We start from the raw sequence: 46,070 nt of genomic DNA, 5'->3' as shown, positions 1-46,070 counted from the left end.
CTTATGTCCCAGCCTCTTTTACCTTATTTTGTTTTTGATTTATCGGGCTGTGCACGCTTGCTGTTACGAGCCTTTAACTCTTTTACTGGATCGAAATCTTTACCTACTTCAATATCGTTATTATTGATTCCATCTTTTGTCTTTTGCTCTGGATTATTCTGATTTGAACGAGTAGCCATCGCTATTTCCCCCTTAATGTTCAGTTAGGATCATTTGATTTTGCGTTTGCTGAATTTGAAGGCGCATGCGATAAAGCTGTTCACGCTGTTGATCATTTGCGCTATGAGCAAGCTCTTCAAGTTCTTTATATGCATTTTCAAGGCCAAGCTGTGCTTTTGTATATTCTGTATCATTATAATGTTCTTGTTTCATGCCTTCAGATAATTGACTTTGCGCATATCGAAGCGCATCTTCACATTGCTGAAGAAGCTTATCTACTGATTGACGTGTTGCCATGATTATCTCCCTCCACACTCTTTAGTTTCAGATGTATTTTGCTCATCTTTGGACAAATTTACGACATATCTCTAGAAAAAATCATTTGTAAAATATAGAATTTCACATTGCCTTTGGAACTTTTCTTTTTTTCTGATACAATTTGATGTTGTATTTAAGACACGTACTGTACATAGATAAAGGAGGGTATTGACTTGAGTCAAGAAAACCCATTTCCATATAAAGCGGAGGATAAACGTTATCACACATGGAACTACCATTTAAGACAACACTTTGGTCATAAAGTATTTAAAGTGGCGTTAGACGGCGGATTTGACTGTCCTAATCGAGACGGAACCGTTGCATACGGTGGATGTACCTTTTGTAGCGCTGCGGGATCTGGAGATTTTGCTGGAAATCGCACTGAAAGCTTGACTACACAATTTAACAAGATAAAAGAAAAAATGCACCATAAGTGGAAAGACGGAAAATATATTGCTTACTTCCAAGCATTCACAAATACACATGCACCAGTCGAAGAATTACGCCAAAAATATGAAGAAGTTTTAGCATTACCAGGCGTTGTCGGATTATCCATTGCTACCCGCCCAGATTGCTTACCAGATGACGTAGTTGAGTATTTAGCAGAACTCAACGAACGTACGTATTTATGGGTAGAGCTAGGGCTACAAACGATTCATGAGAGTACTTCTGCGTTAATTAATCGTGCACACGACCATGCATGTTACTTAGAGGGTGTTGCAAAGCTTCGAAAGCATGGGATTCGCGTTTGTGCTCATATTATTAATGGCCTTCCTCTTGAAACTCAAGATATGATGATGGAAACTGCAAGGGAAGTAGCAGAAATGGATGTACAAGGCATTAAGATTCACTTACTTCATTTATTAAAAGGCACTCCAATGGTGAAGCAGTATGAGAAAGGCCTACTCAAATTTTTATCATTTGATGATTACATCAGCCTTGTGTGCAACCAGCTTGAAATTTTACCACCAGAGATGATTGTTCATCGCATTACAGGAGATGGCCCAATTGACTTGATGATTGGACCGATGTGGAGCGTGGATAAATGGAATGTATTAAACACAATTGACCAAGAGCTCAAACGTCGAGGTAGCTACCAAGGAAAATTCTTTGCAAAGGGTGTTTCAGCATTATGAAAATTGAACGCATTCTTCCTTTTGCTCGCACGCTGTTAACAAGTGCTGTTAACGAAGGTGATACGGTCATTGATGCGACCGTTGGAAACGGTCACGACACGTCATTCTTAGCAAAATTAGTGGGCGCAAGTGGACATGTATACGGATTTGATATCCAAGATGAAGCAATTCAAAATACGTCTGAACGATTGGCTAAACAAGGGATTGAACAACAAGTTACTCTTATAAAAGATAGCCATAGTCGTTTAAAAAACCATATTCCAACTCATTTACATGGTAACCTAACAGGTGCAATCTTCAATCTTGGATACTTACCGGGTGGAAATAAAAAAATTGTTACTCTCTCAACGTCCACCATTCAAGCGATTGAGCAGCTGATTGAACTATTAGCACCCGAGGGGATTATCGTACTTGTTATTTATCACGGACATGAACAAGGACAGATAGAACGTGATGATGTGCTTCATTATGTATCGAATCTTGACCAACAAATCGTTCATGTTTTACGCTACCAGTTTATAAACCAACAAAATAATCCGCCATTTATTGTGGCCATTGAAAAAAGATAAGCTTTTGCCATTTGGCAAAAGCTTATCTTTTTAACATTCGATATAATCGCCCGTTGACATAGAAGAAATAACTCAAAGACCCACCTGCTTTTATAAGTTTTTTAGCGCTTCGAGCTACTTCCTTTTGGCTCCGAACTTTTTGATCTGATAAATAAACACCAAGTAAACCTTGGTAAATAAAACGGTGAAAATGAGCATCTGGTAAATGTTGAGCATGCTCGCCAGACTTTGTGACAAAATGTAGAAATCGATTCATCATATCTTGATGATGAGGATAATAGAAGCAGAAGTTTAGATCTCCTCCTTCAACGTCTTCCTCTTGATCGATTAAATAATCTAACAAGATATGCAACCCTTGAATATAAGGAAAGTAACCATTGCGTACTTGCTCTGCATGTTGCACTGTAAAGTCTTTTGTAAAGCTATACGCAGCTAAACAAAAGATACCGAGCGTCGAACCCGAACATGCTGAAAATTCATACCATGACATCGATGGCAATGACTCCTTATGCTCTGAAAACCACTTCTCAAGCCTAGGTACACGTTCTTCTATCTTTACATGTTTATGTATCTGTAAGTCACAATAATAATTAGCCAATTCAATCAAGTACGGCGCTACAATAGCGTACTTAGGTGCTTTTTCCAGCGTCTGTTGACATGTCAGAACCAGCTCATTAAGATATCCACCGTCATCTTTATCATCTCTATAGCGGTAATAGTCTTTTAATGGTGCACCAGGTGTTAACGCGTCTGGCATAGATTCATGGAGCGCTGCAAAATCTTTTGGATCGAGCGAATTGCTGCGATCACACAAGTTGTCTAAATAGTCACTAATGGTCTGATACGCAACGATAAAGCGAATACAGGTTTTCATTTGTTCTTTTGCCAAAATGGCCAGTATACCTCCTCCTTCACAGTGAAAGGTTTTGGTATCAATGCTATCTAAAGCTTGCGTTCGCAGTTCCATATTTGGTATTTTTTCTGCTTTCAAACGCCACTGTTTCAGCTCTTCATGTACAGTTGGCATGATGCCTCGATAAATTTTCCCCATTAAAGAAAAGGGATGAGACGGTATCTTCACAGGTTCCCCACCTCCGTTGTTTCAAGCTTCGTCAAATATGAAGGTTCACAAAGCTATTTGCATATGTGAAAACATAGTCTCGTTCAGGTTCATTAAAAATTTCATGGTAAAGCTGAGGCCACTCTTTATAGATTTTTTCGCTTAGATCTACTTCGTCAAACCATTGCTTTACAATTAATTTTTCAATAATTTTATCCTCTCCCGCTTGCATAACAAGAAGTGGAACATCAGGCATCTTTTCAATATCACGAAATGCCATATTGATCGCTTCTACAAGCTCGCGATACCACCTAACGGAAACTTTTGTCACATACAATGAATCATTTTGGTCTTCGTCTCTTACTTCTGGATTTCTCGTTGCTTTCTCTACAGTTAAGCCTAAGTCAAACAGTTTCGTTGGCATTACTTTATTTAACCCTTTAGATAAAACGTCTAAATAAGCCGGAACTTGTTCTTTAAGTCCTAGACATGGCGATGATAAAATCGCTCCCCATATTGGTAAGTTCTTCAACTGGAGCGTTCGAATAACGGCAAGCCCACCCATGCTATGACCTAATAAAAAAATAGGCAAATCATAAGTTTGTGCTTCTTTTACCCAGTTTTCAATTTCATGTACATATTCGTCAAATGATAAGATATGTCCTCTTCTTCTTGTTGTTAGACCTTGTCCAGGAAGATCCCCCATCACAACATTCATGCCGACTGAACGCCACATTTCAACTAGCCAGCGGTACCGTCCTTGATGCTCAGCTGCGCCGTGAACAATGACTACCACACCTTTTGGATTTTCTGTTTCCCACTTACGCATTTGAGTTACTCCCTTTCATTTGCTATTTACCTGTTTAAAAAAACTATGTACACTTACATTAGAAGATTATTACTCTTTTTTCAACTAATAAAGGAGATGAACGCATGATTTATCCTTATAAAGGAAAAACACCAGCTATTTCACCCACATGCTATATCGCTGATTACGTAACGATTACAGGTGATGTCACGATTGGCGATGAAAGTAGCATTTGGTTTAATACTGTTATTCGCGGAGATGTTTCACCGACTATTATTGGAAAGCGTGTCAATATTCAAGAACAATCTACACTTCATCAAAGCCCTAATTTGCCGCTTATCATTGAAGATGATGTAACAATCGGCCATCAAGTTATTTTACATAGCGCACTTATTCGCAAAAATGCGCTGGTTGGAATGGGCTCAATTATTTTAGATGGAGCAGAAATTGGAGAAGGTGCATTTATCGGAGCCGGTAGCTTGGTCCCACCCGGTAAAAAAATCCCACCTCATACACTTGCACTAGGTCGCCCTGCTAAAGTTGTCCGTGAATTAACAGATGAAGATGTAAAAGATATGAACCGAATTCGCACGCAGTATGTTGAAAAAGGACAATATTATAAATCAATTAACCCGATTAACAGCTAATGCAACAAGCAGTGGTCAATGCCACTGCTTGTTTTTTTGTGTAGCGGCCTTACTTAGTATGCACTAAATAAATCCACACATTCTTTACACAATATTAGCACTAGCTCTACAAATATTTCTTACAATATAACATAGCGACTATACATTCGTTGAGAAACAAAAACATATAATTTTTTAACGTTTCATCGTCACCGATTACTTTAGCTATGAACATAATGGGCTTAAAGGAGGTTGCTATATGCGAACAAAACTAATTCGTCAAGTTTATGATTGGGAGTGCCACTTATTTCAAATTGTGAATAAACATTTCGACTTCAAGCCTCTCAACACTTTTTTTCGTACGATTACACATATCGGTGGTGCAACTTCAATGATTGGCCTAGCGCTACTCCTCATGCTATGTATTGATCGTGCATCTTTACCGCTTGCTTACGCATGCGCTTTATCTCTAGCAATCAGCCATATCCCTGTGGCGATTACCAAAAAAATTTATCCAAGAAAACGTCCTTACCTTCAATTAAAAGAAACAAAAGTATTGGATAATCCTTTACAAGATCATTCATTTCCATCTGGACATACAACAGCCATTTTTTCGTTTCTAGCACCTATCATGATTGCGGTACCTGTTTCAATTTTATTTTTATTTCCACTTGCTTTTTTAGTAGGAGTTTCGCGGATTTATTTAGGGCTCCATTACCCTACTGACGTATTTGCAGGCATATTGTTAGGTATATTCTCTGGAATTATCGGTCTACAGTTGTTCTACTAAATCAAAATGGAGGTGGTAGGATGAGGATTGCATTGATATCAGATACGTTTTCTCCTGAGATCAACGGAGTCGCAAAAACATTAGAGCGCTTTACTTATTATTTATCTCGTCAACGAATTGACTATGAGGTTTTTGCACCTGAATCATCGTCCCGCACATTTAGTCCATTATCCATTAATCATTCATTAAGTATACCATTCTTTCTTTATCCACAATGTCGGTTTGCCTTACCGAATGTTATAAAGATGAAGAAAAAAATAAAGGAGTTCAATCCTACAATCATGCACGTTGCTACTCCTTTTTCAATGGGACTTAGTGGCATTCATGTAGCTAAAAAGCTTAGTATTCCTTTAGTTGGTTCTCATCATACTGACTTTGAACACTATCTTCCAAGCTACAAGTTAGGACACTTATCTCCTCTTCTGTGGAGATATATGAAATGGTTTTACGAACCGTTTGAAGAGATTTTTGTTCCCTCTCTTGAAACAAAAAAGCAGCTCTTAAATCAAGGCTTTAAATCTATATCTATCTGGTCTAGAGGAGTCGATCATCATTTATTTCATCCCTACTACGATAAATTTGATATCCGCATAAAATACAATATAAAAAAGCCTTATATCTTAACATATGTTGGACGTTTATCTCCTGAAAAAAACGTAGCATTTTTATTAAAGCTATCTCGCTTACTTCCTGACCATTTACGTCATCAAGTACAGTGGCTTATTGTTGGAGGTGGGCCTAGCAAGGAAGCGCTGCAGCAAGAAGCGGGTGAATCCATTACATTCATCGACTTCTTAGAACATGAGCATTTAGCTAAACTATATGCAGCTTCCGACCTATTCATATTTCCTTCTGAAACGGAGACCTTTGGTAACGTTGTATTAGAAGCATTATCCTGCGGTACGCCTGTTATTGCTGCTAATGCAGGGGGAGTAAAACATATTGTTAGCAATGAGAAGAATGGCTACCTCTGCACCCCGAATTCACTTGAAGAATTTATTGAATCCATTTGTACTTTGTTAGAGTCCTCCCAGCTTCGACTAAGGTTTGGAGACGCTGCTCGTCGCTATGCTCTTACGCAATCTTGGGATTCTATTTTTGACCAATTACTGCTTCGCTATGAAGCAGTCACTACTAAATCAAACAATGGGTTAGAATTTGTTCAATAAAAAAAAGTCGCTGTCTCTTTTGAGACAGCGACTTTTCATTATTTAGCTAAAGCTTCAGTTTTTAAAGCTTCTGCTTTATCAGTGAACTCCCAAGGAAGCTCAACATCAGTACGACCAAAGTGACCGTATGCTGCTGTTTGCTTATAAATTGGGCGTCTTAAATCAAGCATTTTAATGATACCAGCTGGACGAAGATCAAAGTTGTTACGTACTACTTCAACTAATACTTCTTCAGTTACTTTACCTGTTCCAAATGTATCAATAGAGATTGAAACTGGCTGAGCTACACCAATGGCATATGCAAGCTGAACTTCACAACGATCAGCTAATCCTGCAGCTACAATATTTTTCGCAACGTAGCGTGCTGCATATGCTGCTGAGCGGTCAACTTTTGTTGCATCTTTACCAGAGAATGCGCCACCACCGTGACGAGCATATCCACCATAAGTATCAACGATAATTTTACGACCTGTTAATCCTGCATCACCTTGAGGACCACCAATTACAAAACGTCCTGTTGGGTTAATGAAGTACTTCGTGTTCTCATCGATTAATTCTTGTGGAACAACTGGATTGATTACATATTCTTTTAAGTTACGTTGAATTTGCTCTAACGTTACTTCTGGATGATGCTGAGTTGAGATAACGATTGTATCAACACGAACTGGTTGATTGTTTTCATCATATTCAACCGTTACTTGCGTTTTACCATCTGGACGAAGGTAAGGTAAAATTTCTTCTTTACGCACTTCTGTTAAGCGACGCGCTAACTTATGAGCTAAAGAAATTGGTAACGGCATTAATTCTTTTGTTTCATTACAAGCGTAGCCAAACATTAAACCTTGGTCACCAGCTCCGATTGCTTCAATTTCTTCATCAGACATTGAACCTTCACGAGCTTCTAACGCTTGGTCTACACCAGCAGCGATATCTGGAGATTGCTCACCGATTGCTGTGATTACTCCACAAGTATCCGCATCAAAACCATATTTTGCACGCGTATAACCAATTTCTTTGATTGTATCACGTACTGTTTTTTGAATATCTACATAAGTAGATGTTGTGATTTCACCACTTACTAATACTAAACCAGTTGTTACGCTTGTTTCACAAGCAACACGAGCATTTGGATCTTCAGCTAAAATAGCATCAAGAATTGAGTCAGAAATTTGGTCACAAATTTTATCTGGATGTCCCTCTGTAACAGATTCTGACGTAAACAGACGACGTTGTGTTGACATCGGTTTTCCTCCTTTAAATATGATACATTGTGATACGGTACTCATTCCCTTATTGTGGTTCATTTACATTTTTTCAATATAAAAAACCTTTCCTTGTATCGAGGAAAGGTATCAAGTTCTGCATAAGCCTTTCACTCTTATCGATCAAGGTTTATTCCCTTGCATCAGGTTAGCACCTTATCACCTCTATGGAAATGGGTGATGGTTGCTGGGTTTCATAGGGCCTGTCCCTCCACCAGCTCGGGATAAGAGAGTATCCGTTCAAGGACATATCATACAGGAAAATGCTCTGTTATGTCAATAACATTCCTATGAAAATCACTTAAAGGTTGTATTTTCCTCCCCTATTATTTACAGAAACCTTTCACTAGTAAGATCATCTCACAAAAACGTTTTATGCTCTCTAAAACAAAAAAATTCGCAACATTTTAACATTTTCATTCGAATAGTATAGACTATTTAAAGTAATGTGTTATACTAATTGTACATTTAAACATCATTTTAAAAAAAGGAAGGTAGTGCACATGAGTACTGTTAATATGTCTATTGAATTAGCCAATCTCCTGGAATCTGAAAAAGTGAATCACCAACTATCTGTTTCTCAATTAGTCGAAAAGATTTTAGAGCGACAAGAAGGCGTATTGACTTCTACAGGTGCTATTCAAGTTGAAACAGGAAAATATACGGGGCGTTCCCCACACGATAAATTCATTGTAAGCGATTCCTTAACATCTCATACTGTTGAATGGGGAGATGTGAATCAACCGTTTTCATCTGAACGATTTGACGCGCTTTATAAAAAAGTATTAGAACATTTAAAAGAACAAAATGAGCTATTTGTGTTTAACGGCTATGCGGGCGCCGATGATAAATATCAGCTTCCAATCCAAGTCGTAAATGAATACGCATGGCATAATTTGTTTGCTCACCAACTATTTATTCGTCCAGAAGACACGAAGCTAAAAAGTGATGCTGAATCATTCTCAATTGTATCAGCTCCTACTTTTAAAGCTGTTCCAGACATTGATGGGACAAATTCAGAGACATTTATTATTATTTCATTTGAACGAAGAGTTGTTTTAATTGGTGGAACGGAATATGCAGGTGAAATGAAAAAATCTATTTTCTCAGTAATGAATTTCCTACTTCCTCAAAACAATATACTTCCTATGCACTGCTCAGCTAATGTTGGCAAAGAAGGTGATGTTGCACTATTCTTTGGACTATCTGGCACCGGAAAAACAACATTATCAGCTGACGCTACCAGAAGACTAATTGGTGACGATGAGCACGGTTGGTCTAGTACAGGCGTATTTAACATTGAAGGCGGTTGTTATGCAAAATGCATTCAACTATCAAAAGAAAAAGAGCCTCAAATTTTTAATGCCATTCGATTTGGAACAGTTTTAGAAAATGTTGTGATTAACTCGAATACTAGAATTGCAGACTATAATGATAATAGCTTAACAGAAAACACTCGTGCTGCTTATCCAATTCAAGCAATTGATAACACAATCTTACCGAGCGTTGCAGGACATCCTACGGCAATTGTTTTCTTAACCGCAGACGCATTTGGAGTTTTACCTCCAATTAGCAAACTAACAAAAGAACAAGCAATGTATCATTTCTTAAGTGGGTATACAAGTAAACTTGCGGGAACAGAGCGCGGAATTACTGCGCCACAGGCGACGTTCTCTACTTGTTTTGGTGAACCATTCTTACCTCTTCCACCTACAGCCTATGCTAAAATGCTAGGTAAAAAAATTGATGAGCATAACGTAAATGTTTATCTTGTGAATACGGGATGGACTGGTGGAGAGTATGGTGTTGGAGAGCGAATGAAGCTAGTTTACACACGCGCAATGGTTCAAGCAGCGTTAGAAGGAGAACTCATTAGCGTAGATACAGTTCAAGATCCTATCTTTGGACTTGAGATTCCTGCACATGTTCCTGGTGTCCCTGATGAAGTACTTCAACCAGTAAAAGCATGGAAGAATGCAAATTTATATGAAGAAAAAGCTCATCAATTAGCACAAAAGTTCACAAAGAACTTTGAGCGCTTTGCAAATGTAGCTCCAGAAATTTCACAAATGGGCGGACCGATTATTTCAAAATAATGAAAAGCCGGAATTTAATTCCGGCTTTTTTTAGTTTGTGGAGTGTAGCTTTATTAACTCGTATGTGACAACGGTTTTATTTTGCTCTAACTCAAGCTTTTTAATAATACCTGTCCCAACGCGTTCACCATTCTTCGTTTTATGAATACTAAGCGGAACCTCAAGAGGGTATAAGCGGTAGCCTTTTTTTTCAATTTGAAATACATTATCTACTACTCGCTTCTCATTTCCTTTTGTAACAATCATCGTATTTAATTCTAGTGGCATTCCCATCCTTCTTACCTCCCTTTCTTTTCCTCTATTGTACAATGCTTTTTCTATGCTGGCATATCTTTTATTTTGTTTTCATCCATTCAGTTAAATTTTTCACTGTCTCTCGGTTTTGCTTCGGAGGAAACGCATGAGGAAATCCATCAAAGTACCAGCTTTCCACGGGCTTCCCATGTTCACTCAGCATTTTCTCTAATTGATATGCATGCTCAATTGACACGTTTGCATCTTCTTTTCCATGTATTAACAATGTCGGTATACTTAGCTTATATGCCTGAGTTAGCGGTGAACGCCATTCATACCTGTCTGGATATTTCGAAGGTGTCCCACCAATGACCCTTTTCATCATACGCCTTAAATCTGTTCGCTCTTCATAGGTAAGAATCATATCCGTTACCCCTCCCCATAAAACAAGCGAACGTGCTGAACTTTTTTCAATGGCAGTAAACAAAGCCATTACGCCTCCTCGCGAAAAACCAAATACATGGATTCGGTCTTGATGAACTCGAGGGTAATTGACAAGTAAGTCATAAGCTGCAAAAGCATCGTAACGATCATCTCCCCCAAAATCTTCGTTTCCTTCTCCACCTTGATTCCCTCGATAAAATGGAGCCATTACAATGAATCCTTGAGATGCGAATTGAATTAGCCTCCCTGGTCTCACAGTACCTACATTTTTTATGCCACCTCTTAAATATAAAAATCCATCATATGTACCTTCTTCTTTTGGTTCCGCTAACATCCCCTTAATTTTTAAACCTTGACACATATACGTCACAATTGACAACGAAATGCGTGGATTGGGAGATGGAAAAGGATATTGACTAATAATAGTTCCGTCCTTCATAAAAAACCCTCCTTATCATTCAATCGTTTTTAACCAGGCGTTCACACTATTTTATCCATTATCATATATTATTGTAGAAAAAGTCACGCTATCAATCCTACTCCACATATTGGCCTATTACTATGTTTCATCATAATTGATTTACAATCTTATTTTAACGTTAGGAGGAAATACCATGCGAAAAATAAAATGGCTGCTGTCCATCATCACTATTTGTATTTTAACCTTCACTTTAATGAGCTGTGGTAAACAAAGCTCAATTGAAACTGTTCGCGTAGGAGAAGTAACAAGATCCATCTTTTATGCTCCCCAATATGTAGCTATATCAAAAGGTTTTTTTGAGAAAGAAGGACTAAACGTAGAATTAAAAACTACTTGGGGCGGAGACAAAACGATGACTTCCCTTTTATCCGATGGCATAGATGTTGCATTAGTTGGTTCAGAAACTTCAATCTATGTCGCTGCACAAGGTTCTGATGATCCCATTATTAACTTTGCGCAACTAACGCAAACGGATGGCACATTTCTAGTAGCACGTGAAAAAGTTGATAACTTCTCATGGGACCAGTTAAAAGGAAAAACATTCTTAGGACAGCGTAAGGGTGGCATGCCACAAATGGTTGGAGAGTACGTCTTAAAAGAACATAATATTGACCCTAAAAACGATCTAACACTTATTCAAAATATTGATTTTGCTAACGTTTCAAGTGCTTTTGCATCTGGAACTGGCGACTATGTCCAACTATTTGAGCCAACGGCCAGTATTTTTGAAAAAGAAGGAAAAGGTTACATTGTTGCTTCTTTTGGTGAAGAGTCAGGAAAGGTTCCATATACAACATTCATGTCAAAAAACAGCTTTTTAAAAGAAAATCCTGAAACTGCTGAGAAATTTACAAGAGCTATCTATAATGCACAGCAGTGGGTTGATACGCACAGTGCAAAAGAAGTTGCTGAAGCAATCGCTCCTTATTTTGACGACACATCAATCGATACAATTGAAACCGTTGTTGAGAGATATAAAACCCAAGATTCATTTGCTACTAACCCAGTGTTAGATAAAGAAGAGTGGGAAAACCTTCAACGCATTATGGATGAAGCTGGTGAACTACCTAAGCGTATTGATCACAAAACATTAGTCAACACAAAAATTGCAACTGACGTCATGGAGCAGTAACCATGTCAGGCTTACAAATCACAAACGTCCACCACGTATATGTCACAATGAAATCAGCCACCACAGCTTTAGAAAATATCAACCTTTCAATTAAAGAAGGAGAATTTATTTCTTTTCTAGGACCTAGCGGATGTGGAAAGACGACGCTTCTTTCGATTTTGGCTGGGTTAATTAAACCAACTTCAGGTGAAGTAAACATTAAGAATAAACTTGTTCAAGAGCCTACAGCAGAAGTTGGTTATATGCTTCAACAAGACTACTTATTTCCCTGGAAGACGATAAAAGACAACATCCTTCTTGGACTAACAATCCAGCGTAACCTTACAAAGGAACATGAGCAGCGAGCATTAATGCTCTTAGAAGGAATGGGATTGAAAAGCGTTTCAGATTTTTTTCCACATCAATTATCTGGAGGTATGCGCCAACGTGTGGCGCTCGTTAGAACACTCGCTACGAATCCTAGTATTTTACTTTTAGATGAACCATTTTCAGCTCTAGACTTTCAAACGAAATTAAAGTTAGAAGAGCTTGTATCAAAAACCTTAATGACTTATGAAAAAACGGCGGTACTCGTTACGCATGATATTGGAGAAGCAATTGCCATGAGCAATCGAATCGTTTTATTTTCAGCCAACCCAGGAAGAATTGCTCGAATTTTCACCGTACCACCTATCCTTCAGACTCTGTCTCCTTTTGAAGCTAGACAACACTCTGTATACAACGACCTGTTCATGGAGATTTGGAAGGAGTTGGATCACCTTGAATCAGCCTCACAATCCTGATGTTTTACATCAGCAATACAAATCCGCAGTAAATAGCGAAAAGCGAATCATTCGTTTGGTTCAATTATTTATCTTCTTATCTTTTTTTGGGATATGGCAACTGGCATCTTCGCTCAAGTGGATTGACCCTCTTATTTTCAGCTCTCCACTCCGAGTGTGGAATTTGTTTATTGAAAAAACAGGGGATGGTTCATTATTAGAACACATTGGCTTTACGTTGTTTGAAACAGTACTTGGATTTATTATTGGAACGCTGTGTGGTATCATTTTAGCAACTTTGCTATGGTATTCAAATCGTTTAGCAAAGGTTTTGGATCCCTATTTAGTTATCTTAAATGCTATGCCAAAGGTAGCTCTAGGCCCGATTTTGATTGTAGCCATTGGACCTGGTTTCTTTTCCATTTTAACAATGGGCGCAATCATTTCTGTCATCATCACTGCTATTGTTGTCTATACAGCTTTTAAAGAAGTCGATCCAAACTATGTGAAATTACTGCAAAGCTTTGGTGCTACTAAGCATGATTGTTTTAAACAAGCAATTTTGCCTTCTACAATGCCAGCGATTATTTCAACCTTTAAGGTGAATGTTGGCTTATCATGGGTTGGCGTAATTGTGGGAGAATTTTTGGTTTCGTCTAAAGGGCTTGGATATATGATTATCTATGGCTTCCAAGTATTTAACTTTACCCTTGTTATTTTAAGCTTGTTGCTCATTGCTGTATTTGCAACTGGGATGTACCAAGCAATTTCCTATCTAGAAAAACGACTAACGCGTCATTAATATTAATACTAAAAAGCCCTGCTATGATAACAGGGCTTCTTTGTTTCTTACAAAAATGTGCGCTTTACATGCTTCATCACGTACTGTAAAACATTATCTTTCATAATAAAACTGTATTTCGCATTTTTTTGAATTCCTTGTTCTGGAATTTCTCGAATAACAACCGGTCCTTTTGTTTCCATATAGTCATCTTTTGGGACTAACTTTGAGACATTCGCAAAATAAATGTTTTTTATAATTGTTTTTCCTTTACTAACTACTTTATATTGACCAATATACGAGAGATTTTCTACTTCTCCACCTGTTTCTTCAAATACTTCTCGAACTGCCGCTTCCTCCGGTGTTTCCTCTAGCTCCAATTTACCTCCCGGAAACTCCAACCCCCGCTTAGAATGATTAGTTAGCAACCATTGTCCTTCGTATCGACAAACAACCCAAACGTGACGAGGAGTTTTTGAAAACGGACTGCGCTCAAACGATAAAAAAACCTGATTGTGGTATGCGTCCTTAAATGTGTACATCGTCTACTCAAACTCCATTTGATTTTTTCCTTATTTTATCACACATTTAAGTACTATCTCTTAGCTTTTCGAATAGAAATAACGGATTTTCTACCAATATTCTCGATAAAAGCCCTTAATAATCATTAATAGTAGCACTACTTTTACATTTTTATTATTTTTATGAAGGTAGAATTCCCATTGTGCGAATATGAGCCTTTGCATTCTCATCTCCTAGCTCATACAACATTTGATATAGCTGAGTATTCATATCATCATAAGCATCATTTTGACGATCATGATGATATTCTAGATAAGGAATATGCGCTCGAAGGAAACCTTGCCAATCATCTGAATAACGTTGATCTAAACGCTCTCGCAGTTGCTCTACTTCCAAATCGGTCGCACTTATTTTAAAATTCCATTCCGATGCCGTACTCACTTGAGAAATCTCACCCGAACCGAGGGATACATAATACGTTTTTTTCATTGAAAGATATTCAGCTCCTTTATACTGACTTACCTTTCTTATTTGTATAATGGTTTCCTTTTATACTGATCATTTAATTTGATTTTTTAATTTCTCAATTGCCTGCTTAATAACGGCGGGCACAGGAAGACCTACTCGACCAGCGTTCTCCGTAATAGAAATCATCTCATTTAAAATATAGAATAATATCGTTATATCTCTGATAAAATGATTGTCCGGCCAAAATATTTGGTCCATGAAGTTAGCCATCATAACAAGAGCAAAAATAAAAACCTTTTTGGCAATGCCCCGAAAGCCTACCTCACTAGATAAACTCTTATCAATAAACGCTGCAACTGTTCCAGTGACATAATCAACTGCTACCAGTGCTACTAAAGCCATCAATAAATAATTCCATTCCCCTACTAAGAAAAAGATAAATGAACCTAAACTAGATAAAGATAACAAGGATAGTTTGTACATATTCATTTTTCATCCTCTCAACTATTTACATAGTGGTACATACTATCATATGCAAAATAGTGAGAAGTGTTCTTCATACATGCTATCGTTTGTACACTTTTATGGAATAAAAAAACTTGCGAGAAGCTCGCAAGTTTTTATTTTCCTAAGAAAGAGTTTAACATCCACATATGCTTTTCCAGACTTTGATGAATAGCAAGAAGCATGTCACCTGTTGTCTCATCATCCACTTCGCCAGCTACATCCATACCTTGTTTTAACTCTGTTGTTAGCGTTGTGAAGTCTTTTACTAATTCAGATACCATGTCTTTTGCTGTTTCATTTCCATGTGCTTCTTCAATTGAACTCATTTCTAAAATTTCTTTCATTGTAGCAACTGGGCTACCACCTAGAGCTAATAAACGTTCTGCTAAGTCATCAATTACTGTTGCCGTTTCTATATAAAGCTCTTCGAATTTTTCATGCAACGTAAAGAACTGTTCGCCTTTTACATACCAATGATAATTATGTAACTTGATATACATCACGCTAAAATTTGCTACTTGCTTATTTACGATTGTTGTTAACTCTTTAGACATAATACCCACTCCTTAATGATTTCTACTTCAATTATCTCTAGTATAGTAGTACCCCTTTTTCCTTGATTAAAACATTTTTTTAGAAGTTTTTCGTACTCTTCCGCTATTGACGATAAACCTTTTTTTATTATCATTTTCACAAAAAAAACGAAATGATTACGATTTAAAAAGGTGGATACATTTGATTTACGATTGGATACGTGTCTTCTTAGCAACTGGCTTTGTTCAAACATTACCTGAAAAGCAGTGGCTGACACCCTTGATTCATGAGCATAAGTTACATTGCAGTGAGTATGGCTGTCCTATTGTTTCTCACTCACTACAATGGGGACCTAATCTATATGTTACAGGGGCCTTAGCTGAACTAGAAGTGGGACCGATCCCTAGAAATATTTCTGGTGCTAGACAAGCTGCGCAGCTCATTGTGAATAGTTTATAAAAATGGTCTAACACTAAACTTTTTAAAATACGTAGGTCGGCATTATGCTTAAACTAAAAAAACTCTAGCTTTCAAAGCTAGAGTTTTTTTAGTTTAACCGAATACCTTTGCTAAATCTTCTTTATCTTGATTCAACCAGAATTGCATTAAGCGCTTTGCTCCTTCTAAATCATGAAGCTTTGCTTGACCGCACTGCTTTTCGTTTGCAGCTGGAATTTCTGTGATTGTAATTGCATCTTTTAGTGTGTCTTCTAAAAGATCAATAATTTCTTCTACTTTTGGTTCTCCGCTGACAACAAGATAATATCCTGTCTGACAGCCCATAGGAGAAATATCAATAATATCAAAATGATCATATTTCTCTACGTGAGTACGGATGTTAAAAGCTAATAAATGCTCTAATGTATGAATAACATCAGGCTTCATCGCTTGCTTGTTGGGCTGGCAAAAACGAATATCAAATTTATTAACAACGCCGTCACTACCTACCTTGTGTACACCACAATGTCTTACATAAGGGGCTTTTACAGCGTTATGATCTAATTCAAAACTTTCTACTGATGGCATGCTATCACTCCTTTTTTATTCTTACTTTTTATCATACACTTAATTCCGATTTTTTTCATCAATTTAATATACTATATACCTGGTATTTGCATCCTGTGCTTTTTTTTCGATATATTTATAGAAAAGAATCTGTTTAGAAAGATGTGATATCAGTGCTTGCTAAAATCATGCTGAGTATTATAAAAGTATATCAAAAAGTTATTTCGCCACTCACACCTCCTACGTGTCGCTTCTATCCAACATGTTCTCATTATGGGGTTGAAGCGATTAAGCGATTTGGAGCTTTTAAAGGCGGGTGGTTAACGATAAAGCGAATTTCCAAGTGTCATCCTTTTTACCCAGGAGGTATGGATCCCGTGCCCGAAAAAGAAACTGCAAAAAAAGATTAGCTATTTTGCTTTTCTTTAACATACTCGTATCCATCTACAATAACGTCTAACTTTCCTGTGCCTGGATCAATAACAAGACCATGTACAGGAATATGCTTTGCAAATAAAGGATGGTTACGAATTGTAGACGTCGTGTGTTGCACCGTTTCTTCAACCGAATCGAATCCTTTTAACCAGCTTTTTAAATCAATTCCTGACTTTTCAATTGTATCGATTACTTCTTCTGAAATCCCTTGCTCTTTTACAGCTTCTAAAAATGAAATCGGCTCTAATTTTCCTGCACCACAATCATGGTGGCCAATTACATATACTTCATCTGCTTGAAGTGCATATACAGCTACTAAAATGCTTCTCATGACACTTCCAAAAGGATGAGATACAAGTGCCCCTGCATTTTTCACAATTTTCACATCACCGTTACGTAAGTTCATTGATTGAGGAAGTAATTCCACTAATCTTGTGTCCATACAAGATAAAATAACCATCTTTTTATCCGGCAGCTTGCTTGTCTCATATTTGCGATATTCATTATTTTCCACAAACTTCTCATTGTAAGTTAAAATCTCATTTAATAGACTCATGTTTCCTACTTCCTTTCCTATGTAAAAATTTTTTTAATCGTTCCCCTTGTATTATACTAAAAATTCTTATATGATGTAACAGCATAAATCGTAACTATTCTTATTTAAAGAAAGGAAGAACAAAATGAAACAAGTACCTGTTACAGTATTAAGTGGTTACCTAGGTTCAGGTAAAACAACTTTATTGAATTATATTTTAAAAAATAGAGACGGGCTTAAAGTAGCCGTCATCGTCAATGATATGAGCGAAGTAAATATTGACGCCGACTTAGTAAAACAAGGTGGCTTTTCTCGTACTGAAGAAACATTAGTTGAAATGCAAAACGGATGCATTTGCTGTACGCTACGAGACGATTTAATGAAAGAAGTTGAACGTCTCGTTGATAAAGGAAATATCGATTACATCGTCATCGAATCTTCAGGAATTAGTGAACCCATTCCAGTTGCCCAAACGTTTACGTATATCGATGAAGAGCTTGGCATTGATTTAACAAAAAAATGTTCTCTGGATACGATGGTCACAGTAGTAGATGGAAATCGTTTTTGGGAGGATTTCTCATCCGGTGAAAGCTTGTTAGATCGTAAAGAAGGTAACGATGAACATGATACGCGTGAAGTTGTTGACTTACTCATTGACCAAATTGAGTTTGCAAATGTCATTCTGCTGAACAAAGTCGACTTACTGACAGAAGAAGACGCAAAAGAGCTGGAGTTAGTCTTAAAGAAGCTGAACCCTGAAGCTAAGATTATCCAAACAATTAAAAGTGTGATTGACCTAAAAGAAATTCTAAATACTGGTCTATTCGACTTTGAAAAAGCGAGTCAAGGAGCAGGTTGGATCAAGGAGCTAAATACAGATCACCACACTCCAGAAACAGAAGAATTCGGCATTTCTTCTTTTGTTTATAGACGAAAGCGTCCATTTCATCCAGAACGGTTAATGACATGGCTTGAAAATTGGCCAGTTGATATTGTCCGAACAAAAGGCTTTTTCTGGTTAGCTTCACGGAATGATATGGCAGGGCTGCTTTCACAAGCTGGAACATCGATTATGATCCAAGGTGCAGGCGAATGGGTAGCTGCATATTCAGAAGCTGAAAAGCAACAGACATTAAGAGAAGAGCCCGAGCTTCTCGAAAAATGGGACGATACATTTGGTGACCGCATGAACGAGCTAGTTTTTATTGGATTGGAAATGAATGAAGAAGAAGTCATTTCTACGCTTGATCACTGCTTGCTTACTGATGCAGAAATGCAGCAAGATTGGTCGGCTTTCTGTGATCCTCTACCTAAATTCACGGTCCAGTCATAAATTTATAGTTTCCAAATCGTAACTATTACGATATAATAACATAGGTCATTGTTCGTAACTAGTAATCGAAAGGAGAATTATATATATGAAAGTTAAAGCTACATTTATGGCATTAGCATTAGGTACAGCAGCATTTTTAGCTGGATGCGGTGCTGACAATTCAGATGAACAAGCAAGCAGTAAAGACGATAAATTAACGGTTTATACAACTATTTTTCCACTGCAAGATTTCACTAAGAAAATTGGTGGAGATGAAGTAAATGTTGAGAGTGTACTTCCTCCTGGAGTAGATGCTCACTCTTACGAACCAACAACAAAGGATATAGTAGAAATCGCTAAAGGTGATGCTTTCATTTATTCCGGCATTGGATTAGAAGGCTTTGCTGATAAAGCGCAAGATACCTTAAAAAATGAAGATGTGGCTATGGTAGAAGCAGCTAAAGGTATTGAGTTAGCTGAAAGTACGCATTCTGATGAAGATGAACATGCTCATGAAGATGAACACGCTCATGGTCACGGAGATACGGACCCACACATCTGGTTAGACCCGGTCTTATCAATTCAATTAGCTGAAAACATTAAGAATGAATTAATAGAACTAAAACCAGAAGCAAAAGAAGAGTTTGAAAAAAATTATGAAGACTTAAAGGCTCAGCTAGAGGAACTTGATCAAAAGCTAGAAACAACTATTTCTGAAGGAAAGCACAAAGAAATTTTAGTTTCCCACGCTGCATATGGATACTGGGAAAAACGTTATGGCTTAACTCAAATTAGTGTGGCCGGCTTATCTCCAACAAATGAGCCGTCACAAAAGCAGCTACAGTCTATTATTAAAGAAGCAAATGAGCATAACATTAAATATTTTATTTTCGATCAAAACTTAGAGCCTAAAGTATCTAAGCTTGTTCAAAAAGAAGTAGGTGCAGAAGCGCTTACCCTTCATAACCTGGAGTCTGCAACAAAAGATGATGTAGCAAACAAGGAAGATTACTTCTCAATTATGGATAAAAACATTGAAACACTTCAAAAAGCGTTAAACTAAATACAAACAAAAATAACTAGCCCATTAGCTAGTTATTTTTGTTTCATATTGTATTTTTGCATGAAGCGCTCTGCACGTCCGCCTTTATCAGCAAACTTCTGTCTACCAGTATAAAATGGGTGTGTATCAGAACTTACCTCCACTTTAATTAATGGATATGTTTGACCATCTTCCCATTCCGTTGTCTCTGAAGAGTGCATTGTAGAACCTGATAGAAATTTAAATCCGCTATTTGTATCCATAAACACTACTTTTCGGTAGTCTGGATGAATATTTGGTTTCATCTTATAATCCTCTCCTTTAATAAGATATACATCTATTATATCGTAATGATTATTATTTTCAATTATTCTGTTTCAAAAATTTATTGATGAATAAATCGTGGTAAAAAGTGGACAATAAGGCTTATCAATACTTGATTGGAAAGGTTGTATTTCAATGGAACATTTAGTAACTGCTCGTTCGATGTTTGGTATGACCATGGGAGTTCACATTATTTTTGCTACGTTAGGCGTAGGAATTCCTTTAATGATTTTATTAGCAGAACTTCTCTATCAGCGCACAAAAGACAAAGATTATGAGCTAATGGCAAAGCGTTGGACAAAAGGCGCAGCGATTTTACTAGGCGTTGCTATCCCAACAGGAACTATTGCTGGAGTACAGCTAGCCTTACTATGGCCAGGTTTCATGGAAGTTGTTGGGAAAGTTATGTCATTACCTTTTCAAATTGAAATCTATGCTTTTTTTATTGAAGCACTCTTTTTGTCTATCTACGTGTATGCAGCTGATCGAATTTCGCGAACAATGCGAATTGTAAGCCTTATACTTGTAGCTATTGGAGCTGTAGCTTCAGCTGTGTTGATTACAAACGTCCATGCGTTTGAAGGAACTCCGGCCGGCTTTCGAATTGTAAATGGCGAAATTACAGATGTCGATCCGTGGGGAGCTTTCTTTAACCCAAGTTTTATCACAACAGCTGGACACGTTGCTGTATCTGCTTATGCGACGGGTGCCTTCGTTATTGCATCCATCGCTGCATTTAAGATGCTTCGCTCTCGTAAAGAGCCTAGACTTTATCGTTTTCACCAAAAAGCACTAATGATGGGGCTAATCGTTGGAGGGATATTTTCATTTTTAACAGCTCTAAATGGGCATGAATCTGCGCAGCTTCTTTATGAATATCAGCCAGAAAAGCTTGCAGGTGCAGAAGGTTTATTTGAAACGACCGACTATGCACCGCTCACTATTGGGGGATTTACAGATCGTGAAACTCAAACCGTCAAATGGGGAATTGAAATTCCATGGGCACTAAGCTTTCTAGCAGATGATCGCTTTGATACGGTTGTTGCGGGACTCAATGATTTTCCAGAAGAATACTGGCCCCCCCTTTTCATCCATACTCTTTTTAACGGTATGGTAGGGATTGGATCACTGCTTATTCTACTATCTATCCTAGGAATTGCTTGGTATAAATTTATGAAAAAGCGTGGTTTTCCAAAGTGGTTAATGTGGGCATTTGTTATTTCTGGTCCTTTGGCCATCCTATCAGTAGAATTCGGCTGGATTTTCGCATGTACAGGTCGACAACCTTGGGTAATTTACCGAATTATGAAGACCTCTGAATCCGTTACAACCTCTGCTAATTTAGAATTTTTATTTGCTCTATTTTTAATTGTATACGCTATACTCGTTGTTGCTGTTTCACTTGTTCTTATTTATTACTTCAAGCGTAATCCATTGGAGAAAGAGCTTGCAGATATGAACTAAAAGGATGTGGAATTAATATGGGTGATTCACTACTTGCCATCACGGTCATTTGGGGATTTATTTTTATTTATGCTGTTATGGGAACAATGGATTTTGGAGCGGGATTTTGGTCAATGGTTTACATTAATCGTGAAAAAACCAATGCTACAAACATCGCTAACCGCTATCTCTCTCCAACTTGGGAAGTAACGAATGTATTTATCGTTGCAATTGTAGTTGGTTTATTTAGCTTCTTTCCTGGAGCTACGTTTACGCTTGGAACTGTTCTATTAATTCCAGGAAGTATTATTCTATTGCTTTTAGCACTTAGAAGTGGTTTCCTTGTATTTTCAAATTATACTAAGGGAGCTCGCCATCAAAAGGCTCTCGTTTATATTTCTGGTCTATCAGGCGTGTTGATTCCAGCGTTTTTAATTGCTGTTTTACCAATTAGCCAAGGCGGTTACATCGATACCATTGATGGAGTTGAAAAACTAAACTTACTCAAAGTATTTACCAGTCCAAACGTATATGCTTTTATAGGATTTGCTGTCAGCTCTTCGTTATTTCTATCCTCATTGCTTTTAGCTGATTACTCCAAGTCCTCAGATGAAATGGAAGCATATGAGGTATATAGAAGAGATGCGCTCATCACAGGTCCTATATCACTTGTCATGGCCATTCTCATTATGCTGACACTGCGTATGGAAGCCACTTGGCTTTATAATAACATGATGGAAGACAAACCCATCTTATTTATTTCCTTGTTTTTATTCCTAGTAGCAGGCGGAGCTCTTTTACTTCCATCATCAAAAGGAAAAGGAATGCCTAGACTAGCAGTTGTTGCGATTGTTCTTCAGTATTTTTTAGCGAGCTATGTATATGGAAAAGGTCATTTACCATATGTTATTTATCCGAATGTAACCATCGAAACAGGATTTACCCATCCTGATGCTTTTCGCTCATTATTCATCACGTACATTGTAGGATTTGCTATTTTATTCCCTGGATTCTACTATTTTTGGCGCTTGTTTATGAAAGACAACCGAAAGTATATTGGAAAGAAGCCGTATTAAACTAAAGAAGTAAAGAACGATTTATCTGTTCTTTACTTCTTTTATTATGTTTGCTGCAATATTAAGTGCATACGCTTTACACTTTTCTACATCTTCTCCATATGGAGCAAGCTCTACTTTTAAGCCTTCTGTCATTAAGGTGCCACCTTTTTCACATAAACATTGTTAGTTTCTCAGCTTGAATAGTTGAATCTGTGATGCACTCAAATCGAAGTGGACAATTTTTGCACTCTTGTAACGAACTTGTCTTTTGAAAAAACTTTGGCTCTTCTAGTACATCTTTCATCATTTTCAGTTTATTAACTGACTCTAAATAATTTTCAGATACAATTTCAACAGTCTCTCTCTTCCCTGTTAGAAGTGAATAGAAATGAATAGCTTTTGGCATTCTATTGAATGCATGCTTGGTAAAAACCATCATAAAGGCTGTCAGCATTTCTTTTACTTCTGATTGATCATCAATTAGAAACTTTGTTACTTCATAAGAAGAATCCGACCAATATGCTGCATCAATTAACAGTGAAATATTTGTTTCTAATTCAGGAACGTATACTCCATATTTTTCATAAACAAATAGTGGCGTATCATCTTGCAATTCACTCATAAGAAACGTTAACAAATGATCACTCACCGATGCTAGGACTTCATAGTAATGAATTTTCGATTGGAAAAGTTCCGGTGAGAGCTTGGACCAATACCTTTCAATTAATTGTAAAATAAAATATGCAGATCTTTCATATGGCGCTTTTGCATAATATTCTTTGACAACCTTATGAATGGTTACGCTGACGAGACTTCGCCAATCAACCAGTTGGTGTTTACGAGCTTTAAGCTGCCTCTGATAAAATTTATAAGGGCATTGAATAAACTCTTCAATATGATGACTAGCCAAGGTTTTGATTTGAACTTTTAATTGCATCCTGTCACCACGCTTTATAAAATCACCTGTTGCTTTATCCTTTATGATACTTGTTCAATTACTTTGCGAATTGCGCTCCATGAATGCTTAACAAAATAAATTGGCTTTTGCTGCTTTTTCGCTTTTTCTTTAATGACCTTTGCCATGTTGTGGTTAATAAAATCTGTAATCACAAGTACAAAACCAATATGATCCGGAATTTCTCGCTTCACCATATTACTTTTTCTTCCATCAAGATGAATAACTTCGTTAAACCCCTCACCTGCTAACCGATCTGTAATATGCTTTAAACGATCTCCTCCAACAACCATAACTGATGACATGTATTTCTCCTCCTATACGATAAAATTAAGTTTATTTAAAATCTTAACGATGATTTAATCTTGTTTGCTATATACATAGAATAATTGAGAATGATTCTCTTTGTCAATTATTAATTGATAAAAATTCTCAATTAATTTTCTAATCTCTCGATTATAACAATAATGAAAATTGACCATACTACATATATCACGCGTATAAAGGAGGGGAATATATGTCACAAAACGTTCTTTGTGAAGTGAATAACTGTCATTATTGGAAGCAAGGCAACCGTTGTGGAGCAGACGAAATTTACGTAGTCAGCCATGCTGGTAAAAAGGCTTCTAATAGCCGCGAAACAGATTGTAAAACATTTAAACCTGAAGATCTTTAAATCGGTTATCCTAAAACAAACTTTGTTCTATTCCTAATTAATAAAAAAGGACAACCACGCGGGTTGTCCTTTTTCATATCAACGAAAGTGAAGGTAATATATGAATACCAATCAACTTGTTCATTTTTTCAAAGCAGAAGCTGTTAAAGCCAATAAACAAACGTTCCCCATTTATGTGCAATCATTTGCTCATTTATGGCAGTATGAATGTGGAACATTAGAAACCATTCCACCTGAAATTGACCTACTTATCACTACTCGTGCTATTGAACTAGGCCTTATTTCAACACAGGTAGCTGACTAAAACTGTTGTAGCCATTTAGTCAGCTTCTTTATTTTACAAATCATCAAATCCATTTACATCTGATGCTTTTGTATATTGTCTTGACTTTTGCTCAAAGAAGTCTGTCTTACCAAGGTCAACCTCTTGATACGCAACAATCCAACGCAGCGGATTTTCAATTGGTGCATCAGGAAACGCTACGCGCCCAAATCCCATTTGATTACAGCGTTTATTTGCCATATATTCGATGTATTGACGAATATCTTTCATCGTAATTCCATCAAACTTCTCACCAATGACTGACTCAGCCCATTCAATTTCAAGCTGGGCAGCTTGTCGGAATGTTGAAGTAACAAACTCTTCAAGCTCAGCCGTACGCTGTTCTGGATTTTCATTTAGCACTTCTTTAAAGATTTTTTCAAATAACCCCACATGAAGCTGCTCATCACGATTAATATAGTTAATCATCGTGGATGTGGCAACCATTTTTTGATTGCGTGCTAAGTTGTAGAAAAACGCAAACCCACTATAGAAGAACAGACCTTCTAAAATAACATCATATACAATGGACTTTAAAAAGTTTTCAACTGTTGCCTCTTCAGCGAATGCTTTATAACCATTTGTCACAAAGTCATTGCGTGCACGAAGCTTTTCATCCGTACGCCAATATTCAAATACTTCATCTTGCTTAGCTTTTGGCACTAAGCTTGATAATACATATGAATAAGAGTGATTATGAACAACTTCCTGCTGAGCTAAAATAATCATCAGCGCATTGATTGAAGAATCCGTAACATAATCAGCAACTTTGCTCGCATAATCTGACTGGATGCTGTCCAATAAAGCCAACAAACCAATAATCTTTAAAAAGCTCTCCTGTTCATCCGCTGTAAGCTGTGGAAACTGTTTGATGTCCTGTCCCATATTAATTTCAAACGGTGTCCAGAAATTAGCTAGCATGCGCTTATACTTTGGAAACGCCCAAGAAAATCGTACATCATCCCAGTTTAAAATATTTGAGGTTTCACCATTAATAATTCCCGTTGAGCGGTTCGGGGCATTTTCATTCATAATCTCACGTTTCTTTAGACTGTTCGTCAACAAAATCGACTCCTTTCTTAGCTATGGCAGCTTTCACACTCATCAATTACTTCGCTAGACGTAGAGCGAACATAATACGTTGTTTTTAGCTTTTCTTTCCATGCAGTCATGTGTAAATCTAGTAAATCTTTTGCACGAATATCATTTTGAACATAAATGTTAAACGATATAGATTGGTCAATATGACGCTGACGCTTTGCATTTTGCTTAATGCTCCAATGTTGGTCGATTAAATAAACAGACTTATAATACCAATTCGTTTCCGGTGACAAATCTGGAGCAGTAACTGGAATTTTATAGTTTTTCTTCTCTTCTGAATAGAACTTACGGAAAATCGGATCAATACTAGCCGTAGACCCAGCAATGATGGAAGTAGATGAATTCGGCGCAACGGCCATTAAATATCCGTTTCGAATTCCCTTTTCTTTCACAAGCGCCTGTAGCTCATTCCACTGATTACTTTCGTAACCGCGTGCTGCAAAATAAGCTCCTGTTTCCCAATCGGACCCTTCAAATAGAGGGTATGCTCCTTTTTCTTCTGCAAGCTCCATGCTTGATTGAATCGTTAGGTAAGCAATTTTTTCATATAACTCATCGCAATACTGAACAGCTTCTTCTGTTTCCCAAGCGATCTTTTGTAGAGCTAATAAATGGTTCCAGCCAAACGTACCTAAACCGATAGCACGATAGCGTTGGTTTGTTAGTTTTGCCTGTAGAACTGGAAGGTTATTCAGTTCAATTACGTTATCTAGCATACGAACTTGAATGGGCACAAGGCGTTCAAGTACATCTTCCGTTACTGCACGTGCTAAGTTGATAGACGATAGATTGCAAACGACAAAGTCACCTGGTTGCTTTGTAATGACGATTTTTCCATCTTCTGTGATTTCTTCAACCACTGTTGTCATGCTTTGATTTTGCGTAATTTCTGTACATAAGTTACTGCAATAAATCATGCCCTCATGACGGTTTTGGTTAGCACGGTTCACTGTATCACGGTAGAACATATATGGTGTTCCTGTTTCTAATTGTGAAATCATAATTCGTTTAAAAATTTCAATCGCAGGCACTTTTTCTCTTGATAGGGATTCATTTTCAATACATTCACGATAACGATTTCTAAAGGAGCCGCTGCCTTCCTCTTCATCATAGAAATCTTCTAGCGAGTAACCCATTACCGTACGAACTTCATGAGGATCAAACAAGTACCAGTCTTCACGTTTTTCAACAGCTTCCATGAATAAATCCGGCAAGCAAACGCCAGTAAATAAGTCATGCGTACGCTGACGCTCGTCTCCATTGTTTAAACGTGCATCTAAGAAAGAAAAAATATCCTTATGCCATACGTCTAGATATACAGCAATTGCCCCTTGACGTTGACCCAGTTGATCAACACTAACTGCTGTGTTATTAAGCTGTTTCATCCAAGGAATTGTTCCTGATGATACGCCCTTAAACCCTTTTATATCGCTACCTCGGCTACGGATATGACCTAGATATACGCCAATTCCACCACCGTTTTTACTTAGCGTAGCTAAGTCCGTATTGCTATCATAGATACCTCGTAAACTATCATCAACCGTATCAATAAAGCAGCTTGATAGCTGTCCATAGCTTTTTCCTGCGTTCGCTAATGTCGGCGTTGCCACTGTCATGTAAAGGTTTGAAAGTGCCCAATATGACTCTTTTACCAGCGCTAAACGCTCTTCTTTCTTTTCATTTGCCATGAGTGTCATAGCAATAATTAAAAAGCGTTCCTGCGGTAGCTCGTATACACGCTTATCATGTGATGTTGCTAAATAGCGATCAGCTAATGTCAACAGGCCAATATACGTAAATAGGCTATCTTTTGTATAATCAATGGCTAAGCCTAGCTCATTAATCTCTTCCACAGAGTATGTATCCAAAAGCTGTGTACTATAAATCCCCATATCTGTAAGCTCTGTAATAAGCTTATAAAATGAGCCGTACCTTTCAGCTTGATCGTATTTTCTATTGGCGGCAGCTTTGCGATATAGCTCTTGTAAATAGATATGAGCTGCTACATATGTCCAATCTGGCTCATCCATTGAAATTCGCTCAAGTGCTGCTAAAATAAAAACATTTGCTATTTTTTCGTCCGTCATATTCTCTTTCGCAGCAACTGTTTCTACTACCTTTTCCTCATACCATGAAAAATCAAGTTGTGGAAATTTTTCACCAAGTAGTTTCATATCATAATTTACTTTTTCAAGTTTATTTAAATCTGTTGTATTAATCATAAAAATAAGTTCCTCCTTTTTCTCCAGCATAAAAAAATCGCTCACCTGACGCAGTGAGCGAATAGAACGAAGATAAAAGAAGACAAAATGTCTTTTCTCAATCCTCGCTCTATCCTCTCACCTCCCGAAGAAGATAAAACGTCATAAAAAAGGCAGGTCTCCTGACTTATGCTTCGCTTTACTCTAAGGCCTTCCCATGATCGTTACTCACAGTGGCTATTCCTTATTTCATCAGCATTCACAGTTGCGGGGACAGTTTTGGATTTACACCAAATTCCCTTTTAAGTCTTTTTTCAGACACCTTTTCTACTGGAAAACACAAAATATAGTATATGAAGTTTTAATCAAAAACAAGATGTTGTGTTATAAACACATTATAAGGGACAACTTACAGAACTACAATATCTTTTTCAAAATAAATTCCCGCACATTTACCCCACCCTTACTTAACATACTGATTTACGCCTTTGTTAAGTAAGGTTTCCTAAACATATGTAAAAAAAGAAATTTTTAAAAGTTTTGTTAGGTATTAGCAACTAGCCACTACAAACAGTCTTATTTTTCATCAAACTATTCCATCATAACATGTTTTCTCGGATTGGTTGTACTATTTGATTTATGAAATTTAATCAAACTTTTTTTCACATGACTAGACAGCTGCTATATAAATAAAAAGAAAATTTTTTTAAAAACCGAACTCACAATAAAAAATCCACTTTTAAAGTGGATTTACATTATGCATATGTTTTTTGATATGTGGAAACTTTATTTAAAAATATCCTATCCACCCGATAGCCAATGCCTGGTTCTTTTGGCACATGAATTAACCCATCATCCACTTCTACTTCTGGAAGAATGACATCTTTGTTCCAATAGCGTGAAGAAGCTGAAATGTCTCCAGGTATCGTGAAATTCTCTAATGAAGCTAATGCAATATTATGAGCTCTTGATATACCCGATTCCAGCATTCCCCCTACCCATAGTCGAACATTACTTTTCTGGCACAAGTCATGAATTCGTTTTGCTTCTGTTAAGCCGCCTACCCGTCCAACTTTTACATTAATAACTTGACAGCTCCCTAACTCAATTGCTTTTCTAGCATCATCATAAGACACAATGCTTTCATCTAAGCAAACGGGCGTGCGTAGCTGCTGTTGTAAATGACGGTGATCGATAATATCACTAGAATCTAATGGCTGTTCAATCATCATAAGGTCAAATTCATCTAGCTTTTGAAGCAAATTCAAATCATTTAAGGAGTAAGCAGAGTTTGCATCTACCATCAGCGGCAGTTTTGGATAATGATTTCTAATTTGCTTAATAAGGTCATAATCAGCTCCAGGCTTAATCTTTACTTTAAAACGTTTATATCCAGCTTTCAAGTGTTCATCTATTTTATGAACCATCTTATGAATATCATCGAGTCCAACTACTACACCAGCTTCTACAGCTTCTTTTGTGCCACCAAGAGCTTGAGATAGAGACTTATTGTTCTTCTTAGCAAACAAATCCCACACCGCACAATCTATTGCTGCTTTACTCATATGGTTTCGCTTAATCGGATTAAATATTTCCTGTAGGTCTAAAGGCGTCGTTAATCGCTTTCCAATTAAAGCCGGAAGTAAAAAATCATTGAGCATATGAAAGCACGTTTGGATGGTTTCTTCTGTGTACCAAGGAGTTGAAAATGCTACCACTTCTCCCCAGCCTGCTTCACCGCTTATATCTTCTACTTCTAAAAGAAGCAGTTCTCGATTTGTCACAGTTCCATAACTAGTTGAAAACGGTGATAATAGGTTCAATTCAATAGCATGAATGGTTGCTTTATGGATTTCAATCATAGTTGACGCCCCTGTTCTATACGCTGAGGTAATTTTCGTCTAATAATTTTATTGGAAGCGGTTCTTGGTAGATCATCAACAATAAAATAATACTTTGGTACTTTATAATTGGCTAACATCGACTGACAATATGCCTGTAACTCTTCTTTTTTTATTGGCGATGTAACTACTAAAAAAGCTGCTGGAACTTGTCCCCACTGTTTATGAGGCAGCCCTGTAACCCCGGCTTCTGCAATAAGTGGGTGCTTTAATAGAGTGCTCTCAATTTCTGCTGGATAGATATTTTCTCCACCTGAAATAATTAAATCTGATCTTCTATCTAATACGTATAAAAATCCATCTTCATCAAGTTTGCCGATATCTCCTGTATAAAACCAACCATTTTTTATTGCTTTGTCTGTTTCTTCTGGTTTATTAAGGTACCCAGACGTTACGTTAGGGCCTTTCACAGCAATTTCACCTTCTATACCATTCATTACTTCCTCACCGTTAGCATTTACAATCTTAAGCTGGCAAGGCATCAGGGGCTTTCCTGCAGATCCAAGTTTTTGAATACTATCTTCTGGAGCTAACGTTACAAACTGAGAAGAAGTCTCTGTCATGCCATACGTCTGGTAGACAGGGATTCCTTTCTCTATACAGTCGTCCAAGAGAACTCTTGGCACGGGACCTCCTCCTGCTAACATGCAGCGAAATGATTCAGGATATTTTCTGCCACCTAGTTCCTTTAACATTTGGGTCAGCATCGAAGTTACGACCGACATAATGGTCACACCTTTTGTTTCAATAGCAGCGTTTGCTTGTATAGCTTCAAACTTTGAGTGTAATACAATTCTCATCCCATAAATAACATTTCTCATTAAAATAGAAAAACCGCTAATATGAAACAAAGGCACAGCAACGAGCCAGCAGTCATTTGTCTGAAGTCCAAGGTTTAGGGATGACCCAGTAGCACTCCACCAGTGATTTCCATAAGACTGCATAACTCCTTTTGGGTTACCTGTAGTACCTGACGTATACATAATTGTATACGTATCATTTAAATCATACTGAGATTGAAGCACAATTTCTTTTTCGTGTCGATAGATAAGGTCTTGTAGCTGAATTAGTTCTGTTCCTGAAAGCAGTATGGTTTCTTCATAACTCTCATCCACAACAAGAAAGTTCGCTTTTGCATCGCTACATTGATACTGAATCTCTTGCTGCTTTAAACGCGTATTGAGTAATAGTGCTTTTGCTCCTATATAAGCTAAAGCATGAATTAATTCAATATATTCTATTCGGTTCTTCATATATATAGCAACTGTGTGACCTTTTTTTATCCCATAGCTCGCTAATTGAAAAGCTCGCTTCACCACTCGTTTATGCAGCTGTAAAAATGTAATCGATTCCGCTTCTAAGTCCACCGCAACTCGGTTAGGTGTTACTTTCGCTCGTTGACTTAACCAATTAGGTAACAAATTCATGCTTCTATTCTCCTTTCCATAGAAAAAACAGCTTGATGAATGTCATCAAGCTGTTTTGAGCATTATGGGAAACGTGGGAACTGTTTGAAGTCTGGGTTGCGCTTTTCTTTGAATGCGTCACGACCCTCTTTTGCTTCATCAGTTGTGTAATATAAAAGCGTAGCGTCTCCAGCAAATTGCTGTATACCAGCTAATCCATCTGTATCAGCATTAAATGCAGCTTTTAAGAAACGTAGAGCTGTTGGGCTCTTTTCTAACATTTCTTCACACCATTTAATTGTTTCTGCTTCTAGCTCTTCTAATGGTACAACAGTGTTAACAAGTCCCATTTCAAGTGCCTCTTGCGCATTGTATTGACGGCATAGATACCAAATTTCACGCGCTTTTTTATGACCAACAATACGCGCTAAATAGCCTGAACCATATCCAGCGTCAAAGCTTCCAACTTTTGGACCCGTTTGGCCAAAAATTGCATTATCTGCAGCAATTGTTAAGTCACATACGATATGTAAAACATGACCTCCACCGATTGCATAGCCTGAAACCATCGCAACAACTGGTTTTGGAATAACGCGAATTAATCGCTGTAAGTCTAATACGTTTAAGCGAGGAATTTCGTCTTCCCCTACATAACCACCATGCCCGCGTACTTTTTGGTCTCCACCAGAACAAAATGCTTTGTCTCCAGCACCAGCTAGCACAATTACACCAACGCTTGAATCATCACGCGCATATGCAAAAGCATTAATTAATTCCATTACCGTTTTTGGACGGAAAGCATTTCGTACTTCTGGACGATTAATTGTAATTTTTGCAATTCCATTATATGTTTCATACAAAATATCTTCATAATTACGTTGAGATACCCATTCAACTGTCATCTTTCTTCCTCCTCATGTTGTGATAAAAACTCACTTACTATTTTACCAAAAATTCTTGGTTGTTCCACATGAATTGCGTGGCCAGTGTTTAAAACAACTTTATACCTACAAAATTTGAGCTGGTTAGACATGTCTTTTGCGATTTCACAAAATTTCTGATCAAGTTCACCTGTAATTAACAGGACAGGAAGCAACAAGGTATGTAACTTCTCCCAATAAGATTGTTGAGCTCCAGTTCCCATACCAATTAGACTATTTGCTAACCCGAGCTTACATTGAGCCAACCTCTCTTGACGAACTAGTGCTTGATCTTTTTCAGGCATGCGCTTTTGAGTTTTAAACATGGGGATGCTTTCCCAGTAGTCCACAAACTTCAACACACCTTGCTCCCTAATGAACGCAGCTAATTCTTCATCAGCAGCTTGCCTTGCCATTCGCTCCGGCTGTGTTTTTAAGCCCGGTGATCCACTCTCTAGAATGAGCGCTTTCACTCGTTCTGGATAATGAATGGAAAATGCCAACGCTAGACGCGCTCCCATTGAATAGCCAAGAACAAAGGCCTTTTCAATTCGGAGCCTATCTAGAAGACTTACAATAACGTTCATCATCTGAGTCATTTTATATGGAGCTACATCGCTAGGGGAATCTGTCTTTCCATGTCCAATAATATCAATTGTAATAACCTCATAATAACGTGCCCAAGACTTCGTAAATGTACTCCAAGTTTGAGAGGAACCTGTAAAGCCATGCAATAACAAAAGGGGAGTTCCTTTCCCTTGTACTTCAACATGGTACGAAACATCTTCATATCTATAATACATCTCTTATTCCTCAAATTCAGACAAATTTATTACCTGGGAAACGTCACTCCAGATTTCACGATGTATTTCGACATTTTCTTTGCGAGCTGTTGGCACTTCAATAATGTGCAAGCCACCCTCTTTAAACGAAGCTTTTAATGCGCAGTGAAGCTCATCTGCTGTATAGGCTCTACTAAATGTACCCTCATATAACTTTGCAGCATGTTCAAACTGTAGACCTGTTGGCGTACCGAATAAAAACTCAAAATGCTTCTCTTCTTTTGACTGAGGTAAAAATGAAAAGATTCCCCCGCCATCATTGTTAATGAGCACGACTGTTAAGTTAAGATTATGCATTTTAGCAGCGAGCAAGCCGTTTAAATCATGGTAAAAAGATAAGTCCCCAATTAAAAGTACAGTATGTTCATATTCCGTGCTAACACCTAAAGCTGATGAAACAACACCATCAATGCCATTAGCACCGCGATTTGCAAATAAGTGAATTGGTTTATCTGTCGCAAAGAAAAACGAATCTACATCTCTTATTGGCATTGAGTTGCCAATAAACAAAGCCGAATTAGCTGGTAAAAGCTTTGATAGTTCCTGTACAATGCTACCTTCAAACCACTTATCTTGTAAGTTGATTTTTAACGAATCCTTAACCTGCTTATTTAATTCAATCCACTTTTCACTCCATGAATTAGAAGATTTCTTACTTCCTATATACTTTGGTAATTCACGAGCGAATAACCCTTCGTTGCACTGAATCATATGCGTTGAGCGAAGTGTAGGATCTCGCCATCCATTACTTTCATCTACTACAAAAACAGCTTTTGGCTCATACGCTTTTAAAAATAAAGTCAAACCCTTTGATACAGGCATGGCACCAAACCGAATGACAACTTCTGGCTTCAATAGCGGTTGAATTCCTTCTTTTTTCAAAAAAGAATCGTACGTATCGATAACGAGATTTTTAGCATGATCACCGCTTCTCATCTGCGAGAGTGGATCCGCAATAATTGGAAATTGAAGATAATTTGCTAACTCTACAATAGCCTGTTTATCTTCCCCCTTTAGCTGATCTCCACATATGATCAAACCTTTTGTTTCGTCTTTTATGAACTGACCAATATGCGCAAAAGCTTGACTAGAAAGCATTGGATTTCCCTTATTAAACGAAACGTACGAGTTGTCACGCTCATGTAAGCTCCATAAATTTTCTAAAGAAAGATTTGGAACAATTGGTTCACGAAGCGGCATGTTAATATGAACAGGACCTTTTGGAGCACCAGCTGAAACGCTAACAGCTCTTCCAGCCACAGTTCGAATATAACGAATTGCCTCTTCCGCAGCTTCTGGTAAAGCTGTATCCACAAACCACTTTGCATAATGACTAAATAAGTATTGTTGATTAATTGCCTGTGGAGCTCCTACCTCACGCAGTTCATGCGGACGATCTGCCGTAATGACAAGTAGAGGAACCCTTGAGTGATGTGCTTCGACAACTGCTGGAAAATAATTTGCAGCAGCTGTTCCAGATGTACAAACAAGCGCAACAGGCTGATTTTTTGCTTTTGCCATACCTAAAGCAAAAAATCCAGCCGAGCGCTCATCAATATTTAAATGAACTTTTATCTTTTCATGCTCAGACATTAACATAGCAATCGGTGTTGAGCGAGAACCAGGGCTTACCACAACATGATTTACACCTAATTTAGCTAGTTCGTCTACAAAAGCTGCTACGTAAGCAGTTAACTGATCAGTATGGTCCACTTGCTATACCCCCTAAAGCTGATAGCATTGGATTAAATTTAATCGTTGTTTCTTCGTATTCACTCTCAGGTGTCGAATCTGCTACAATCCCACACCCTGCAAAAAGCATCGCTTGTTGTCGTTCAATTACACCTGAACGAATCCCAACAATAAACTCTCCGTTACCGTTAATATCAATCCACCCAATTGGAGCTGCATACCATCCACGATCGAACGGCTCTAACTTTCGAATAATGGACAAGGATTCTTTTTGCGGATATCCTCCTAGAGCAGGTGTTGGGTGGAGCTCTTTCAACAGAGAAAACAATGTCACACCTTTCTTGATTTTACCTCGTACAGGTGTATAGAGATGTTGGATATGCTTCGTTTTATACAATGTTGGCTGCATAGGTATTTCTACTTCCATACAATAGGCGTCCATCGCTTCTTTAATCATATGCACGACCACGTCATGCTCAATTAAATTTTTTTGGTCATTTAAAAGCTCATCACCTAGAAGCGCATCTTCTTTACGTGTTTTTCCTCGCTTAATGGAACCCGCTAAACAAGTTGAAAAAACATAGTCTCCTTCTTTCTGCACCAAACGCTCTGGAGATGCACCAACAAAATGTTGGTTTTCATTCTCAAAAATGAAGGTGTAGCTTGTAGGCTGCTCTCTCAGTAAACGCTGAATAACGTACTCTGTCGAAATTGCTTCAGTAAATGTTGCTTTTAACTGTCGAGCTAGCACGACTTTTTCAATTTTTTCTTGTTGAATTAAGGAAGTAGCATTTTGAACATTTTTTGTAAACCTTTGTACATCAATTTCTTCTTTTGTTAATAGTAAAGGTGATGAGTAACTACTGCCATCATACTCTTGATTTATTAACAATCCTTCAAGCTCTTCAATGTGCTTAAGGTGATCTTGTATATTGTCTTCACCACTTACTTTAATGTTTATACTTAGATACCCATTTCCATCTGCCTCTGTATACAGAACAGAAGGAATTACAAATTTACTATTGGAAAAATCCGTCCAATAGCTGTCCTTTTTTTGATAAGGATCAAATGAGAATCCTCCAAAAAGCAGAGGACCTGTACCATTTGGAAATTCTACGTTATTTGTATATAAAATATCTTTTTTAAAGCGCTTCCATTGTTTTTCTGTATCAAAAAAACGCGCAGACCCTTCTTTGGAAGACAGCGTATAAGCTCTTCCTAATCCAACGAACGTGTACTGTTGGTTCGGATCTCTCCAAAAGAAACGTTCTTTACAAAACTGTCTATAGCCGTTTGCATAAAAAATAAGGGGGTCAATAGGTCTTACTTTTTTGACTACGCTGACAAGTTTTGTATTACTTTCATTTCTGGCACATTCAATTGCCTTTGATAAATGATCATGTATTAACTGTTCAGTTATTGCAATCACACTACGTCCCCCCGTTTATAATCTCGTAAGTCTTTAACCAATTTATTATAAACTTTCGTTGTAAAAAAATCTAGTTTGACAACTGAATTCCTTTGATAAGATTGTATCATATCTCATCAGAAGTTAACGAGTTTGTGCTCTTGGTTTCTGCGTTACGTGATATAACTACGGAAAGTATCAACTCTCCTTCATCATTGAAAGTATCTACCACCTAGTTTTTCCATAACTAATGGAAGAAGTCATTACACATTTCATCATAAATGCCAATCATTTCACATGTGAAACACGATAGAGCTTAATTTTTTTAAATCATTTAACACATAATAATGTGGAATTGAGTAATTCAAGGGAAAAGGGAGAGAATTTTTATGATTTCCAACAAGCAGCTAAACCAATTAAGGGACGTATTATTAACTGAGCAGGAAAACTTACTAAACCAGTTAAAAGATAATAATGATTTTGGATTAACATCCCAAAGTTTACATGATTCAACAGGGGAGTTATCAAGTTATGATAACCACCCTGGAGATATGGCGAGTGAAATTTATGAACGGGAAAAAGACATTGCATTATATGAACATACACGGGAAGAGCTAGAGGAAATTAAGACTGCTTTAAATGCGATGGAGGCAACCACATATGGAAAATGTAAAACATGTGGGAAGGATATTAGCTTTGAACGACTAGAAGCAGTTCCTACCACGTTGTATTGTAAAGAGCATAGTCCATCTCAGGAAACATCACACCAAAGACCTATCGAAGAATTAAATCTTCGTCATCCATTTGGACAATACGACCTGGACACTTCCGGAGCAACTGAATATGACGCAGAAGATTCTTGGCAAGACGTAGAGAGGTATGGAACGTCTGAGTCCCCATCTGATTTTGAAGGAGATATTTCTTCTTATAACGACACATATATTGAGCATGACGAAAACGTCGGTTATGTAGAAGACTATGAGAACTTTGTAGGTACTGATTTATATGGAAAAGAAATTGTTGTCTATCCGTCCAAGCAGCATGAAGAGTATGAGCAAAGCTTAGATGAAGAAGGCATCATGACCACTTTTGGTGACCTCCCTTCTCACGAGAAAGAACATTATACAGATTAACAGGAGTAGCGTAATACTCCTGTTTTTTTATGTTGAATATACCTTTAAGGGAATTTCTTAAGTGGTGACAATAGATAAAAAGGAGCCTAAAGGCTCCTTTTTTAGTATGATAATATTTGTTTTGATGAATTAATCTCCCAAATTTCCTTTGCATATTCTGATATTGTGCGATCACTAGAGAAATAACCTGATTGAGCAATGTTTAACGCACTCATTTCAAACCACTTGTCTTTGTCACCATATGCTTGATTTACTTTTTCCTGTGCTTGAACGTAGGACGCAAAGTCTCTCAGTACATAGTATTCATCATTTTGCATTAACAAAGAATCATAAATTGGCTCAAATAAATCATAAGTATTCTTAAAAAAGCCGTTTATAAGCTGCTCTAACACTTTTTTGATTCGTTGATCATGATGGTAATAATCAAATGAACGATACCCACCGTTTTGTTGATAGTGTAGAACTTCCTCGGATGATAAGCCAAAGATAAACATATTATTTTCTCCAACAACTTCCGCAATTTCTACGTTTGCTCCATCCATTGTTCCAACGGTTAAAGCACCGTTCATCATAAATTTCATATTCCCTGTTCCTGATGCTTCTTTACTAGCAGTTGAGATTTGTTCACTAACATCCGCTGCTGTAAACACATCTTCAGCTAAAGAAACACGGTAGTTTTCGAGAAAAACAACTTTTAAAAACGGCGATGTGACGGGATCACTATTTACTACATCAGCCACTGAGTTAATTAACTTAATAACCTTCTTAGCATAATAATATCCTGGGGAAGCTTTTGCCCCAAAGATGAACGTTCTCGGTACAATTTTAAAGTTAGAATCCTCTTTTAAACGATTGTACAGGTACATAATATGAAGTACATTTAGCAACTGTCGCTTATAAGCATGCAGTCTCTTCACCTGCACATCAAAGATTGATTGTGGATTTATTTCAATACCAGTTTGCTTTTTGATAACTTCGCTTAAAATATCTTTTCGCTGTTGCTTTACTTTTTTTAATTGGTCTTTAAAATTTTTATCTTGAGCATAAGGTTCCAACTGTTTTAATGCGTAAGGGTTTTTCACCCATTCATCACCAATGGTTTCATTGAGAAGTATTGATAATTCTGGATTCGCCTTTAACAGCCATCGTCTATGAGTAATACCATTTGTTTTATTAATAAATTTCTGTGGATAGAAATCAAAGAAGTTTTTCATTTCTCGCTTTTTCAAAATATCGGTGTGTATTTTAGCTACACCGTTTACTTTATGGCTGCCTACAATAGCTAAATGAGCCATTTTCACCATATCATGTGCGATAATTGCCATATCCTCAATTCTTTTCCATTGATAAGGATATCGTTTCCACAACTCTTCACAAAAGCGCTGGTTAATTTCTTCCACAATCATATAAATGCGAGGAAGAAGTGGCTTAAATAAATGAATTGGCCATTTTTCTAAAGCTTCAGATAACGTTGTATGATTCGTATATGAGATTGTTTGTGTAGTAATATGCCAAGCATCATCCCAGCTAAGCTTTTCCTCATCTAATAGAATGCGCATAAGCTCTGGTATAGCTAATACAGGGTGAGTGTCATTAATATGAATAGCTACTTTTTCATGTAGATTGGCAAGCGTCCCGTATACGATACGATGTGAACGAACAATACTTTGCAAACTAGCTGATACAAGAAAATATTGCTGCTTTAACCTTAAAATTTTACCATCTTCATGGGTGTCATCTGGATATAAAAATTCAGAGACTGCTTCCGTTTCTCTTTTATACTGCATTACGTCTTTATGTACTGGAAATGAGGCAGGTTCTGCATTCCAAAGTCGAAGCGTATTCACTGTAGTCGTGTCATAACCTACTACAGGAATGTCGTACGGCACAGCTAAAATAGACTCTCCGTTAATATGTCGAAATGCTAGTTTGCCATTATCACTGTAATATTCAACATCTCCCCAGAAGTTCACTTCAATGGATTGATCAACTTTCCTCACTTCCCAAGAGTTACCGTGGCGAAGCCATTGTTCAGGTAACTCTACTTGAAAGCCATCCACAATCTTTTGATCGAATAACCCATGCTTATATCGAATTCCACATCCATGCCCTGGTAAATTTAAAGAGGCTAAAGAATCTAAAAAGCAAGCAGCTAACCGGCCCAATCCACCATTCCCTAACCCAGCATCTGCTTCAATTTCCTCAATCTCTTCTAGTGAAATATTTAAATCCTTTAACCCTTCTTCAACTACTTCTTTTATTCCAAGATTAAGTAAGTTTTGTCCTAATAGCCTGCCTAATAGAAATTCAATCGATAGATAATACACTTGTTTTGAGTGATTTGATCTCTGAGCCTCATTAGTAGCAATCCAATCACTACTAATATACTCTCTCACCATATTTCCTAACGTATGGTATTGATCTTGTACCGTCGATTCTTTGAAGCTTTTCCCATAAGTCATTTCTAACTTTTTTAAAAATACTTTTTGAAAGCTTTCTTTATTAGAGAACAAGCTTATCACCCTTTCAAGATGAAATAGATGTTAAGTTCGCATATAGTTGATTGTATTTAAATGCCGATTGCGCCCAGCTATAATCTTGACTCATAGCGTCTCGCATTAATTTCTCCCATACGTCCTTATCATTGTAAAAGGAAATTGCCCTTTCAATTGTGTAAAGCATATCGTGAGCGTTATAGTTTGCAAAAGTAAATCCGTTTCCTTCGTAGGTATACTCATTATACGAAAGGACCGTATCGTTTAGCCCACCTGTTTCTCTAACGATGGGTATTGCACCATAGCGTAACGCAATTAATTGACCTAATCCACATGGCTCAAACTTTGAAGGCATTAAAAATAAATCTGATCCTGCATACACTTTATGCGCTAGCGCTTCATTAAAACCAATAATTGCTTTTACCTGATTGGGATACTGAGATTCCATCTCTTTAAAAAATGATTCAAATTCTGCTTCACCTGTTCCCAGTATAACAACCTGCGCATCTAAACGAATTATTTCATGAAAAACATGCTTTACAAGATCTAACCCTTTTTGCTTTGTTAATCGCGTGACCATTGAAACAAGTGGAACATCATTTCTCACATCTAATCCAAGGTATGCTTGTAAATCTTCTTTATTCTTATACTTACCTGCTAAATCTTGAGCTGAGTAGTTAAATGCAATTAATTCATCATTTTCCGGATTATAGGCTTGGTCATCAATACCATTTACAATCCCTATCAAATCCTGGTCTCGTTGTCTTAGTAACCCATCTAACTTTTCACCATAATAAGGCATTTGGATTTCATTTCGATAAGTTGGGCTCACTGTCGTAATTTTATCCGCAGAGACAATGCCGCCTTTCATAAAATTTAAATTGCCATAAAACTCTAACTGGTTGGACGTAAAATGATACTCATTTAAGTTTAATAGCTCATATAAATTCTGCTTTGGAAAGATACCCTGAAATTGTAAGTTATGAATGGTGAATACTGTCTCAATATGGTCATACATACTATATTGTGCTCTTAATAGAAACGGAATCATGGCTGTATGCCAGTCATGACAATGAATAATATCCGGCTCATTTACTAGAGTTGGAATAGCCTCTAGTACCGCTTTGGAGAAAAAAGCAAAGCGCTCCGCATCATCATAATGACCGTACAGACTATCTCTTTTAAAATAGTATTCATTATCGATAAAAATGTACTGAGTACCATTCATTTCTAGCGTATAAATCCCACAATATTGTCTTCTCCAGCCAACTTGGACGTAGATCACTTTTTCTAGAGTCATCTGCTCACTGTACTTCTCAGAAATCAAGCTATACTTAGGCATAATCACGGACACGTTAGTACCCAACTGCTTCAATTCTTTAGGCAAAGCACCAGCTACGTCTGCTAATCCCCCTGTTTTAATAAAGGGTACACATTCTGACACTGCAAATAATACATTCACGAATTCATCAACGCTCCTTGAACTGTTCCTTTTGCTAATACTCTTGGTAGATTAGGTTCACCATTCAACTCTTCATGACTACCTATTTTTACATCTTTATCTAAAACAACATAGTTTAATACACTATTCTCAAGAATAGCTCCTTTTTGCATCACGATACTATTTTTAACAACTGCACCTTTTCCTATCTTTACTCCTCGGAAAATAATACTATTTTCCACATGCCCTTCAATAACGCAACCGTTAGCAATCATTGAATTTTTCACGACAGCTGTTTTTGCATAGCGTGTTGGAGGTTCATCTTTTGTTTTTGTATAGACTGGACGAGTTCTTAAAAATAGCTGCTTCCACGTTTCTGCAGATAAAATATCCATACTAGCTTTATAATAGGCTTCTAGCGAATCTACTTGAGAAAGGTACCCATTTTGCTCATACGTGATCACTTTCGAGGACGAAGAAAGATAGTGTACGAGCTCTGTAATCGTATCAAAGTCTTGGGTTTCATTTTGTAGGATATCAAGTAACGCTTTTTTATTAATAATGTATATATTTAGAGGTGTATTACCGTTCACTACTGACGTTACAACTGCACCTTGAGCTACATGACGCTTTAATACTTGGTTAAAATCAATGGTACAAATGGTATAGCTGTTTGCAATAATAACGTAATCTTGTTTACTTCGAAGGAAATAATCAATATGATAGCGGAATTGAGCAATTAGCGATGGGTCTTCTAATTTTAAATCGTTTTTTACAGGTGGAAAAATGAATAGACCATCTCTTTTTCGGTCTAAATCCCACTCCTTGCCTGAACCAATATGGTCGGTAAGAGCACGATAGCGATTTTTCGGAAATATAGCTACGCTTTGCACACCAGAATTAACCATGTTTGATAGCATAAAATCAATTAATCGGTAGCGTCCTGCAAATGGAACAGCCGCAATTGAACGATAAAAAGTTAATGGTTGTAAGGAGCTCGTAGTTGTGCAAGCATCAATAATGCCTAGCATTTGATTATTCAATGTAGTTCATCCTCTCTGTTAATTAAATGCGTTATGAAATGGACTCTAACAGTTCATTCGTCACTAAAATAACTTCTTCTTTTCCCTTGGTTGGCTTAATAATTGTTCCATCTGGAATAATTACGTCTGACGGAATAATAGCATTTTCAATATATACGTTTACGCCAACCTTTGCTGATGGCATCACAACGCTTCGCTTTATTTCTGAACCACTACCAATTTGTACACCTGGAAATAACACGGAACGTTCAATACTACCTTCAACTACGCAGCCTTCATTGACTAATGATTCTACGACGCATGCTGTTGGAGCAATGTATTGAGGGGGTTGACTCGGATTTACGGAATAGACCTTCCACGAAGAGTCAAATAAATTGAGCTCATCACTTTCATCTAATAAATCCATATTTGCTTCCCATAGACTCTTAACCGTTCCTACATCCTTCCAATATCCTTTAAATGGATATGCCATTAAACGCTTTTTCTCTTCTAACAATAGCGGAATGACATCTTTTCCGAAGTCATGACTAGAATAAGGGTTACGTGCATCCATTTCTAAATATTCTTTAAGAATATTCCATTTAAAAATATAAATACCCATAGATGCCAAGTTATTTTTTGGATACTGTGGCTTTTCATCAAATTCTTGAACTTCTAAGGCTTCATTTGTATTTAAAATTCCAAACCTACTTGCTTCATCCCAAGGAACTTCAATTACTGAGATAGATACATCTGCTTCTTTTTCAATATGATAATCTAGCATACTTTCATAATTCATTTTGTAAATATGGTCTCCTGATAAAATTAACACATACTCAGGCTCATACTGGCATAGGTAGTTTAGGTTTTCATAAATAGCGCTAGCAGTTCCTTTATACCACTTTACCCCTGATGACTCTGAATAAGGAGGTAATACAGTAACGCCTCCGTTTCTTCTATCTAAGTCCCAAGCGCTTCCAATACCAATGTAAGAGTGTAAGAGTAAAGGCTGGTACTGCGTTAAAATTCCAACTGTTTCAATCCCAGAGTTGGAGCAATTGCTTAGCGCAAAATCAATAATTCGATACTTCCCACCAAATGGAACAGCTGGCTTTGCTAAATTTTTTGTAAGCGAACTTAATCGACTACCTTTTCCTCCTGCCAACAACATCGCTACGCACTTCTTTTTTAACATTGTTTCTTCTCTCCCCCCGTTTTTTCTTTGTTCTCATGATGCTAATCCCAAAGGGTGGTACATCCATTTCAATATGAAATGGTAGACCATGAAATCCTTCTTCGATTACTTTTAAAGGTTTTGGGTTAACAACTCCAGAACCTCCAAAATCAACATGATCACTATTGATGACCTCAACATATTCTGTGTTTAGAGGAACACCTACTTTATATGCATGATATGGAACATCTGAGAAGTTACATACCACAACAAGCTTATCTTGACTATTTGTTGATGTTCGAATAAATGAAAAGATTTTTTGTTCTCGATTATTCACATCAATCCAAGAGAAACCCTCTTCTTGATGATCTAATTCATAAAGTGGTTTACTTCGTTTATAAATCTTAAGAAGTTCTTTGAAATAGCTATTTAAACTTTGGTGCATATCAAAGTCATATAGCTGCCAATCTAAATCACTTGCGTCTTTCCACTCATCAAACTGACCAAATTCTCCGCCCATAAATAGCAATTTTTTGCCAGGATGAGCAATAAAATAACCGTATAATAACCGAAGCTGTGCAAATTTCCTCCAATAGTCTCCAGGCATTTTATTTAACAATGATTTCTTTCCATGAACTACTTCATCATGAGAGAATGGTAAAATAAAGTTTTCATTAAAGGCATACATTAAAGAGAAAGTCATTTTTTCATGAAGATTTGCTCTTTGATGAATGTCGGCTTCCATATAAGTTAAAACATCGTTCATCCAGCCCATGTTCCATTTATAATTAAAACCTAGCCCACCGTCATATGTGGGAGCCGTAACTAATGGCCAATCCGTTGAATCTTCAGCCATCATTAAGATAGTCGAATCATAAGCAAAAACCGCCTCATTCAGCTTTCTTAAGAATTGAACAGCATATTGATTCTCAACCAATTCATGAGAATTTGGCCAATATAACATATTAGCAACAGCATCGACTCTAAAACCATCAATGTGAAAGTATTCTAACCAAAAAAGTGCATTTGATATTAAGAAACTTTGTACTTCCGGTTTACCTAAGTCAAAATTAGCCGTGCCCCATGTATAGTTTTCGCGATCTAATTCGTTCTTATATTCATACGTGGGTGAACCATCAAACATATATAATCCATGCGCATCTTTACAAAAATGCCCTGGAACCCAATCTAAAAGAACACCTATGCTGCTTTGATGACACTGGTCAATAAAATACATTAAATCATGTGGTGAACCGTATCGACTGGTTGCAGAAAAATAACCAGTTCCTTGGTACCCCCAAGATTTATCGAGCGGATGCTCAACTAGAGGTAATAGTTCGATATGAGTAAACCCTTGTTCTATTACATAAGGAATTAACTCTTCAGCTAACTCACGATACGTATATAGTTCACCATCCTCATGAACTTTCCATGAACCAGCATGTAATTCGTAAATACACATAGGCTTTTCATAAATAGTTTGTTGTTTCTTCTTACGTTTCCAATACTGATCTCCCCACTTGTACCCTTCTAAATAATAAATTTTAGAAGCAGTATCGGGTCTTACTTCACTATGAAAAGCATAAGGATCAGCTTTTAGTAGTTTTGTTCCATCACGAGTTGTAATTTCATATTTATAAATCATATTCTCTTCAAGATACGGAATGAATATTGTCCATATCCCTTCAGAATTTAATCGCTCTAGCCGGTGATTCAAACCGTTCCATTCATTAAAATCACCCACAATACTTACTGCAGAAGCATTAGGAGCCCAGACAGAAAAACGTACTCCCTCTGTGCTGTTTATTGTTAACTTATGTGCCCCAAAAAGCTTATAACTATGAAATAAATTTCCTTCGTGATAAAGATGGATGTCAAAATCAGTAGGTTGAACAGTCGAATTCAAAAATACCCCTCCTTGATAACAATTAACCTAGTAAATAAACCTTTCTTCTATCATTTCTATTATCTAATTTACATTCCATAAAGCAGCTGTTTTTTCCTTCTTTTCTGAATATTTTTACGAAAATAAAAAAACCATCTATTTATTAGACGGTTTTCAAATAAATAAAAAAGGTTTGCATTTATGCAAACCTTTTTAGATATGACCCGTACGGGATTCGAACCCGTGTTACCGCCGTGAAAGGGCGGTGTCTTAACCACTTGACCAACGGGCCATTATTAAAATTGACTGGCGGAGAAGGAGGGATTTGAACCCTCGCGCCGCTTACGCGACCTACACCCTTAGCAGGGGCGCCTCTTCAGCCTCTTGAGTACTTCCCCAATATAATGGCTCCACAGGTAGGACTCGAACCTACGACCGATCGGTTAACAGCCGATTGCTCTACCACTGAGCTACTGTGGAATAAT

The 46,070-nt window shown here is 37.3% G+C and carries 47 protein-coding genes, 3 tRNA genes and 2 riboswitches; of the genes, 18 read left to right on the top strand and 32 right to left on the bottom strand.

The window, feature by feature from the left end:
* Positions 1-23: 23 nt before the first annotated feature.
* Together BFL01S_RS03775 and BFL01S_RS03770 are read right to left on the bottom strand one after the other, a co-directional pair.
* Complete coding sequence (locus tag BFL01S_RS03775; protein WP_025909512.1) at positions 24-179, bottom strand: hypothetical protein; 156 nt, start codon at positions 177-179, stop codon at positions 24-26.
* A 13-nt stretch (positions 180-192) separates the two neighbouring features.
* Positions 193-456 carry a YtzC family protein gene (locus BFL01S_RS03770; RefSeq protein WP_025909513.1) on the bottom strand — a complete coding sequence of 88 codons (264 nt, stop codon included), beginning with the start codon at positions 454-456 and terminating at the stop codon, positions 193-195.
* Between the two features lie 194 nt (positions 457-650).
* Here BFL01S_RS03770 and mnmL point away from each other — a divergent pair, with 194 nt between their 5' ends.
* Both mnmL and mnmM read left to right on the top strand, forming a co-directional pair.
* On the top strand, positions 651-1,613 hold the full coding sequence (gene mnmL, locus BFL01S_RS03765; RefSeq protein WP_025909514.1) for a tRNA modification radical SAM protein MnmL/YtqA: 963 nt from the start codon (positions 651-653) through the stop codon (positions 1,611-1,613).
* Positions 1,610-2,182: a tRNA 5-(aminomethyl)-2-thiouridylate-methyltransferase MnmM gene (gene mnmM / locus BFL01S_RS03760; protein WP_061784923.1), complete on the top strand. Its 573-nt coding sequence runs from the start codon at positions 1,610-1,612 to the stop codon at positions 2,180-2,182. Before mnmL ends, mnmM begins: the two co-directional genes overlap by 4 nt.
* A 22-nt stretch (positions 2,183-2,204) precedes the next feature.
* On the opposite strand, the gene tbcS is transcribed toward mnmM, so the two are convergent.
* Complete coding sequence (gene tbcS / locus BFL01S_RS03755; protein WP_061784922.1) at positions 2,205-3,263, bottom strand: tetraprenyl-beta-curcumene synthase; 1,059 nt, start codon at positions 3,261-3,263, stop codon at positions 2,205-2,207.
* Positions 3,264-3,294: 31 nt separating this feature from the next.
* Positions 3,295-4,071 carry an alpha/beta fold hydrolase gene (locus tag BFL01S_RS03750; RefSeq protein ID WP_025909517.1) on the bottom strand — a complete coding sequence of 259 codons (777 nt, stop codon included), beginning with the start codon at positions 4,069-4,071 and terminating at the stop codon, positions 3,295-3,297.
* 104 nt (positions 4,072-4,175) lie between these two features.
* Here BFL01S_RS03750 and BFL01S_RS03745 point away from each other — a divergent pair, with 104 nt between their 5' ends.
* The 3 genes from BFL01S_RS03745 to BFL01S_RS03735 all read left to right on the top strand — a co-directional run bounded on the left by BFL01S_RS03745 (position 4,176) and on the right by BFL01S_RS03735 (position 6,635).
* Positions 4,176-4,697, top strand: coding sequence for a gamma carbonic anhydrase (locus tag BFL01S_RS03745; RefSeq protein WP_025909518.1), 522 nt, complete (start codon positions 4,176-4,178; stop codon positions 4,695-4,697).
* A gap of 238 nt (positions 4,698-4,935) precedes the next feature.
* Positions 4,936-5,466, top strand: a complete 531-nt coding sequence (locus BFL01S_RS03740) for a phosphatase PAP2 family protein (RefSeq protein WP_061784921.1) — start codon at positions 4,936-4,938, stop codon at positions 5,464-5,466.
* Between the two features lie 20 nt (positions 5,467-5,486).
* Positions 5,487-6,635: a glycosyltransferase family 4 protein gene (locus BFL01S_RS03735; RefSeq protein ID WP_061784920.1), complete on the top strand. Its 1,149-nt coding sequence runs from the start codon at positions 5,487-5,489 to the stop codon at positions 6,633-6,635.
* Positions 6,636-6,673: 38 nt separating this feature from the next.
* On the opposite strand, the gene metK is transcribed toward BFL01S_RS03735, so the two are convergent.
* Positions 6,674-7,876 carry a methionine adenosyltransferase gene (gene metK / locus BFL01S_RS03730; RefSeq protein WP_025909521.1) on the bottom strand — a complete coding sequence of 401 codons (1,203 nt, stop codon included), beginning with the start codon at positions 7,874-7,876 and terminating at the stop codon, positions 6,674-6,676.
* 134 nt (positions 7,877-8,010) lie between these two features.
* A riboswitch (SAM riboswitch) is annotated at positions 8,011-8,128 on the bottom strand.
* Between the two features lie 272 nt (positions 8,129-8,400).
* On the opposite strand from metK, the gene pckA reads away from it, so the two are divergent.
* A complete protein-coding gene (gene pckA, locus BFL01S_RS03725) occupies positions 8,401-9,993 on the top strand; it encodes a phosphoenolpyruvate carboxykinase (ATP) (RefSeq protein WP_025909522.1) in 1,593 nt (530 codons plus the stop codon).
* Positions 9,994-10,023: 30 nt separating this feature from the next.
* Here the strand turns inward: pckA and BFL01S_RS03720 are convergent, their stop codons facing one another.
* The gene (locus BFL01S_RS03720; RefSeq protein WP_025911924.1) at positions 10,024-10,266 is read right to left on the bottom strand and encodes a DUF2584 domain-containing protein; all 243 of its coding nucleotides are present in this window, start codon (positions 10,264-10,266) and stop codon (positions 10,024-10,026) included.
* Positions 10,267-10,327: 61 nt separating this feature from the next.
* Positions 10,328-11,110, bottom strand: coding sequence for an alpha/beta hydrolase family protein (locus BFL01S_RS03715; RefSeq protein ID WP_025911923.1), 783 nt, complete (start codon positions 11,108-11,110; stop codon positions 10,328-10,330).
* Between the two features lie 175 nt (positions 11,111-11,285).
* Here BFL01S_RS03715 and BFL01S_RS03710 point away from each other — a divergent pair, with 175 nt between their 5' ends.
* Genes BFL01S_RS03710 through BFL01S_RS03700 form a run of 3 tightly spaced genes read left to right on the top strand, consistent with a single transcriptional unit; the run spans position 11,286 to position 13,847 of the window.
* The gene (locus tag BFL01S_RS03710) at positions 11,286-12,284 is read left to right on the top strand and encodes an ABC transporter substrate-binding protein (protein ID WP_025911922.1); all 999 of its coding nucleotides are present in this window, start codon (positions 11,286-11,288) and stop codon (positions 12,282-12,284) included.
* 2 nt (positions 12,285-12,286) lie between these two features.
* Positions 12,287-13,066 (top strand): ABC transporter ATP-binding protein, encoded by a 780-nt coding sequence (locus BFL01S_RS03705; RefSeq protein ID WP_025911921.1) that lies wholly within the window; start codon positions 12,287-12,289, stop codon positions 13,064-13,066.
* Positions 13,044-13,847 (top strand): ABC transporter permease, encoded by an 804-nt coding sequence (locus BFL01S_RS03700; RefSeq protein ID WP_025911920.1) that lies wholly within the window; start codon positions 13,044-13,046, stop codon positions 13,845-13,847. The genes BFL01S_RS03705 and BFL01S_RS03700 overlap by 23 nt, the downstream gene beginning before the upstream one ends.
* Positions 13,848-13,894: 47 nt before the next feature.
* On the opposite strand, the gene ytkD is transcribed toward BFL01S_RS03700, so the two are convergent.
* From ytkD to BFL01S_RS03680, 4 genes are all read right to left on the bottom strand, one after another.
* Positions 13,895-14,368 (bottom strand): RNA deprotection pyrophosphohydrolase, encoded by a 474-nt coding sequence (gene ytkD / locus BFL01S_RS03695; RefSeq protein WP_061784919.1) that lies wholly within the window; start codon positions 14,366-14,368, stop codon positions 13,895-13,897.
* A 160-nt stretch (positions 14,369-14,528) separates the two neighbouring features.
* Positions 14,529-14,837: a hypothetical protein gene (locus tag BFL01S_RS03690; RefSeq protein ID WP_061784918.1), complete on the bottom strand. Its 309-nt coding sequence runs from the start codon at positions 14,835-14,837 to the stop codon at positions 14,529-14,531.
* Positions 14,838-14,906: 69 nt separating this feature from the next.
* Entirely contained in the window at positions 14,907-15,305 is a 399-nt protein-coding gene (locus BFL01S_RS03685) for a phage holin family protein (protein WP_061784917.1), read from the bottom strand.
* 131 nt (positions 15,306-15,436) lie between these two features.
* The gene (locus tag BFL01S_RS03680; protein ID WP_061784916.1) at positions 15,437-15,877 is read right to left on the bottom strand and encodes a Dps family protein; all 441 of its coding nucleotides are present in this window, start codon (positions 15,875-15,877) and stop codon (positions 15,437-15,439) included.
* Between the two features lie 181 nt (positions 15,878-16,058).
* On the opposite strand from BFL01S_RS03680, the gene BFL01S_RS03675 reads away from it, so the two are divergent.
* A complete protein-coding gene (locus tag BFL01S_RS03675; RefSeq protein ID WP_025911911.1) occupies positions 16,059-16,316 on the top strand; it encodes a hypothetical protein in 258 nt (85 codons plus the stop codon).
* A 93-nt stretch (positions 16,317-16,409) separates the two neighbouring features.
* Here BFL01S_RS03675 and BFL01S_RS03670 read toward each other — a convergent pair whose 3' ends face one another.
* The gene (locus BFL01S_RS03670) at positions 16,410-16,883 is read right to left on the bottom strand and encodes an S-ribosylhomocysteine lyase (RefSeq protein ID WP_025911910.1); all 474 of its coding nucleotides are present in this window, start codon (positions 16,881-16,883) and stop codon (positions 16,410-16,412) included.
* A gap of 167 nt (positions 16,884-17,050) precedes the next feature.
* On the opposite strand from BFL01S_RS03670, the gene yidD reads away from it, so the two are divergent.
* On the top strand, positions 17,051-17,272 hold the full coding sequence (gene yidD / locus BFL01S_RS03665) for a membrane protein insertion efficiency factor YidD (RefSeq protein ID WP_035321473.1): 222 nt from the start codon (positions 17,051-17,053) through the stop codon (positions 17,270-17,272).
* On the opposite strand, the gene BFL01S_RS03660 is transcribed toward yidD, so the two are convergent.
* Positions 17,269-17,853: a beta-class carbonic anhydrase gene (locus BFL01S_RS03660; RefSeq protein WP_025911908.1), complete on the bottom strand. Its 585-nt coding sequence runs from the start codon at positions 17,851-17,853 to the stop codon at positions 17,269-17,271. The two genes, yidD and BFL01S_RS03660, sit on opposite strands and share 4 nt — an antisense overlap.
* A 124-nt stretch (positions 17,854-17,977) precedes the next feature.
* On the opposite strand from BFL01S_RS03660, the gene BFL01S_RS03655 reads away from it, so the two are divergent.
* Together BFL01S_RS03655 and BFL01S_RS03650 are read left to right on the top strand one after the other, a co-directional pair.
* Entirely contained in the window at positions 17,978-19,165 is a 1,188-nt protein-coding gene (locus BFL01S_RS03655; protein ID WP_076513435.1) for a GTP-binding protein, read from the top strand.
* An 85-nt stretch (positions 19,166-19,250) separates the two neighbouring features.
* Positions 19,251-20,207, top strand: a complete 957-nt coding sequence (locus BFL01S_RS03650; protein ID WP_061784915.1) for a metal ABC transporter substrate-binding protein — start codon at positions 19,251-19,253, stop codon at positions 20,205-20,207.
* A 32-nt stretch (positions 20,208-20,239) separates the two neighbouring features.
* On the opposite strand, the gene BFL01S_RS03645 is transcribed toward BFL01S_RS03650, so the two are convergent.
* The gene (locus tag BFL01S_RS03645; protein ID WP_025911905.1) at positions 20,240-20,491 is read right to left on the bottom strand and encodes a type B 50S ribosomal protein L31; all 252 of its coding nucleotides are present in this window, start codon (positions 20,489-20,491) and stop codon (positions 20,240-20,242) included.
* Positions 20,492-20,645: 154 nt separating this feature from the next.
* Between BFL01S_RS03645 and BFL01S_RS03640 the strand changes: the two genes are divergently transcribed.
* Both BFL01S_RS03640 and BFL01S_RS03635 read left to right on the top strand, forming a co-directional pair.
* Complete coding sequence (locus tag BFL01S_RS03640) at positions 20,646-21,974, top strand: cytochrome ubiquinol oxidase subunit I (protein WP_061784914.1); 1,329 nt, start codon at positions 20,646-20,648, stop codon at positions 21,972-21,974.
* 17 nt (positions 21,975-21,991) lie between these two features.
* Positions 21,992-23,029 carry a cytochrome d ubiquinol oxidase subunit II gene (locus BFL01S_RS03635; protein ID WP_025911903.1) on the top strand — a complete coding sequence of 346 codons (1,038 nt, stop codon included), beginning with the start codon at positions 21,992-21,994 and terminating at the stop codon, positions 23,027-23,029.
* Positions 23,030-23,180: 151 nt separating this feature from the next.
* On the opposite strand, the gene BFL01S_RS03630 is transcribed toward BFL01S_RS03635, so the two are convergent.
* Positions 23,181-23,948, bottom strand: a complete 768-nt coding sequence (locus BFL01S_RS03630) for a PD-(D/E)XK nuclease family protein (protein WP_061784913.1) — start codon at positions 23,946-23,948, stop codon at positions 23,181-23,183.
* Positions 23,949-23,989: 41 nt separating this feature from the next.
* Complete coding sequence (locus BFL01S_RS03625) at positions 23,990-24,271, bottom strand: DUF2325 domain-containing protein (protein WP_025911901.1); 282 nt, start codon at positions 24,269-24,271, stop codon at positions 23,990-23,992.
* Between the two features lie 212 nt (positions 24,272-24,483).
* Between BFL01S_RS03625 and BFL01S_RS19850 the strand changes: the two genes are divergently transcribed.
* Both BFL01S_RS19850 and BFL01S_RS03620 read left to right on the top strand, forming a co-directional pair.
* Positions 24,484-24,642 carry a DUF1540 domain-containing protein gene (locus tag BFL01S_RS19850; RefSeq protein ID WP_064484027.1) on the top strand — a complete coding sequence of 53 codons (159 nt, stop codon included), beginning with the start codon at positions 24,484-24,486 and terminating at the stop codon, positions 24,640-24,642.
* Between the two features lie 100 nt (positions 24,643-24,742).
* Positions 24,743-24,946, top strand: coding sequence for a hypothetical protein (locus tag BFL01S_RS03620; RefSeq protein ID WP_025911900.1), 204 nt, complete (start codon positions 24,743-24,745; stop codon positions 24,944-24,946).
* 33 nt (positions 24,947-24,979) lie between these two features.
* On the opposite strand, the gene BFL01S_RS03615 is transcribed toward BFL01S_RS03620, so the two are convergent.
* The 8 genes from BFL01S_RS03615 to BFL01S_RS03580 form a co-directional block, all read right to left on the bottom strand.
* Complete coding sequence (locus BFL01S_RS03615) at positions 24,980-26,026, bottom strand: ribonucleotide-diphosphate reductase subunit beta (RefSeq protein WP_025911899.1); 1,047 nt, start codon at positions 26,024-26,026, stop codon at positions 24,980-24,982.
* A 17-nt stretch (positions 26,027-26,043) separates the two neighbouring features.
* Positions 26,044-28,239, bottom strand: coding sequence for a ribonucleoside-diphosphate reductase subunit alpha (locus BFL01S_RS03610; RefSeq protein WP_235859199.1), 2,196 nt, complete (start codon positions 28,237-28,239; stop codon positions 26,044-26,046).
* 182 nt (positions 28,240-28,421) lie between these two features.
* Positions 28,422-28,607: riboswitch (cobalamin riboswitch) on the bottom strand.
* A gap of 414 nt (positions 28,608-29,021) precedes the next feature.
* Positions 29,022-30,128, bottom strand: a complete 1,107-nt coding sequence (menC, locus tag BFL01S_RS03605; protein WP_035321466.1) for an o-succinylbenzoate synthase — start codon at positions 30,126-30,128, stop codon at positions 29,022-29,024.
* Positions 30,125-31,594, bottom strand: coding sequence for an o-succinylbenzoate--CoA ligase (locus BFL01S_RS03600; protein ID WP_061784911.1), 1,470 nt, complete (start codon positions 31,592-31,594; stop codon positions 30,125-30,127). The genes menC and BFL01S_RS03600 overlap by 4 nt, the downstream gene beginning before the upstream one ends.
* A gap of 62 nt (positions 31,595-31,656) precedes the next feature.
* A complete protein-coding gene (menB, locus tag BFL01S_RS03595) occupies positions 31,657-32,475 on the bottom strand; it encodes a 1,4-dihydroxy-2-naphthoyl-CoA synthase (protein ID WP_025911893.1) in 819 nt (272 codons plus the stop codon).
* Positions 32,472-33,296 carry a 2-succinyl-6-hydroxy-2,4-cyclohexadiene-1-carboxylate synthase gene (menH, locus tag BFL01S_RS03590; protein WP_061784910.1) on the bottom strand — a complete coding sequence of 275 codons (825 nt, stop codon included), beginning with the start codon at positions 33,294-33,296 and terminating at the stop codon, positions 32,472-32,474. The genes menB and menH overlap by 4 nt, the downstream gene beginning before the upstream one ends.
* 3 nt (positions 33,297-33,299) lie before the next feature.
* The gene (menD, locus tag BFL01S_RS03585) at positions 33,300-35,048 is read right to left on the bottom strand and encodes a 2-succinyl-5-enolpyruvyl-6-hydroxy-3-cyclohexene-1-carboxylic-acid synthase (protein WP_061784909.1); all 1,749 of its coding nucleotides are present in this window, start codon (positions 35,046-35,048) and stop codon (positions 33,300-33,302) included.
* Positions 35,035-36,456 carry an isochorismate synthase gene (locus BFL01S_RS03580; protein ID WP_061784908.1) on the bottom strand — a complete coding sequence of 474 codons (1,422 nt, stop codon included), beginning with the start codon at positions 36,454-36,456 and terminating at the stop codon, positions 35,035-35,037. The genes menD and BFL01S_RS03580 overlap by 14 nt, the downstream gene beginning before the upstream one ends.
* 368 nt (positions 36,457-36,824) lie before the next feature.
* Between BFL01S_RS03580 and BFL01S_RS03575 the strand changes: the two genes are divergently transcribed.
* Entirely contained in the window at positions 36,825-37,568 is a 744-nt protein-coding gene (locus BFL01S_RS03575) for a TraR/DksA C4-type zinc finger protein (RefSeq protein WP_061784907.1), read from the top strand.
* A 101-nt stretch (positions 37,569-37,669) separates the two neighbouring features.
* Here the strand turns inward: BFL01S_RS03575 and BFL01S_RS03570 are convergent, their stop codons facing one another.
* The 8 genes from BFL01S_RS03570 to BFL01S_RS03535 all read right to left on the bottom strand — a co-directional run bounded on the left by BFL01S_RS03570 (position 37,670) and on the right by BFL01S_RS03535 (position 46,065).
* Positions 37,670-40,081, bottom strand: a complete 2,412-nt coding sequence (locus tag BFL01S_RS03570; RefSeq protein WP_061784906.1) for a glycogen/starch/alpha-glucan phosphorylase — start codon at positions 40,079-40,081, stop codon at positions 37,670-37,672.
* A gap of 13 nt (positions 40,082-40,094) precedes the next feature.
* The gene (gene glgA / locus BFL01S_RS03565; RefSeq protein WP_025911887.1) at positions 40,095-41,525 is read right to left on the bottom strand and encodes a glycogen synthase GlgA; all 1,431 of its coding nucleotides are present in this window, start codon (positions 41,523-41,525) and stop codon (positions 40,095-40,097) included.
* Positions 41,522-42,547 (bottom strand): GlgC family sugar phosphate nucleotidyltransferase, encoded by a 1,026-nt coding sequence (locus BFL01S_RS03560; protein WP_061784905.1) that lies wholly within the window; start codon positions 42,545-42,547, stop codon positions 41,522-41,524. The genes glgA and BFL01S_RS03560 overlap by 4 nt, the downstream gene beginning before the upstream one ends.
* 31 nt (positions 42,548-42,578) lie before the next feature.
* Positions 42,579-43,721, bottom strand: a complete 1,143-nt coding sequence (locus BFL01S_RS03555; protein ID WP_061784904.1) for a glucose-1-phosphate adenylyltransferase — start codon at positions 43,719-43,721, stop codon at positions 42,579-42,581.
* Positions 43,672-45,606 carry a 1,4-alpha-glucan branching enzyme gene (glgB, locus tag BFL01S_RS03550; RefSeq protein ID WP_061784903.1) on the bottom strand — a complete coding sequence of 645 codons (1,935 nt, stop codon included), beginning with the start codon at positions 45,604-45,606 and terminating at the stop codon, positions 43,672-43,674. Before glgB ends, BFL01S_RS03555 begins: the two co-directional genes overlap by 50 nt.
* Before the next feature lie 199 nt (positions 45,607-45,805).
* A tRNA-Glu gene (locus BFL01S_RS03545) sits at positions 45,806-45,877 on the bottom strand.
* Between the two features lie 15 nt (positions 45,878-45,892).
* Positions 45,893-45,983: transfer RNA gene (locus BFL01S_RS03540), tRNA-Ser, on the bottom strand.
* A gap of 7 nt (positions 45,984-45,990) precedes the next feature.
* A tRNA-Asn gene (locus BFL01S_RS03535) sits at positions 45,991-46,065 on the bottom strand.
* Between the last annotated feature and the right edge of the window lie 5 nt (positions 46,066-46,070).

Origin of the sequence: Priestia flexa NBRC 15715, from assembly GCF_001591565.1 — a bacterium.
In the GTDB taxonomy this organism is placed as follows: Bacteria; Bacillota; Bacilli; order Bacillales; family Bacillaceae_H; genus Priestia; species Priestia flexa.
Note: the sequence above shows the minus strand (reverse complement) of the source record. Positions and strands in the feature narration are given on the sequence as shown.

Excerpts from the sequence above, each read along its gene's own strand:
- ytkD (WP_061784919.1), bottom strand. The coding sequence starts at position 14,368 with ATGTACACATTTAAGGACGCATACCACAATCAGGTTTTTTTATCGTTT.
- yidD (WP_035321473.1), top strand. The coding sequence starts at position 17,051 with ATGCTGAGTATTATAAAAGTATATCAAAAAGTTATTTCGCCACTCACA.
- menC (WP_035321466.1), bottom strand. The coding sequence starts at position 30,128 with ATGATTGAAATCCATAAAGCAACCATTCATGCTATTGAATTGAACCTA.
- menH (WP_061784910.1), bottom strand. The coding sequence starts at position 33,296 with ATGTATTATAGATATGAAGATGTTTCGTACCATGTTGAAGTACAAGGG.
- BFL01S_RS03625 (WP_025911901.1), bottom strand. The coding sequence starts at position 24,271 with ATGTCATCAGTTATGGTTGTTGGAGGAGATCGTTTAAAGCATATTACA.
- BFL01S_RS03720 (WP_025911924.1), bottom strand. The coding sequence starts at position 10,266 with ATGGGAATGCCACTAGAATTAAATACGATGATTGTTACAAAAGGAAAT.
- BFL01S_RS03645 (WP_025911905.1), bottom strand. The coding sequence starts at position 20,491 with ATGAAACCAAATATTCATCCAGACTACCGAAAAGTAGTGTTTATGGAT.
- BFL01S_RS03690 (WP_061784918.1), bottom strand. The coding sequence starts at position 14,837 with ATGAAAAAAACGTATTATGTATCCCTCGGTTCGGGTGAGATTTCTCAA.
- BFL01S_RS03640 (WP_061784914.1), top strand. The coding sequence starts at position 20,646 with ATGGAACATTTAGTAACTGCTCGTTCGATGTTTGGTATGACCATGGGA.
- pckA (WP_025909522.1), top strand. The coding sequence starts at position 8,401 with ATGAGTACTGTTAATATGTCTATTGAATTAGCCAATCTCCTGGAATCT.
- BFL01S_RS03635 (WP_025911903.1), top strand. The coding sequence starts at position 21,992 with ATGGGTGATTCACTACTTGCCATCACGGTCATTTGGGGATTTATTTTT.
- BFL01S_RS03555 (WP_061784904.1), bottom strand. The coding sequence starts at position 43,721 with ATGTTAAAAAAGAAGTGCGTAGCGATGTTGTTGGCAGGAGGAAAAGGT.
- BFL01S_RS03670 (WP_025911910.1), bottom strand. The coding sequence starts at position 16,883 with ATGCCATCAGTAGAAAGTTTTGAATTAGATCATAACGCTGTAAAAGCC.
- BFL01S_RS03750 (WP_025909517.1), bottom strand. The coding sequence starts at position 4,071 with ATGCGTAAGTGGGAAACAGAAAATCCAAAAGGTGTGGTAGTCATTGTT.
- BFL01S_RS03600 (WP_061784911.1), bottom strand. The coding sequence starts at position 31,594 with ATGAATTTGTTACCTAATTGGTTAAGTCAACGAGCGAAAGTAACACCT.
- BFL01S_RS19850 (WP_064484027.1), top strand. The coding sequence starts at position 24,484 with ATGTCACAAAACGTTCTTTGTGAAGTGAATAACTGTCATTATTGGAAG.
- metK (WP_025909521.1), bottom strand. The coding sequence starts at position 7,876 with ATGTCAACACAACGTCGTCTGTTTACGTCAGAATCTGTTACAGAGGGA.
- BFL01S_RS03715 (WP_025911923.1), bottom strand. The coding sequence starts at position 11,110 with ATGAAGGACGGAACTATTATTAGTCAATATCCTTTTCCATCTCCCAAT.
- BFL01S_RS03610 (WP_235859199.1), bottom strand. The coding sequence starts at position 28,239 with ATGAAACTACTTGGTGAAAAATTTCCACAACTTGATTTTTCATGGTAT.
- BFL01S_RS03710 (WP_025911922.1), top strand. The coding sequence starts at position 11,286 with ATGCGAAAAATAAAATGGCTGCTGTCCATCATCACTATTTGTATTTTA.
- BFL01S_RS03650 (WP_061784915.1), top strand. The coding sequence starts at position 19,251 with ATGAAAGTTAAAGCTACATTTATGGCATTAGCATTAGGTACAGCAGCA.
- BFL01S_RS03775 (WP_025909512.1), bottom strand. The coding sequence starts at position 179 with ATGGCTACTCGTTCAAATCAGAATAATCCAGAGCAAAAGACAAAAGAT.
- BFL01S_RS03745 (WP_025909518.1), top strand. The coding sequence starts at position 4,176 with ATGATTTATCCTTATAAAGGAAAAACACCAGCTATTTCACCCACATGC.
- BFL01S_RS03660 (WP_025911908.1), bottom strand. The coding sequence starts at position 17,853 with ATGAGTCTATTAAATGAGATTTTAACTTACAATGAGAAGTTTGTGGAA.
- BFL01S_RS03680 (WP_061784916.1), bottom strand. The coding sequence starts at position 15,877 with ATGTCTAAAGAGTTAACAACAATCGTAAATAAGCAAGTAGCAAATTTT.
- BFL01S_RS03735 (WP_061784920.1), top strand. The coding sequence starts at position 5,487 with ATGAGGATTGCATTGATATCAGATACGTTTTCTCCTGAGATCAACGGA.
- BFL01S_RS03630 (WP_061784913.1), bottom strand. The coding sequence starts at position 23,948 with ATGCAATTAAAAGTTCAAATCAAAACCTTGGCTAGTCATCATATTGAA.
- BFL01S_RS03620 (WP_025911900.1), top strand. The coding sequence starts at position 24,743 with ATGAATACCAATCAACTTGTTCATTTTTTCAAAGCAGAAGCTGTTAAA.
- BFL01S_RS03770 (WP_025909513.1), bottom strand. The coding sequence starts at position 456 with ATGGCAACACGTCAATCAGTAGATAAGCTTCTTCAGCAATGTGAAGAT.
- BFL01S_RS03655 (WP_076513435.1), top strand. The coding sequence starts at position 17,978 with ATGAAACAAGTACCTGTTACAGTATTAAGTGGTTACCTAGGTTCAGGT.
- BFL01S_RS03705 (WP_025911921.1), top strand. The coding sequence starts at position 12,287 with ATGTCAGGCTTACAAATCACAAACGTCCACCACGTATATGTCACAATG.
- BFL01S_RS03740 (WP_061784921.1), top strand. The coding sequence starts at position 4,936 with ATGCGAACAAAACTAATTCGTCAAGTTTATGATTGGGAGTGCCACTTA.
- BFL01S_RS03685 (WP_061784917.1), bottom strand. The coding sequence starts at position 15,305 with ATGAATATGTACAAACTATCCTTGTTATCTTTATCTAGTTTAGGTTCA.
- mnmM (WP_061784923.1), top strand. The coding sequence starts at position 1,610 with ATGAAAATTGAACGCATTCTTCCTTTTGCTCGCACGCTGTTAACAAGT.
- menB (WP_025911893.1), bottom strand. The coding sequence starts at position 32,475 with ATGACAGTTGAATGGGTATCTCAACGTAATTATGAAGATATTTTGTAT.
- BFL01S_RS03575 (WP_061784907.1), top strand. The coding sequence starts at position 36,825 with ATGATTTCCAACAAGCAGCTAAACCAATTAAGGGACGTATTATTAACT.